This is a genomic window from Pseudomonas sp. P5_109, from assembly GCF_034009455.1.
Lineage (GTDB): Bacteria > Pseudomonadota > Gammaproteobacteria > Pseudomonadales > Pseudomonadaceae > Aquipseudomonas.
The window spans coordinates 3,133,947-3,191,393 of record NZ_CP125380.1 but is presented as its reverse complement, the minus strand read 5'-3'; the positions used below and the strand labels follow the sequence as shown (position 1 = coordinate 3,191,393).

At 61.3% G+C, this 57,447-nt stretch carries 51 protein-coding genes (2 of these 51 running past the window's edge); 22 read left to right on the top strand and 29 right to left on the bottom strand.

Going from position 1 to position 57,447, the window contains the following annotated elements; all coding sequences use genetic code 11:
• The 5 genes from QMK54_RS14520 to QMK54_RS14500 form a co-directional block, all read right to left on the bottom strand.
• Positions 1-552 carry the 5' portion of a lactonase family protein gene (locus QMK54_RS14520; RefSeq protein ID WP_320402782.1) on the bottom strand. The gene continues 618 nt to the left of window position 1, outside the view, so only the first 552 of its 1,170 coding nucleotides appear in the window; its start codon is at positions 550-552; its stop codon lies off the left edge, out of view.
• Positions 545-883, bottom strand: a complete 339-nt coding sequence (locus QMK54_RS14515; protein WP_223596072.1) for a DUF5629 family protein — start codon at positions 881-883, stop codon at positions 545-547. The genes QMK54_RS14520 and QMK54_RS14515 overlap by 8 nt, the downstream gene beginning before the upstream one ends.
• Positions 884-1,024: 141 nt before the next feature.
• On the bottom strand, positions 1,025-2,605 hold the full coding sequence (locus QMK54_RS14510; RefSeq protein ID WP_320402781.1) for an aldehyde dehydrogenase (NADP(+)): 1,581 nt from the start codon (positions 2,603-2,605) through the stop codon (positions 1,025-1,027).
• A 10-nt stretch (positions 2,606-2,615) separates the two neighbouring features.
• On the bottom strand, positions 2,616-3,608 hold the full coding sequence (araD1, locus tag QMK54_RS14505; protein ID WP_320402780.1) for an AraD1 family protein: 993 nt from the start codon (positions 3,606-3,608) through the stop codon (positions 2,616-2,618).
• A 158-nt stretch (positions 3,609-3,766) separates the two neighbouring features.
• A complete protein-coding gene (locus QMK54_RS14500; RefSeq protein WP_320402779.1) occupies positions 3,767-5,089 on the bottom strand; it encodes an MFS transporter in 1,323 nt (440 codons plus the stop codon).
• 194 nt (positions 5,090-5,283) lie between these two features.
• Between QMK54_RS14500 and QMK54_RS14495 the strand changes: the two genes are divergently transcribed.
• Positions 5,284-7,020, top strand: coding sequence for an IlvD/Edd family dehydratase (locus tag QMK54_RS14495; protein WP_320402778.1), 1,737 nt, complete (start codon positions 5,284-5,286; stop codon positions 7,018-7,020).
• A 247-nt stretch (positions 7,021-7,267) separates the two neighbouring features.
• Positions 7,268-7,987: a FadR/GntR family transcriptional regulator gene (locus QMK54_RS14490; RefSeq protein WP_032829613.1), complete on the top strand. Its 720-nt coding sequence runs from the start codon at positions 7,268-7,270 to the stop codon at positions 7,985-7,987.
• A 159-nt stretch (positions 7,988-8,146) separates the two neighbouring features.
• Here the strand turns inward: QMK54_RS14490 and QMK54_RS14485 are convergent, their stop codons facing one another.
• Both QMK54_RS14485 and QMK54_RS14480 read right to left on the bottom strand, forming a co-directional pair.
• The gene (locus QMK54_RS14485) at positions 8,147-10,531 is read right to left on the bottom strand and encodes an efflux RND transporter permease subunit (protein ID WP_110658748.1); all 2,385 of its coding nucleotides are present in this window, start codon (positions 10,529-10,531) and stop codon (positions 8,147-8,149) included.
• A gap of 28 nt (positions 10,532-10,559) precedes the next feature.
• Positions 10,560-11,612: a WD40/YVTN/BNR-like repeat-containing protein gene (locus tag QMK54_RS14480; protein WP_320402777.1), complete on the bottom strand. Its 1,053-nt coding sequence runs from the start codon at positions 11,610-11,612 to the stop codon at positions 10,560-10,562.
• Positions 11,613-11,988: 376 nt separating this feature from the next.
• Here QMK54_RS14480 and QMK54_RS14475 point away from each other — a divergent pair, with 376 nt between their 5' ends.
• Entirely contained in the window at positions 11,989-14,025 is a 2,037-nt protein-coding gene (locus QMK54_RS14475; RefSeq protein ID WP_223591996.1) for a hypothetical protein, read from the top strand.
• A gap of 41 nt (positions 14,026-14,066) precedes the next feature.
• On the opposite strand, the gene pepN is transcribed toward QMK54_RS14475, so the two are convergent.
• The 6 genes from pepN to QMK54_RS14445 are packed head-to-tail and all read right to left on the bottom strand — an operon-like array spanning position 14,067 to position 20,583.
• The gene (gene pepN / locus QMK54_RS14470) at positions 14,067-16,724 is read right to left on the bottom strand and encodes an aminopeptidase N (protein WP_320402776.1); all 2,658 of its coding nucleotides are present in this window, start codon (positions 16,722-16,724) and stop codon (positions 14,067-14,069) included.
• Between the two features lie 10 nt (positions 16,725-16,734).
• Entirely contained in the window at positions 16,735-17,565 is an 831-nt protein-coding gene (locus QMK54_RS14465) for a DUF2797 domain-containing protein (protein WP_320402775.1), read from the bottom strand.
• Positions 17,562-17,822 (bottom strand): YeaC family protein, encoded by a 261-nt coding sequence (locus QMK54_RS14460; RefSeq protein WP_110658758.1) that lies wholly within the window; start codon positions 17,820-17,822, stop codon positions 17,562-17,564. The genes QMK54_RS14465 and QMK54_RS14460 overlap by 4 nt, the downstream gene beginning before the upstream one ends.
• A gap of 33 nt (positions 17,823-17,855) precedes the next feature.
• Positions 17,856-18,725 carry a rhomboid family intramembrane serine protease gene (locus tag QMK54_RS14455; protein WP_320402774.1) on the bottom strand — a complete coding sequence of 290 codons (870 nt, stop codon included), beginning with the start codon at positions 18,723-18,725 and terminating at the stop codon, positions 17,856-17,858.
• Positions 18,722-19,696 carry a metallophosphoesterase gene (locus QMK54_RS14450; protein ID WP_411740850.1) on the bottom strand — a complete coding sequence of 325 codons (975 nt, stop codon included), beginning with the start codon at positions 19,694-19,696 and terminating at the stop codon, positions 18,722-18,724. Before QMK54_RS14450 ends, QMK54_RS14455 begins: the two co-directional genes overlap by 4 nt.
• Positions 19,693-20,583, bottom strand: coding sequence for an NAD(+) kinase (locus QMK54_RS14445; protein ID WP_057398469.1), 891 nt, complete (start codon positions 20,581-20,583; stop codon positions 19,693-19,695). The genes QMK54_RS14450 and QMK54_RS14445 overlap by 4 nt, the downstream gene beginning before the upstream one ends.
• A gap of 117 nt (positions 20,584-20,700) precedes the next feature.
• Between QMK54_RS14445 and QMK54_RS14440 the strand changes: the two genes are divergently transcribed.
• Complete coding sequence (locus tag QMK54_RS14440) at positions 20,701-21,651, top strand: DUF1853 family protein (protein WP_320402773.1); 951 nt, start codon at positions 20,701-20,703, stop codon at positions 21,649-21,651.
• A 152-nt stretch (positions 21,652-21,803) separates the two neighbouring features.
• Here QMK54_RS14440 and QMK54_RS14435 read toward each other — a convergent pair whose 3' ends face one another.
• Positions 21,804-22,907, bottom strand: a complete 1,104-nt coding sequence (locus QMK54_RS14435; RefSeq protein WP_320402772.1) for a DUF2855 family protein — start codon at positions 22,905-22,907, stop codon at positions 21,804-21,806.
• Positions 22,908-22,961: 54 nt separating this feature from the next.
• Between QMK54_RS14435 and QMK54_RS14430 the strand changes: the two genes are divergently transcribed.
• Entirely contained in the window at positions 22,962-23,621 is a 660-nt protein-coding gene (locus QMK54_RS14430; protein ID WP_223591985.1) for a TetR/AcrR family transcriptional regulator, read from the top strand.
• A 23-nt stretch (positions 23,622-23,644) separates the two neighbouring features.
• Here QMK54_RS14430 and QMK54_RS14425 read toward each other — a convergent pair whose 3' ends face one another.
• Complete coding sequence (locus QMK54_RS14425; RefSeq protein ID WP_110658770.1) at positions 23,645-24,205, bottom strand: NADPH-dependent FMN reductase; 561 nt, start codon at positions 24,203-24,205, stop codon at positions 23,645-23,647.
• Positions 24,206-24,380: 175 nt separating this feature from the next.
• On the opposite strand from QMK54_RS14425, the gene QMK54_RS14420 reads away from it, so the two are divergent.
• The gene (locus QMK54_RS14420; protein ID WP_110658772.1) at positions 24,381-24,608 is read left to right on the top strand and encodes a hypothetical protein; all 228 of its coding nucleotides are present in this window, start codon (positions 24,381-24,383) and stop codon (positions 24,606-24,608) included.
• A gap of 88 nt (positions 24,609-24,696) precedes the next feature.
• The gene (locus QMK54_RS14415; RefSeq protein ID WP_320402771.1) at positions 24,697-25,590 is read left to right on the top strand and encodes a LysR family transcriptional regulator; all 894 of its coding nucleotides are present in this window, start codon (positions 24,697-24,699) and stop codon (positions 25,588-25,590) included.
• Here QMK54_RS14415 and QMK54_RS14410 read toward each other — a convergent pair.
• The 5 genes from QMK54_RS14410 to QMK54_RS14390 form a co-directional block, all read right to left on the bottom strand.
• Complete coding sequence (locus tag QMK54_RS14410) at positions 25,556-26,170, bottom strand: GNAT family N-acetyltransferase (protein ID WP_223591967.1); 615 nt, start codon at positions 26,168-26,170, stop codon at positions 25,556-25,558. The two genes, QMK54_RS14415 and QMK54_RS14410, sit on opposite strands and share 35 nt — an antisense overlap.
• A gap of 14 nt (positions 26,171-26,184) precedes the next feature.
• Positions 26,185-28,440 (bottom strand): Orn/Lys/Arg decarboxylase N-terminal domain-containing protein, encoded by a 2,256-nt coding sequence (locus QMK54_RS14405; RefSeq protein ID WP_110662611.1) that lies wholly within the window; start codon positions 28,438-28,440, stop codon positions 26,185-26,187.
• A 296-nt stretch (positions 28,441-28,736) separates the two neighbouring features.
• Positions 28,737-29,495, bottom strand: a complete 759-nt coding sequence (gene dnaQ, locus QMK54_RS14400) for a DNA polymerase III subunit epsilon (RefSeq protein WP_110661939.1) — start codon at positions 29,493-29,495, stop codon at positions 28,737-28,739.
• Between the two features lie 184 nt (positions 29,496-29,679).
• The gene (gene rnhA, locus QMK54_RS14395; RefSeq protein WP_007979123.1) at positions 29,680-30,132 is read right to left on the bottom strand and encodes a ribonuclease HI; all 453 of its coding nucleotides are present in this window, start codon (positions 30,130-30,132) and stop codon (positions 29,680-29,682) included.
• Positions 30,133-30,225: 93 nt separating this feature from the next.
• On the bottom strand, positions 30,226-30,984 hold the full coding sequence (locus QMK54_RS14390; protein WP_110661938.1) for a class I SAM-dependent methyltransferase: 759 nt from the start codon (positions 30,982-30,984) through the stop codon (positions 30,226-30,228).
• Between the two features lie 65 nt (positions 30,985-31,049).
• On the opposite strand from QMK54_RS14390, the gene gloB reads away from it, so the two are divergent.
• The 8 genes from gloB (at position 31,050) to fabI (ending at position 41,845) form a co-directional block, all read left to right on the top strand.
• Positions 31,050-31,817, top strand: coding sequence for a hydroxyacylglutathione hydrolase (gene gloB / locus QMK54_RS14385; RefSeq protein ID WP_320402912.1), 768 nt, complete (start codon positions 31,050-31,052; stop codon positions 31,815-31,817).
• Positions 31,818-31,916: 99 nt separating this feature from the next.
• Positions 31,917-33,350 carry a LysM peptidoglycan-binding domain-containing protein gene (locus QMK54_RS14380; protein ID WP_110661936.1) on the top strand — a complete coding sequence of 478 codons (1,434 nt, stop codon included), beginning with the start codon at positions 31,917-31,919 and terminating at the stop codon, positions 33,348-33,350.
• Positions 33,351-33,661: 311 nt separating this feature from the next.
• Positions 33,662-35,482: an extracellular solute-binding protein gene (locus tag QMK54_RS14375; RefSeq protein WP_411740849.1), complete on the top strand. Its 1,821-nt coding sequence runs from the start codon at positions 33,662-33,664 to the stop codon at positions 35,480-35,482.
• Complete coding sequence (locus QMK54_RS14370) at positions 35,479-37,320, top strand: extracellular solute-binding protein (protein ID WP_320402770.1); 1,842 nt, start codon at positions 35,479-35,481, stop codon at positions 37,318-37,320. The genes QMK54_RS14375 and QMK54_RS14370 overlap by 4 nt, the downstream gene beginning before the upstream one ends.
• Before the next feature lie 4 nt (positions 37,321-37,324).
• On the top strand, positions 37,325-38,398 hold the full coding sequence (locus tag QMK54_RS14365; RefSeq protein ID WP_007979116.1) for a microcin C ABC transporter permease YejB: 1,074 nt from the start codon (positions 37,325-37,327) through the stop codon (positions 38,396-38,398).
• 1 nt (position 38,399) lies between these two features.
• Entirely contained in the window at positions 38,400-39,419 is a 1,020-nt protein-coding gene (locus QMK54_RS14360) for an ABC transporter permease (RefSeq protein ID WP_223591956.1), read from the top strand.
• A 1-nt stretch (position 39,420) separates the two neighbouring features.
• The gene (locus QMK54_RS14355) at positions 39,421-41,031 is read left to right on the top strand and encodes an ABC transporter ATP-binding protein (protein ID WP_110662506.1); all 1,611 of its coding nucleotides are present in this window, start codon (positions 39,421-39,423) and stop codon (positions 41,029-41,031) included.
• 19 nt (positions 41,032-41,050) lie between these two features.
• A complete protein-coding gene (fabI, locus tag QMK54_RS14350; RefSeq protein WP_046037212.1) occupies positions 41,051-41,845 on the top strand; it encodes an enoyl-ACP reductase FabI in 795 nt (264 codons plus the stop codon).
• Between the two features lie 186 nt (positions 41,846-42,031).
• Here fabI and QMK54_RS14345 read toward each other — a convergent pair whose 3' ends face one another.
• Positions 42,032-42,892: a LysR family transcriptional regulator gene (locus tag QMK54_RS14345; RefSeq protein WP_320402769.1), complete on the bottom strand. Its 861-nt coding sequence runs from the start codon at positions 42,890-42,892 to the stop codon at positions 42,032-42,034.
• Between the two features lie 112 nt (positions 42,893-43,004).
• Here QMK54_RS14345 and QMK54_RS14340 point away from each other — a divergent pair, with 112 nt between their 5' ends.
• Positions 43,005-43,430, top strand: a complete 426-nt coding sequence (locus QMK54_RS14340) for a VOC family protein (protein WP_223591952.1) — start codon at positions 43,005-43,007, stop codon at positions 43,428-43,430.
• A 125-nt stretch (positions 43,431-43,555) separates the two neighbouring features.
• Here the strand turns inward: QMK54_RS14340 and QMK54_RS14335 are convergent, their stop codons facing one another.
• From QMK54_RS14335 to QMK54_RS14310, 6 genes are all read right to left on the bottom strand, one after another.
• Positions 43,556-44,137, bottom strand: coding sequence for a GGDEF domain-containing protein (locus tag QMK54_RS14335; RefSeq protein ID WP_320402768.1), 582 nt, complete (start codon positions 44,135-44,137; stop codon positions 43,556-43,558).
• Between the two features lie 74 nt (positions 44,138-44,211).
• Complete coding sequence (locus QMK54_RS14330; protein ID WP_320402767.1) at positions 44,212-44,793, bottom strand: hypothetical protein; 582 nt, start codon at positions 44,791-44,793, stop codon at positions 44,212-44,214.
• A gap of 1 nt (position 44,794) precedes the next feature.
• Entirely contained in the window at positions 44,795-46,963 is a 2,169-nt protein-coding gene (locus QMK54_RS14325) for a xanthine dehydrogenase family protein molybdopterin-binding subunit (RefSeq protein ID WP_320402766.1), read from the bottom strand.
• A 7-nt stretch (positions 46,964-46,970) separates the two neighbouring features.
• Complete coding sequence (locus QMK54_RS14320; RefSeq protein ID WP_057715045.1) at positions 46,971-47,426, bottom strand: (2Fe-2S)-binding protein; 456 nt, start codon at positions 47,424-47,426, stop codon at positions 46,971-46,973.
• A 173-nt stretch (positions 47,427-47,599) separates the two neighbouring features.
• The gene (locus QMK54_RS14315; protein WP_320402765.1) at positions 47,600-48,754 is read right to left on the bottom strand and encodes an NnrS family protein; all 1,155 of its coding nucleotides are present in this window, start codon (positions 48,752-48,754) and stop codon (positions 47,600-47,602) included.
• Complete coding sequence (locus tag QMK54_RS14310; RefSeq protein ID WP_320402764.1) at positions 48,754-49,002, bottom strand: transmembrane sensor/regulator PpyR; 249 nt, start codon at positions 49,000-49,002, stop codon at positions 48,754-48,756. The genes QMK54_RS14315 and QMK54_RS14310 overlap by 1 nt, the downstream gene beginning before the upstream one ends.
• Positions 49,003-49,293: 291 nt before the next feature.
• Here QMK54_RS14310 and QMK54_RS14305 point away from each other — a divergent pair, with 291 nt between their 5' ends.
• The 5 genes from QMK54_RS14305 (at position 49,294) to QMK54_RS14285 (ending at position 54,861) form a co-directional block, all read left to right on the top strand.
• On the top strand, positions 49,294-49,818 hold the full coding sequence (locus QMK54_RS14305; protein ID WP_110660250.1) for a sigma-70 family RNA polymerase sigma factor: 525 nt from the start codon (positions 49,294-49,296) through the stop codon (positions 49,816-49,818).
• A complete protein-coding gene (locus QMK54_RS14300; RefSeq protein WP_320402763.1) occupies positions 49,815-50,798 on the top strand; it encodes a FecR domain-containing protein in 984 nt (327 codons plus the stop codon). The genes QMK54_RS14305 and QMK54_RS14300 overlap by 4 nt, the downstream gene beginning before the upstream one ends.
• Before the next feature lie 99 nt (positions 50,799-50,897).
• Positions 50,898-53,387, top strand: a complete 2,490-nt coding sequence (locus QMK54_RS14295; RefSeq protein WP_320402762.1) for a TonB-dependent siderophore receptor — start codon at positions 50,898-50,900, stop codon at positions 53,385-53,387.
• Positions 53,388-53,490: 103 nt separating this feature from the next.
• Entirely contained in the window at positions 53,491-53,994 is a 504-nt protein-coding gene (locus QMK54_RS14290; protein WP_320402761.1) for a VOC family protein, read from the top strand.
• A gap of 33 nt (positions 53,995-54,027) precedes the next feature.
• The gene (locus QMK54_RS14285; RefSeq protein ID WP_320402760.1) at positions 54,028-54,861 is read left to right on the top strand and encodes an AraC family transcriptional regulator; all 834 of its coding nucleotides are present in this window, start codon (positions 54,028-54,030) and stop codon (positions 54,859-54,861) included.
• A 197-nt stretch (positions 54,862-55,058) separates the two neighbouring features.
• Here QMK54_RS14285 and QMK54_RS14280 read toward each other — a convergent pair whose 3' ends face one another.
• On the bottom strand, positions 55,059-55,646 hold the full coding sequence (locus tag QMK54_RS14280; protein ID WP_320402759.1) for a LysE family translocator: 588 nt from the start codon (positions 55,644-55,646) through the stop codon (positions 55,059-55,061).
• A gap of 86 nt (positions 55,647-55,732) precedes the next feature.
• Positions 55,733-57,064 (bottom strand): PLP-dependent aminotransferase family protein, encoded by a 1,332-nt coding sequence (locus QMK54_RS14275; RefSeq protein ID WP_320402758.1) that lies wholly within the window; start codon positions 57,062-57,064, stop codon positions 55,733-55,735.
• Between the two features lie 89 nt (positions 57,065-57,153).
• Here QMK54_RS14275 and QMK54_RS14270 point away from each other — a divergent pair, with 89 nt between their 5' ends.
• A protein-coding gene (locus QMK54_RS14270) for a DMT family transporter (RefSeq protein ID WP_320402757.1) crosses the window boundary here: on the top strand, positions 57,154-57,447 show its start. It continues 603 nt past the right edge of the window; only the first 294 of its 897 coding nucleotides appear in the window; the start codon lies at positions 57,154-57,156; the stop codon falls past the right edge of the window.

Below are 57,447 nucleotides of genomic sequence, written 5' to 3'. Positions count from 1 at the left end.
CGAATGCACATGAGCCGAAGCCTGGCGCTCGGGATTGACCCGGCTCGCCGGGTGGCTGCTCATCTGCACCACCGGTTTGAGTTTGCCATCGGCCGCCACCGGCACCACCGCAAGGGTACCGCCCGGGTCTTCGGCCACCGAGTAGTTGCTGACAAACAAATGGCTGCCATCGGCGCTGAGGCTGGAGTGGGTCGGCTCGTTACCCAGGCTTTGCAGCTGACTGATCAGGCTCAGCGCATGGGTCTTGGGATCGATCGAAAAACTGCTGACGCGCCCGACCGGATCAGCCTGGCCCGGGCCGTTTTCGTTGACCACGAACAGATGGCGCTGATCCTTCGACAAGGTCAGCCACGACGGGTTTTCGCTCTTGATCACTTGCAGGGGGCTGGCATCGATCTGCCCGGTGCCGCTGTCGAACGCCAGGCGATAGATGCCTTGGCTTTGACCGGCGGTGTAGGAGCCCACGAGCAGTTGATAGTCATCGGCGGATGCAGCCTGGACGCCCATGGCGCCGATACTGCCGGCCATCAACAGTGGCCAGAGGTTACGCATCGTCCTGGTCGTCATCTTCGTTGTCACCGCTGACGACATCGCCCAAGCACACCAAACGGTGTTCACCCGAGTCACCGGTGATCAACCAGCTTTGCAACGTAGTGTCGAAGGTCGCTGCCTGGATCTGCGCTGGTGTGAACTCCCAGTGCTTGGCCGCACGGCCATCCATGCATTCAATGTGTAGATTATCGGACTCGTCGAGGGAGAATTCGAAGGCATGCAGCCCGTCGATTTCCACCATTCCGCAGTGTTCGAGGGCATTGAGCAAGGTGTCGGTTGGGGCAGTCATGGCAATCAGTCTTTGGATGGGAAAAACGCAATGATAGCTCATAGCGCCCCATTTCCCCCGGTTGGAATGACCAACCTGTGGGAGCGGGCTTGCTCGCGAAGGCGCAGTGTCAGCCAACAGAGATGTTGAATGATGAACCGCTTTCGCGAGCAAGCCCGCTCCCACAGAGATTGAGGCCAGCCGCTAGAGTGCGTCGCGTGATGGCTGCCCATCCACCAGCCGCTGGATACGCAGCGGATTGCCGTTCTTCAGCGCCTCCGGCAGCAGACTGTCCGGGTAGTTCTGGAAGCACACCGGGCGCAGGAAACGATCGATGGCCAGTGTGCCCACCGACGTACCGCGCGCATCGGACGTTGCCGGGTAAGGTCCGCCGTGGACCATCGAATCGCAGACTTCCACGCCGGTTGGATAGCCATTGAGCAGGATCCGCCCGACCTTCTGCTCAAGCAACGCCGTCAGCCCGACAAACTGCTCGAAGTCCTCCGGCTCGCCAATGAGGGTCGCCGTCAACTGGCCATGCAGGCCGTTCAAGGCGGCGATGAGTTGCGCATGGTCGTCCACTTCAACCACCACAGTGGTTGGACCGAACACTTCTTCTTGCAGCACCTCATCACCGTCGACCAGCAGACTGGCATCGGCCTTGAACAACTGTGGCTGTGCCTGGTTTCCCTGCTGTGGATTGCCGGCCAGGTGCTTGACGCCCGGATGCGCGAGGAGTTTTTCCAAGCCTTGGCCATAGCTACTCAAGGTGCCAGCGTTGAGCATGGTTTGCGCCGGTTGATCCCCCATCAACCCGGCCACTTGCTGCACAAAGGCGCTGAATGACGCCGAGCGAATACCGATGACCAAACCGGGATTGGTGCAGAACTGCCCGCAGCCCTGAACCACCGACGCCGTCAGGTCCCGGGCGACGGTATCGGCCCGCACCTGCAATGCCTGGGGCAGGACGATCACCGGGTTGATGCTCGACATCTCGGCGAACACCGGAATCGGCTGCACCCGGGCCGCGGCCATGTCGCACAAGGCGCGTCCGCCCTTGAGCGAACCGGTGAAGCCCACGGCCTGAATCGCCGGATGCTTGACCAGCGCCGCGCCGACGCCACCGCCGTAGATCATGTTGAACACACCAGCCGGCATCGCGGTTTTCTCGGCGGCGCGAATGATCGCATCAGCCACTTGCTCGGCCGTAGCCATGTGTCCGCTGTGGGCCTTGAATACCACTGGGCAGCCAGCCGCCAATGCAGAGGCGGTGTCGCCGCCGGCGGTGGAAAACGCCAACGGAAAGTTGCTGGCGCCAAACACCGCCACAGGTCCCAGGCCGATGCGGTACTGACGCAGGTCCGGACGCGGCAACGGTTGCCGTTCCGGCAATGCCCGGTCGATCCGTGCGCCGTAGAAATCACCACGCCGCAGCACTTTGGCAAACAGGCGCATCTGCCCGCTGGTACGGCCACGCTCGCCTTGAATCCGGCCTGCGGGCAAGGCCGTTTCTCGGCAGACCACAGCGACAAAATCATCACCGAGGCCATCCAGTTCATCGGCAATGGCATCGAGAAACTGCGCCCGACGCTCCGCACTCAGACTGCGATAGACCGGATACGCGGCCGCTGCCGCGCTGGCCGCTGCGTCGACTTCCTGCGCTGTCGCCTGGAAAAAATCGTGGGGCAAGGCCTCGCCCGTCGTCGCGTCGACACTCTGCAACTTGATGCTGCCGGTGGCGCTGCGCTGGCCGCCGATGTAGTTGTGACCAAGAATCCGGATCATAGGTAATTCCTCAAAGTGTGCCGACGCTGCCGGGCTCGAAAGCGGCCGGGACCGGGGCGATGCCGTTGATCAATGGCGCGCCGAATTCGGCCTGGGTGATCTCGAACAGATCACCCGGCTGGGTACGAATGCCGTCGGCAAAGGACAGGGTCGCGGTGCCGAAGAAGTGAACGTGCACATCTCCCGGGCGCAGGAACTGGCTGTACTTGAAATGATGGAATTCGAGGTTGGCGAGGCTGTGGCACATGTTCGCCTCGCCACTGAGAAACTCGTTCTGCCACAGCACTTCGCCGTCGCGCAGGATGCGGCTGGTACCGGCCAGATGCTGCGGCAGTTCGCCGATCCGCAGTTCCGGGCCGTAGCTGCAGCTGCGCAGTTTCGAGTGGGCCAGATACAGGTAGTTCTTGCGCTCCATGACGTGGTCGGAGAACTCGTTGCCCACGGCAAAGCCCAGGCGATACGGCTTGCCGTCGTGACCGATCACGTACAGGCCAGCGATTTCCGGCTCTTCACCGGCATCTTCGGCAAACGGCGGCAGCGGGAACGGCTGGCCCGGCCTGACAACAATGCTGCCATCGCCTTTGTAGAACCATTCCGGTTGCACACCGACCTCATCCGCCGCCGGCTTGCCGCCCTCCACGCCCCATTTGAAGATGCGCATGGTGTCGGTCATCGCGGTTTCGTCGCCACTTTGCTGGTGCATCTTGTCCCGGGCCGACGCACTGCCAAGGTGGGTCAGGCCCGTGCCGCTGACCAGCATGTGCGCCGGGTCCGGATGGTCCAGCGGCGGCAGGATACGTCGTTGCTCCAGCAGTTCGGCATAGTCGTGGCTGATGCCCAGGCCAAGACCTTGCACCTGCTGCTCAAGACTTGCCCCCGCCTCGATCGCCGCCAATGCCAGATCGCGAACAGTGCGCGCGTCCTGCACTTCTCGCACCAGGCCTGCTTCGACAACGCCGACACGGCGTTCGCCGTTACTCAATTCGAACTGAACCAAACGCATGGATTTTCTCCTGTAAACAATACTTCAGAACAGCGCAGAACCAATGTGGGAGCGGGCTTGCTCGCGAAGAGGTCGTCCTACCCGACATCATCGGTGACTGACACAGTGCTTTCGCGAGCAAGCCCGCTCCCACATTTGGTCGGCGTGACACCTCAAAATCAGGTACGGGACGCACCACGTGCACTCGCCGCAAACTCATCGGCTGGCAGGACGTGTTTGCGTTCCAGCAGGTGATAGACGACGCCAGTCAGAATCAGGCCGAACACCATCACCCCGGAGAGGAAATACAAGCCGGACGCAAGATTGCCGGTGTACTCCTTCAACGCGCCGATCACGAATGGACCGAGGTAACCACCGAGGTTGCCCACCGAGTTGATCAAGGCGATCCCCGCCGCCGCACTGGCACCGGCAAAGAATCGGCCCGGCAGGGTCCAGAACACCGCCGTGCAGGAAAACAGGGCGAACGCCACCAGGCACAGCGCCGCCAGTTGCAGCACCGGCACCGACAGCCAGGCGCTGAGGAACAGGCCAATCGCGCCCAGTACATAAAGCACCGCCAAGTGGCCGTAGCGATCATTCAAGCGGTCGGAACTGCGCGGGATGATCAACAGGCCGACGATCCCGAAGATGTACGGCACCGCGGAAACGAAACCGGTCACCAAGTCACTACCGCCGAACTGCTTGATCAAGGTCGGCAGCCACAAACCCAGGCCATAGATGCTCAGGGTCACCGGCAGGTAGAACAGCGCCAGCAGCAGGACGCGCTTGTCCTTGAGGGCGTGCAGCGGATTGCCGTGACGGGTCTGGCCATACGCATCGAGATCCTTTTTCAGCTCGCCACTGAGCCAGTCCTTTTCCGCCTGATCCATCCACTTCACTTGCTGTGGGCCATCCGGCAACCAGCGCAGTACCGGCCAGGTCAGCAGGATCGCCGGGCAGCCGATGACGATGAACAGCCACTGCCAGCCATGCAGCCCCAACACACCGTCCATGCCCAGCAGGCCGCCGGACAGCGGGCCGGTGATCACCATCGCGATGGGTTGCGACAGGATGAACAGCCCGAGGATCTTGCCGCGATGGCGCACCGGGAACCATTGGGTGATGTAGTACAGAACGCCCGGGAAGAACCCGGCCTCGGCGGCGCCGAGCAAGAAACGCATCACATAGAAGCTGTTCGGTCCCTGGACGAAAGCCATGCCGATGGTGATGGCGCCCCAAGTGATCATGATCCGTGCGAACCAGCGGCGTGCGCCAAAGCGGTCGAGCATCAGGTTGCTGGGAATTTCCAGCAGGAAGTAGCCGATGAAGAACAGCCCGGCGCCAAGTCCGTAGGCGGCATCGCCGAGGCCGATGTCGGCGCCCATGTGCAATTTGGCGAAGCCCACCGCGGAGCGGTCCACATAGGCGATCAGGTACAGCAGGATCAGGAAGGGAATCAGTTTCAGCGTGATGCGACGGATAAGCCGCAGTTCCTGGCTCATGAGATCGGTCTCCGATTGTTGTTGTTATGGAACCTCGGGGGACGCCTCTCGCGAAAAACTCGCCAGGGCCATCCCTCCGTTTGAGCGGACTATATAGTAATACTATTTACTCAACAACACTTCCAAAGAGCACAATTTGCGCTTATGTTACGCTTCAGCTTGAACAATATAGTCATACAATAAGAGAATCGATCATGTCTGATAAGAAACCCACCCTGCGCTCCGCCCAATGGTTTGGCACCGCCGACAAGAACGGCTTCATGTACCGCAGCTGGATGAAGAATCAGGGCATCGCCGACCACCAGTTCCATGGCAAGCCGATCATCGGCATCTGCAACACCTGGTCGGAACTGACCCCGTGCAACGCGCATTTCCGCCAGATTGCCGAGCACGTCAAACGCGGCGTGATCGAGGCCGGCGGCTTCCCGGTGGAATTTCCGGTGTTCTCCAACGGCGAATCGAACCTGCGCCCCACCGCCATGCTCACCCGTAACCTGGCGAGCATGGACGTCGAAGAAGCCATTCGCGGCAACCCGATCGATGGCGTGGTGCTGCTGACCGGTTGTGACAAAACCACCCCGGCCTTGTTGATGGGCGCCGCCAGTTGCGACGTGCCCGCGATCGTCGTCACCGGCGGACCGATGCTCAACGGCAAGCACAAGGGCAAGGACATCGGCTCCGGCACCGTGGTCTGGCAGCTCAGCGAACAGGTCAAGGCCGGCACCATCAGCATCGATGATTTCCTCGCGGCCGAGGGCGGCATGTCCCGCTCGGCCGGCACCTGCAACACCATGGGCACCGCCTCGACCATGGCCTGCATGGCCGAAGCACTGGGCACTTCCCTGCCCCACAACGCAGCGATCCCCGCCGTGGATGCGCGTCGTTATGTGCTGGCGCACATGTCCGGCATGCGTGCCGTGGAGATGGTGCGCGAAGACTTGAAGCTGTCGAAGATCCTCACCAAGGAAGCCTTCGAGAACGCCATCCGCGTCAACGCCGCCATCGGCGGTTCGACCAACGCGGTGATCCACTTGAAAGCCATCGCCGGACGTATCGGCGTGGAGCTGGACCTCGACGATTGGACCCGCATCGGTCGCGGTATGCCGACCATCGTCGACCTGCAACCGTCGGGACGTTTCCTGATGGAAGAGTTCTATTACGCTGGCGGCTTGCCGGCGGTGCTGCGTCGCCTCGGTGAAGCCAACCTGATCCCGAACCCGAATGCCTTGACCGTTAACGGCAAGTCCATCGGCGAGAACACCAGGGAAGCGCCGATCTATGGCGAAGACGAAGTGATCCGCACCCTCGACAACCCGATCCGCGCCGACGGCGGCATCTGCGTATTGCGCGGCAACCTGGCACCACTGGGTGCGGTGCTCAAGCCTTCCGCCGCTACACCCGAATTGATGCAGCATCGCGGCCGTGCGGTGGTGTTCGAGAACTTCGACATGTACAAGGCGCGGATCAACGATCCGGAACTGGACGTGGATGCCAACTCGATCCTGGTGATGAAAAACTGCGGGCCGAAGGGTTATCCAGGCATGGCCGAAGTCGGCAACATGGGCCTGCCGGCCAAGCTGCTGGCCCAGGGCGTGACCGACATGGTGCGTATTTCCGATGCGCGCATGAGTGGCACGGCGTACGGCACCGTGGTGCTGCATGTCGCCCCCGAAGCCGCCGCCGGCGGGCCGTTGGCCGCGGTGAAGGAAGGTGACTGGATCGAACTCGATTGCGCCAGCGGCCGTCTGCACCTGGACATCCCGGATGCCGAACTGGCTGCGCGCATGGCTGACCTGCAACCGCCGCAGAACCTGATCGTCGGTGGCTATCGCCAGCTCTACATCGACCACGTGCTGCAAGCGGACCAGGGTTGCGACTTCGACTTCCTGGTCGGTTGCCGTGGCGCCGAAGTGCCGCGTCATTCCCATTGACACAACAGGTCCCTGCTGCCATACCAACACCTGTGGCGAGGGGGCTCGCCCCCGTTGGAGCGCGAAGCGCTCCCAATACGACCCACGTGTTTTGCCAGGCAGAACGCGTTGGCACGATTGCGGCTGCTGCGCAGCCGAACGGGGGCAAGCCCCCTCGCCACAGAGTGCTCATAGCTTTCGACTGATGCATCCCGCCGCGCCTGCTATCATGCGCGACACCTATTCGCACAGGATCGCGCCGTTTCCCATGGATTACCGCAAACCCTCCGACCGCAAAAGCATGCACTCGCGCATCGTCCAGGAACTGGGCATGCAGATCGTCTCGGGACGTTTCCTGCCGGACGACAAACTGCCCGCCGAAGCGCTGTTGTGCGAAGAATATGCGGTCAGCCGGCCGGTGCTGCGTGAAGCCACCCGGGTGCTGGTTGCCAAAGGCCTGGTGTACTCCCGTCCGCGTGTCGGCACCGTGGTCAAGCCGCGCAAGGACTGGCACATGCTCGATCCGGACGTGCTGCACTGGTTGATGCAGAGCAGTCCGCAGAATCAGTTTTTCGACCTGCTGACCAGCGTGCGCAGCATCATCGAACCGGCCGCTGCCGCCCTCGCCGCGCAATTCGCCACCGAGGCGGATATCGCCTCCATCGGTGAAGCCTACCAGCGCATGGAAGCCGCGCCGACGCCGGAGGCGCTGTTGCAACCGGACCTGGATTTCCACAGTCGCATCGCCGATGCCACGCACAACGACTTGCTGGCCAACCTGTGCAACATGCTCTCGGTGGCCATCGCCGAAGCCTTGAAGCATTCGAACCAGCGGCCGAACCTGCATGAACTGGCGCTACCCCGGCACAAGGCGATCCTGACCGCCATCGAAAACCGCGACGCCCTGGGTGCACGGCATGCGACGCTGGTGCAACTTGATGATGCGCGCAGTGCGCTGAATGTCGTGCTGGGCAGCGATCCCGCCTAAACGCCCCCTGTAGGAGCCGGCTTGCTGGCGATGGTGTGTCAGCCACATTGATGTTGACTGGCACACCATCGCCAGCAAGCCGGCTCCTACAAGGGGGGGTTATCTTCAGATGCAAAAAAGCCGCAACCCAAGGTTGCGGCTTTTTCATTTCAGCATGGATCAGTGGGCAAACAACGAGTTGCCTTTCTGCCCCGCCAGTTTTTCAGGCTTGATCAGGAACCGTGCCAGTGCCGGCAACAGCCACAGCGCCCCGAACATGTTCCACAACAGCATGAAGGTCAGCATCAGACCCATGTCGGCCTGGAACTTGATGGCCGAGAAGATCCAGGTGCACACGCCGATGGCCAGGCACAGACCGGTGAACAGCACCGCCTTACCGGTGGACTTCAGCGTCTGGTAGTACGCCTCTTGCAGCGGCAGGCCAGCACGCAGGAAGCTTTCCAGACGGCTGTAGATGTAGATGCCGTAGTCCACGCCAATCCCCACCCCGAGCGCCACGACCGGCAGGGTCGCGACTTTCACGCCGATGCCCATGAAGGCCATCAGGGCGTTGCCGAGCACCGAGGTCAGCACCAGTGGCAACACGATGCACAAGGTCGCCGCCCACGAACGGAAGGTGATCATGCACATGACCGCCACACAGATGTACACCAGGATCAGGATGGTCAGCTCGGACTTCTTGATCACTTCGTTGGTGGCCGCCTCGATCCCGGCGTTACCGGCAGCGAGGATGAACTCCAGGCCTTCCTTGTTGTTTTCCTTGGCGAACTCCTGCACTGCATGCACTGCGCGATCCAGGGTCTCGGCCTTGTGATCGTTGAGGAATACCAGCACCGGCGCCAGGGAACAGCTGTTGTTGTACAGACCGTCAGCACGGGCGATGGAGTTGTTCAGCACATCCGGGTTACGCGACAGGGTTTCCCATTTCAGGTTGCCCTCGTTCATGCCCTTGATCATCTGCTTGGACACGGTCACCAGGGAAATCGCCGACTGCACGCCCTCGGTGTTCTGCATCTTCCACATCAGTTCGTCGATCGGCGCCATGGCTTCGTAGCGCGAGCAGCCTTCGGACTTGGTCTTGACCATCACCACCAGCACATCGGAACTGGTCGAGTAGTTGTTGATGATGAAGTTGTTGTCCTTGTTGTAACGCGAGTCCGGACGCAGCTCCGGGGCACCCTGGTCGAGGTCGCCGATTTTCAGGTTCTGGCTGTACCACAGGCCGCCGCCAAAGGCGATCAGCGCCAGCAGAATGGAAACCGGGGCAACCTTGGCGCTGGCAAAATTTGCCAGCAGGCGCCAGAACGGATGTTCGCGCACCGCATCTTTCTTGCTGCGCTCGACCGCACGCTTGCTGATGCCGACATAGGAAATCGCCACCGGCAGCAGGATCAGGTTGGTGAACACGATCACCGCTACGCCGATGGACGCGCCGATGGCCAGTTCACGGATCACGCCGATATCGATGATCAGCAGCGTGATGAAACCCACGGCATCGGCGAGGATCGCGATCATCCCCGGCAGGAACAGTTGACGGAAAGTGCGACGCGCTGCCGTCAGGGCGTTGTCCGCTTCGCTCGATTGCAGGGCGATCCCGTTGATCTTCTGCACGCCGTGGGAAATACCGATGGCGAAGATCAGGAACGGCACCAGCATCGAATAGGGATCGAGCCCGAAGCCGAAGAAGTGCATCAACCCCAGCTGCCAGACCACTGCCACCAACGTCGTGCTCAACACGGCGACGGTACTGCGCAGGCAGTTGGTGAACCATAGCAAGAGGATCAGGGTAATGACGAAGGCGATACCGAAGAACATCACCACCATCACCAGGCCGTCGATCAGGTCACCGACTTTCTTGGCGAATCCGACGATGTGGATCTTCACGTTCGGGTTCTGTGCTTCGAACTTGGTGCGGATCTTGTCTTCAAGCTCGTGGGAGAACTTGCGATAGTCCAGCGCCAGCAACTTGCCCTGGTCCTGCGGATCCGGGTAGGACTCCAGCAACGGAATGTCGACGATGCTCGACTTGAAGTCGTTGGACACCAGGCGCCCGACCTGACCGGACTTGAGCACGTTGTTGCGCAACAAATCGAGGCTGGCCTGGGAGCCGTTGTAGCTCTGCGGAATCACCTCACCGCCGGCGAAGCCCTCTTCCGTCACTTCGGTCCAGCGAACGCTCGGGCTCCACAGCGACTTGAGGCCGGAACGGTCGACACCGGAGATGTAGAAGACTTCGTCGTTGATCTGGCGCAGGGTCTCCATGTATTCCTTGGAGAAGATGTCGCCATCGGTGGCTTCCACCGAGATCCGCACGGTGTTACCCAGGTTCGCCAGATCGTTGCGGTGCTCCATCATCTTCTGGATGAAGGGATGCTCCAGCGGGATCATTTTTTCGAAACTGGTGGACGGACGAATCAGCGTCGCCTGCCAGAACAGGAAAATACTGACCAGCAGGCAGATCGTGATCACTGCCGGGCGGTTGTTGAAGATCAGGCGCTCGAGGAACGTCGCCTTGTCCTGGTGATGAGTACTCAAGGAAGTCATAGCTCCGCCTTCTTATTATTAACCCGGCTCATTTGCCCGACTCGGTGCCGTTGGGCGAGGTGACGCGAACGCCACCCTGCCCGGCCAGAACCAGATTGCCATTGCCTGCCGCGGCCACTGCCGAGACCGAAATACGGTCCGGACGGTTGACCACCTTGAAGGTTTCGCCATTGTCGCTGCTGCGGATCACCGAGCCGCCGTTGCCGACGATCACGATGGAACCGTCGTCGAGCAGCGTGCCGCCGGACAGCCCGAACTCCAGGTCGCCACGTTCAGCCTTGAGCTCGACTTGCTCCCAGGTGCTGCCGAAGTCGGTAGATCGATAGAGGTTGCCACGCAGGCCATAGGCCAACAGCGTATTGGCCTGCGCCGTGCCGATCACACCAAACAGCGAGCCTTCGTACGGACCTTCGAGTTTTTCCCAGGTCTGGCCCCAGTCGGCGGAACGGAACATGCTGCCCTGCTCGCCAACGATGAACAGCCCGGCGTCCTTGACCGCGGCAATCGCGTTCAGGTGGTACTGGTCTTCGTTGTCCAGGCGGTCGCTGGCGTCTTCCCAATGCTTGCCACCGTCGGTGGTTTCCATCAGCGAGCCGTAAGCACCCACGGCAAAGCCGCTGTCAACGTCCTTGAACCAGACATCGAGCAGTGGCGATTCGCGTTTCAGGTCTTCGAACTGTTTGGTCCAGGTGGTGCCACCGTCCTCGCTGGCGAGGATCTGTGCGTCATGACCGACCGCCCAGCCGTGCTTGTCGTCGACGAAAAACACCGACGTCAGCAGGGCCCGGGTCGGGACCTTGGCCTGGGTCCAGGTAGCGCCCTGGTCATCGGAATACAGGATGTGCCCACGATCCCCGACCGCCACCAGGCGCTTGCCGGCGTGGACGACATCGAGCATCAGGCTTTTGGCAGCCTTGGCAGATTCAATGGAATAAACAACGTCGGATGCTGGCGCCGCCGCGGCCAGCGCAGGCGCCGACAGCATGGCAGAGCCCAACAGCGAGAGCGCTGTGGCCAGCAACGCGAATTTGCGTAATGCCGGCGGGCGGCAGATACCCACACCCATGACAGGCTCACTCATAGACCTTCCCCCATTATTATTGTTAGGTCGTTCAACCTTTCTGGGCGCCGCAAGGGTGCGTGTCTGGACCGGCTGTTTCAGAGCATAGTCCTGAAACCCGCAATCCAGAGCCCCTTCGGAAGCTGGCCTATCCTATCGGTGTTTTTTAATGTCTGACAATCGACGCCACGTTATGTTTTGTTAACCGAGGGGTGGATGCGTCCCGGGTGAATGGTCGGGTATTACAGAGGGTGATCGAGTTGTCCATGGACGGCCCATGCTCATGTTTGGCTTGTTCATGCAGCCAGGCGAATTGTAACCATGAGCGTTTTTTGTCAGAGCCCGACTTGCCGCCCTCCTATGGTGGTGCGCATCGATTACCCATGGACCACAAGAAATGATTCGATCCGCAAGCGGCGCAAGCTCCGTATCCACCACCCATCCCGCAAACGATAGCCCTCCAAAAAGCCACACACCCATTGCAAAAGCGTTGAAATCCGCTCGCCAGGGACAAGCGAATTTAGAGTCGCCCGAGCAATCGGCGAAACTGAAGCCGCAGGGGGGTGTCCGCAAGATGACAGTTGCCGCGATGAGGGAGCAAAAGCAGCAGCGCATCGCAGAGCTAAATCGTAATTACAAGAAGTTCGAGGCGGTGCAACTGATACAAACGCAAAAAAAGGTTGATAGCACGTACGCAGACATGCAGAACAAAAATAAGGACCCGTCATGCTCCGAAGAAGTACGGGCTAAGTGCAGGCAACGTTACTTCGCCGCACTGGCCACTCAAAACACAAGTCTTCTTACGCTGCTGCCCGAGACCATGGAATTGATTACCTTGGAGGGTGATTCTGGTGCTATTCGACGACAGTGCAACCTGCTGGTGACTCTCGTCAACAATGCTCGCGCGCAAATCGGCATAAGGAGCAAGGATGCCAACGCCGTTATAAGCAAGTGCCCCCCTTCCAGAACTAATGCGGAGCAGATCAGCATAGCCCTGCAAACCGAAGGGACTGTCGTACTCGATGATGTTTTGAAATTCATGGGCGAGAGTTCCAAAATCTACGAGACTATGATCAAACTCCATACTGATGTGGGGAGCTGGCTTGACCAACTTAAAAAGATGGCGCACCAGGGGGCCAATGACTTAAAAAAATTAACCAGCGACAGGCCCGATAATGCAGTGGCCGTGCTGGATTCCACGTTCAGGCAACTGGCCACTTTGCCACTCCTCAGTGCAAAGGAACCTTTCAGCGACACGTCGGAGGCACTGGGCAGCGCTATTAACTCTCTGCTGTTGGTGTCCGAGTCCCATATTGAGCTTCAAGCCTCAAAGCACTTTGAAAGCGGCGATCGTATCGCCGTGCTGGATAGCCTGGTCAAACACTACGGCAAAGCATTGCTCCAGTTCACCAGTATTGGCATCTTCCGCGCCGATGAATTGCACAAAGTTCCGTTCAACCGCCTGTGTGAAATCGTCGAGCAATTGCACGATGATGCCGAGCGCCGTCTGACTGATGAGCTGCAGAACCTAGCGGACTCTGAAAAGTCCTCCGCGAAATCGACAGTGGACCAACCTCCAACCAACCGCGCCTCTTCATCGCCCTCCCGCAAGCGAATCATCCACACTGACAAAGGCGCACTGATCGGTGACGTTCGGCCGCGAGTTGCCAATCAGGGCGGTGACATTGTCGACATCAAAAGCCCTGTAGACGACCGATCACTGGCCTCCTTTCACGAACACGAACGCAATGCCTGGGTAGAAATCGTTGAAACCAGAACACCCGCACCGAAAGCGCGAGTCACTCCCTACCTGCAACTCAAGGGCGACGCTCGAAAGGCATTGGCAAAAATCGCTGAACTGATGCAGAAATTCGAGGGCCACGCCAAAAGGACGAGCGAGCCAAAGGGAGTCGAAGAGTGCTTGCAGAACACGGCACAGGATCTGATCAACTATGCGGACCGCCTGGAAAACCATGCAAACGCACCGTCAAACTCGCAGACGGATGCCGACCTCGTCAAAGCCCTACACGTCGAGGCGCAAACAATCAGCGACAAGGCAACGCAGCTACGCATCCAAATATCCCTGGCCCAAGCCCCTACCAGCGAAGCCGTGGAGTATTTGTTGAGTAGCAAGGAAATTCAGCCGCAAAAATCCGGCGAACGCAAACAACTGAAAACCGGACGCCAAGACTTTTTGCAGGAATACGTCCTGTTGAACCGTAACAATCAGCCGGTGTGGTATGCACACTTTCATTACAAGGCATTAAATGATGCCAAGGCCGATTACACCGCCGCCAGCCTGAAAACCAAGGAGCAGCGCTTCGAAACCAATGCCACGGCACTGGCCAAGGCACAAAACCCTAACATGAAAGTCGACATCTATCGCGGCCACATCGACAAGGAACTGGCCACGAAGTTTTTCCTGCTGCCATAACCTGTTCGCCGCGCAGTGAGTGACACTGCGCGGCATCAGGATCAGGCCAGGCTTTTGCTGACCACTTCAAACACATCGCTAGACAGCTGCCCCGAAGCCCGAATCCGTTCCAACTCCCCCTTCATCAACGCCTGGCGGGCATCGTCATACTTGCGCCAGCGAGTCAGCGGCGCCAACTGGCGAGAGGCAATCTGCGGGTTGAAGCCGTTCAGCTCGATCACCAGATCAGCCAGGAAGCGATAACCGGAACCGTCAGCGGCGTGGAAGTTGATCAGGTTCTGCCCGGCGAACGCACCGACCAGTGCCCGCACCTTGTTCGGGTTCTTGATGTTGAACGCAGGGTGCTGCATCAACGCCTTGGTCCGTGCCAGGCCACCGGGCAACACGCTGCCGGCCTGGACGCTGAACCACTGATCCATGACCAGCGGGTTGTCCTTGAAGTGCTCGGCGAAGCTGGCCAGTGCCTTGGCCTTCTCGGCTTCGAACGGCGAATTGACCAACACGGCGAGCGCGGTCAGGCGCTCGGTCATGTTGTCGCACGCGTCGAACTGCTCCAGGGTTGCCGCCAGAACTTGCGGCTTGCCGCTGAGCATCAGGTACGACAGCGCGATGTTCTGCAAGGCACGACGGGCAAAGTGTTCGGCTTCGGCCACGTACGGCGTTTGCTTCGACAGCTCGCGATTGGCCTGATACCGCAGCCACAGGCCTTCGAACAACGCGTCAGCCAGTTGCTTGCGGGCAAACTCGCGGGCGGTGTGAATGGCGTCGACATCCGCCACTTCGCTGATCTCGGTCAGGTACGCCTCGCTTGGCAGCGAGAGCATTTCGGCGACCATGGCCTGGTCCAGCGACTCGTCCGACAGCACCGTGCGCAGCGCCGACACCAGACGCTGATCGAGCACCAGTGCTTCGCCTTTCTGCTGCTGGCCGATCAACTCTTGCAGCACCTGCACCGACAGTTGCTGGCCGGCATCCCAGCGGTTGAAGCCGTCGCTGTCGTGCTGCATCAGGAACATCAACTGGTCGCGGTTGTACGGAAAGCTCAATTTCACCGGTGCCGAGAAGCCACGCAACAACGACGGCAGCGGCTGTTCGGCGATGTCGACGAAGGTGAAGGTCTGCTCGGCTTCGGTCACGGAAATGACCCGCGAGGTGCCTTGCGCCGAGGCTTCACCGGACAGACGCAGGGCAATCGCCGCCCCTTTGGAATCCAGCAGGCCCAATTCGACCGGGATCACGAACGGCAGTTTTTGCACCTTGTCCGGGGTTTCCGGGCAGCTCTGGCGGAAGGTCAGGCTGTAGGTTTTCGCCGCTGAGTCGTAAGACTCGCTCACCGCCAGGCGCGGTGTACCCGCCTGGCTGTACCAGCGTTTGAACTGGGTCAGGTCAACGCCATTGGCGTCTTCCATGGCCTTGATGAAGTCATCGCAGGTCACGGCCTGGCCGTCGTGGCGTGCGAAGTACAGGTCGCTGCCTTTGCGGAAGCCTTCGGCGCCAAGCAAGGTGTGAATCATGCCGACCACTTCCGAGCCCTTTTCGTACACCGTCAGGGTGTAGAAGTTGGAAATCTCGATGAAGCTGTCCGGGCGCACGGCGTGGGCCATCGGACCTGCGTCTTCGGCGAACTGGTGGGTACGCAGGTACGCCACGTCCTGGATGCGCTTGACCGTGGCCGAGTTCATGTCCGAAGAGAAGCCGGCATCGCGGAACACGGTGAAGCCTTCCTTGAGCGACAACTGGAACCAGTCGCGGCAGGTCACGCGGTTGCCCGACCAGTTGTGGAAGTACTCGTGGGCGACGATCGCCTCGACCCGCTGGTGCGCGGCGTCAGTGGCGGTTTCCGCCTTGGCCAGCACGGCGCTGGAGTTGAAGATGTTGAGGCCCTTGTTTTCCATGGCGCCCATGTTGAAGTCATTCACGGCGACGATCATGAAGATGTCCAGGTCGTACTCGCGACCGTAGACCTCTTCGTCCCAGCGCATGGACTTCTTCAGGCTGTTCATGGCGTGCTGGCACTTGTCGATGTTTTCCGGCTCGACGTAAATGCGCAACGCCACGTTGCGCTCGCTCATGGTGGTGAAGCTGTCTTCGACGGCCCACAGGTCACCGGCCACCAGCGCAAACAGGTACGCCGGTTTCTTGAACGGGTCTTCCCAGGTCGCCCAATGCCGGCCGTCTTCACCGGGACCGGAGGCAATCGGGTTGCCGTTGGACAGCAGCACCGGATAGCTGTGCTGCTCGGCGACGACCGTGGTGGTGAACGTGCTCATCACGTCCGGGCGGTCGAGGTAATAAGTGATCTTGCGGAAGCCTTCGGCTTCGCACTGGGTGCAGAACATCGTGCCGGACTTGTACAGGCCTTCCAGCGCGGTGTTGGTTTCCGGGTGGATCCTGACGCTGGTATCGACCGTGAAGGTGGTGCTGGTCGGGTGCAGGGTCAGGTGATTTTCGGTCAGTTGGTATTGCGCATCAGAAAGCGCCTGGTCGGCCAGGGTCACCGACAGCAGTTCCAGCTGCTGGCCGTCCAGCACCAGCGGCGGCAGGCCCGGGCCGCGCTCGGGGTTGCGGCGCATCACCAGTTGCGCATGGACCAGGCTGTGGTCCTCGTACAACTCGAAGGTCAGGTGTGTTTCGTCGATCAGGTACTCGGGCGCCTGATAGTCCTTGAGGTAAATCATCTTCGGTTGTTCGGTGCGCATGCTGGAGTCCTTACTGATGCACGGCGAGCTGGTAAGCCGTGTATTTACGAATGTTGATCACGCCGGTATCGAAGATCAGGTATTGGCCCTTGACCCCCATCAGCGTGCCTTCGGCAATCGGGTTCTTGTCCAGGTTGAAGCTGACGATCTTCGCCGGGTACTGCTCGACCGGGTAGCGGACTTCCAGCGGTTCGACATCGGTCACCGCCTGGATCGCCTGCAAGCCGAAGCGTTCCTGCAACCCTTGCAAGCCTTCGGCACAGCGGTCGAACAATTGATCGCGGACCTCGGCCAGGTTCACGGCCACCGCATCGCCCTTGAGTAAAGCACGCCAGTTGGTCTTGTCGGCCACCTGGCTGCGAAACAGATCCTCGACGAAACCTGACTGTTGCCGGGTCGATACGCGCATGATCGGCAACGCCTGGCTCGCACCCTGGTCGAGCCAGCGGGTCGGCAACTGGGTGGCACGGGTAATCCCGACTTTCACCCCCGACGAATTGGCCAGGTACACCACGTGATCGGTCATGCAGAACTTCTCGCCCCACTCGGGCTCGCGGCAGGTGCCGGCGTCGAAGTGGCAGCGCTCCGGACTCATGATGCACACGTCGCACTGGGCCAGCTTGGTCATGCACGGGTAGCAGTAACCCTGGCTGAAACTGGTCTTGGTCTTGCGTCCGCAATGGATGCAGTGGATCGCACCCAGGTATTCGAGACGCACCGTGGTGCCGATCAACGGATTGACCGGGACCTCGGTTTCGCCCAGACGGAAAGCGTATTGCACGTTCGGCCCGTCAAGGCGCGCCGACATTTTGCTGATTGCACCGCGGCCAATCTCGATCAATGGATGGCATCCGACTTGAACAGGATATTAGGCACTTGAATCGACTTGGAGCTGCATTCCTGTGGGCCCATGTAGCCGGTACGCTGGTCCTCGGGCAGGTTCTGGATTTCCCAGGCGATCATCGCCTGCAGCGACAGTTCACGTTGTTCGGCGGTGAGTTTGCCACCGTCGGACCATTTGCCGATTTCCACGGCCAGTTTCAGGCTCTCGTAGATATCAGGAGTGATGTTCTGGATCATTTCGTTGAAAGAGGACATTGGGTCTCCGTTTCTTTATTGCATGTTCTTGAATTAGGCGGCCAGTTTACGGCGGTTATACAAACCACCCAACAAACCGGTGAAGCATCCGATGAGTAACCCGCTGACATGGGCCGCGTTGGCGATTTCGCCGAAGCCGATCATCGAGACCAGCCCGGACAGGCACAGCAGCAACCACACCAGCATCATCACCAGCACACCTCGCGGCAGGCGATAAGCCGGGTTCGGCGCCAGCAGCTGGAAGATCCAGCAATGCCCGAGCAGGCCGTACAGTACGCCGGACAAACCGCCGAACAAGGTCGGACCGCTGAAATAGTACTGGGCGTAGTTTGACACCAGGCTGAACAGCAGGGTCAGGCCGATCAGGTTGATACTGCCCTGGCGCGACTCGATACGCCGCCCCAGCTCCCAGTACCACATGCCGTTCATCGCCAGGTGCAGGATGCCGAAATGGATCAGCATCGGCGTAAACAGGCGCCACCACTGCCCCGCCGCCAGGCTGTCGGCCAACGGTGTGAAGTGGATGTATTCGCCAACCACGCGGAATTCGAGGAAGGTCAGCCAGCGCATCGTTTCAAGGTTGTCGCCCAGCAGCGTGATCGCCCCGACGATGATGCTCAGCAGCAATACCAGCGCAGTGGCCTTGGCGTATTTCAACTGCTCGACGAATCCCGGACGCTTGACGGTTTGCGCCAGCGGAATGTCCAGCTGCTGATCGGGGTCGCCCGCCGGAAAACGTTCGTACAGCGCACGCACGTCTTCGCTGATGTTCTGCGGCACCCACAGCACCTGCTCGCCAGACTCTTCACTGACGCGATGGGGCACCTGCATGCGTTTGAGCAGCGTGACGAACCCGCTCAAGTCCACCGCCAATGGCAGACGTAATACCGCTACAGCACTCATTGCAGCACCTCCGGCCGCTCGACATCGACCCAGACGAATTTATTCGGGTCCAGGCGGGTTTCCTGGTCCAGTCGGTAGGCAACCAGTTTGCCGTACAGCACCGCGCTGTAATCCAGGCAGGCCAGGTTCGGCCGAATCGGTGCCGGCTTGCCGCTGCGCCAGTAATGGCCGACGAACAACAGCGGTTCGTCGATACCATAGCGCAGCAAGCTGTTCTTTTCGGTGGACGACAGCGGCGTCAGGGCCACCGGTTCCGGCAGTGCATCGGGCTGGAACACGATGTCGCCGTAGGTTTTCGGATCGTCTTCCCAGAACTTGGTGCGGAAGAACGAACGCACCAGGCCATCGCCGCTGGTCATGGTCAGGCCGTGGGGCAAGCGCATGTCCGTGCCGCGCAGCAGCCGGTCGAACACGGTGCAGGCAAACGAACCCGATTCTGCCGACGCCTGAAGAAAAGGCTCGTCTATGCAACCGTTGGGGAACAACGCCCGCAGCGGCTCGATCAACCCGGCATCCCAACAGGCGTGGACCACGCGAAAACGCCCGGCATCGACGAACAACGGCAACTCATAGAACCATTGCTGGAAGTCATGCCAGTCGCCCGGATGGTGTTCGAACTGGGTCAGGGTTTCGTGCAGCAGGCGGGCATGGCGCGGCGTGTGCTCGCGCACGAACTGCTTGCCGCTGCCGGGCAGCGCCGGCGTGCTCCAGCCCAGAGCATTGAACTCGTGATTGCCCATGATGCACAGCGCCTGACCGGCCTCGACCATGTCGTGGACAATATGCAGTGCCTCGCGAATCCGCGGGCCGCGGTCGATGATATCGCCGACGAACACCGCCATGCGCGAGGCATGCCGCCAGACGCCACCCTGTTTGTGATAACCAAGTCGGTCGAGCAAGTGCTCCAGGGTCAGAGCGCAACCATGCACGTCACCGATCAGGTCGTAGCTACGCGCGGGATCTAGCATCAGTCGCCTCCACCCCCCAACTTGCTGCCCCAGCCGAGCTTGGTCCGGCAGACTTCATAGTAGTTGTGGTCGAGCGGGTGAATCAGCCGCAACTTCTGGGCTTTCTTGCTCACGGTAATGGTGTCGCCGGGCGCGCAGGTAAAGTGGTTCTGCCCGTCACACGAGACTTGCGGGTAAATCTGCATATCCTTGGACACGACGATTTTCAGCTCACTGTTGCCATCGACCACAATCGGCCTGCCCGACAAGGTATGGGGGTACATCGGCACAATCACAATAGCGTCGAGCTTGGGATGCATGATCGGCCCGCCGGCAGACAGCGCATAGGCGGTGGAGCCGGTCGGCGTCGCGACGATCAGGCCGTCGGCCTTCTGGCTGCAGACGAACTGGCCGTCGATGTACAGCTCGAACTCGATCATTCGCGTGGATTTGCCGGGGTGCAGCACCACATCGTTCAAGGCATCGCCCTGGCCGATGGCCTCGCCATGGCGACGGACTTCGGCCTGCAAGAGGAAGCGGTTTTCCACCAGATAGTGGCCATCCAGCACTTCGGCGACCTTGGTTTCCAGCTCGTCGGGACGGATGTCGGTGAGGAAACCCAGGCTGCCACGGTTGATGCCGAGCACCGGAATGTTGTGCCTGGCCAGCGCCCGGGCGGCACCGAGCAGGCTGCCGTCACCACCGACGACGATGACCATGTCGCAGACTTCGCCGAGCATCTTGCGCGACGAGGTTTGCAGGCCGTGCCCTGGCAGCACTTCGGCGATGGTGTCTTCGAGGATCACGTGCAGGTGACGATCGAGCAGAAACCGTTTCAGTCGGCGGACGGTATCCAGCACCTGGGAACTGCCCAGGCGACCGATGATGCCGATATTGCGAAATTGCTCCATGGGGCTCCTGCGGGGATCTGTGTGGCAGCGAAAAACACGATTATGGGCGAAAGCCGCCCGTAGACAAAATCCTTTCAGCTTCAAGGGTGTGCCCGGGTTTCGGGCTATGCTCGCAAGATGATGCTATTTCCCGATTTGCTCCACCTGCCCCACCAGTTACGCCATCCCGAAGTGCGTGACCTGGCGTGGGTCATCCTCGCGCCGCCCATGCTGGAAGATACCCCGTGGCCGCAGCGCCACCCGCTGGCCGGCAGCGACTGGGTGCAGGAGCCGCAACGGCTGGAGCATTGGCTGCGCCAGCTGGACCGGGACAGCTATGGCTTGTTGCACTGGCTGGCTCAGGCCCGGACTCGGCGCCTGGGTTTGTATTACGAACGCCTCTGGCAATTCGCCGTACAGCATGCACCGGGCATTGAACTGATTGCCGCCAACATGCCGATTCGCCGCGAGGGCCACACCCTGGGTGAACTGGACATGCTGCTGCGCGACCGTGATGGCGTGCATCACCTGGAGCTGGCGATCAAGCTCTACCTCGGCCCGCAATCCGGCGACGGGCATGACACGGCCCAGTGGCTGGGTCCGGGGTGCCACGACCGGCTCGACCGCAAACTGGCGCACCTGTGCCAGCATCAGTTGCCGATTTCTGCACGCCCCGAGAGCCGTGAAGTGCTGGCGGCGCTGGATATCCAGGTGTTCAGCGCGCATTTGTGGCTGGGCGGGTATTTGCTGTATCCGTGGCCCGGCCAGGCCGTCCCGCCGTCGGGAGCCCATCCGCAGCATTTGCGCGGGCGCTGGCTCCATCAAAAGGATTGGCCGGCGTTGGTTGCCCAGAGCGCGCCCGGTCGCTGGCAACCCTTGCCCCGCCATGCCTGGCTGGCGCCGGCGCACTATTCGGCGGAGCACACCTGGAACCCCGGACAGATGCTGGCATGGCTCAATGACCTGGACCCACTGGCGCCGGCACAACTGCTGGTACGCCTGACGGAAAACGCCAATGGCGACTGGGAAGAGGCCGAACGGCTGTTTCTGGTGGCCGATCTTTGGCCGAATGTGCCGGGACAGGGTTGAGCCTTGTATTGCCTGAACCGCCCCCTTCGCGGGCAAGCCCGCTCCCACAAAAGATCTTCAGTGTTCACTCGGACAATGTGGGAGCGGGTTTGCTCGCGAAGAAGCCACCACGGTCTATCCGGGGAACCCCGGCTGCACAAGGACTGCCCCGTTCACAACCGGATCACATGCCCCTCTACCGGCGCCACCTGCCCATGAAACAACCGGGAAATGACATCTTGCGCCGCCTCATACCCCTGGCTCTCCACCACTTCCAACAACGGCTTCTTCACAGCCGTCACTTGCTGAAAAAACCGCAGCAACCCTTTGCCGATATGCTCGCTGACCCCTTCCGGCCCCCACTCGGCGTTACGCTTGCGGATCTGGATGGGCGCAAAGAAAAACACCGGTTGAGGCCCTTCAATGGCCGTCAGTTGCGCCTCGTTCGTGCTTTGCGCTGAACCGGCGAAGCAACTGTAGACCAGCTGTCGGGCAAAGTGCTGATGCACCTGATCCCGCAACTTGAGGTCACCAGAAAAATCCACATACAACGTAGGACGATCATTCCCAAGACTCGTCAGCTCCTCGTAGGACACTGCCCGCTCGTAACAACCGAGGGTTTCGACAAAGGCTTTGTTGGCGGCCGAGGTCAGGGCAATCCGTTCCAGTTGCGGGTAACTCTCCAGGCAGACGGCCGTGCCGTAGGCGGTTTTACTCGACGCACTGGAAAACACCAACCGGGTTGCGCCAAAGAACTGATTGTCCTGGAGGAAATCCGCCAGCATCGACGAGGTCAGAAACAGCGGTTTGAGCAGAATCTGCAGGTTTTCGGTTTCAGGGCGGTAGTACGTATCCCAACTGCAGCGTGTGTACTGGTTGTACGCCGAGGTCAACCCCGACCGGTGCTCGGCTCCATCGTAAAAGCCACGTTCGGTGACCCGCTCCGGACGCATCCACAGGTGGCTGGCCAGCGGAAAGTAACCGTAGAAACGCTCACCCACCTCGATGCCTTCCACCTTTGATGCAATGACGTCGGCAAATCCCCAGGCTGGAACGTGGCCCCAATCCTCCAGGCCTGTAGGAAAGAAACCCCAGTAATTCATCGAATCGCCAAAAGCCGCGTAAGTAATGTTGTTGGTGGTCAATGCGCAACGGTCGATCTTCAAAATCACCTCGCCGGCAGCCGGGGCGAGGCTACGTAACTCCTGCTCAATCCGGCTCTGGTCCAAGGCATTTTTACGGGTAATCAGGCGTGTTACCGTGGTGAAATCTTGCATGTTCGATCTCCTGCTGCGACTCAGTGGCGGGTCACTCAAGAGTAAGGACAGCCGATGAAGAGCGGGTTCGGAAACACCAAGGGCAGTTCGCCCGCCCTCAATTCCCGCGCCAAGCCGCTGAAACGGCCGAGTCAGGCCCGGGCGATTTTCACCGTCGAGGCGATTTACGAGGCTTTTGTTCGGATTTGGCTGCGTGACGGCTGGTCGCGACTGACTACCCGGGAAGTGGCATTGGAAGCCGGCGTGGCGATTGGCACGCTGTATGACTATTTCCCAAGCAAGGAAGCCCTGCTGTCGGGTTACATCCGGCATCGCCTGAATGTACTGCTGGCGCAAATGGATCAAGACGTCATCCAGGCAAACGACCTCGACTGGCCGACGCGCATCAAGCGCCTGGTGCGCCTGACCTGCGACCCCGACGATGCCCGACAACCCCTGTTCAACCATGCCGTGTCGCTCATCGAGCATCAGATCGCCGAGCCCAAGCATCATCGAAGGGTGTACGAGGAACTGTCGCAAAAATGGCGGGAAGCCTTGGCTGCGTGCGGCGATGTGCCGATGCAGCCATCCGCACCGACGATCGAAGCCTGGGTCATCATGGCCTGGGGCGGTCGCCGCTATTGCATTACGACACAACCGACGGCGGAGCAAACCGCCGCCTGGCTGTCGGAAATGGAAACGATGATTTGTAGCCGGTTATCCGGCACTTCGTAGAACGAAGCGCCGGATAACGAACTTCAAACTTTTTTGTGCTGCTCGACCCATTGCCCATAGGCATTGATGAAATTTTGCAGGAACGGCTTGACCGACTCGGACAATTTACCCGACTCGTCGAACGCCGAACCGGCGTTCCCCAGGTAGGCTTCCGGTTGCTGCATCAGTGGCACATTGAGAAACACCATGGACTGACGCAGGTTGTGGTTGGCACCAAACCCGCCGACGGCCCCCGGCGATACGCTGATAATGGCGCCCGGCTTACCATTCCACGCACTTTTGCCATACGGCCGCGAGCCGACGTCAATCGCATTTTTCAATGGCGCCGGCACCGAGCGGTTGTATTCCGGGGTTACGAACAGCACCGCGTCGGATGAGCTCACCTGTTGTCGGAAAGTGCTGTAGGCTGCCGGCGGTGAAGCACCATCGATGTCTTCGTTGTAGAGCGGAAGATCGCCAATCTCGACGATGTTGAGCTTGAGATTGGCTGGCGCCAGTTCTGCCAGGGCCCGTGCGACCTTGCGGTTGATCGATTCCTTTCTCAAGCTGCCGACCACGACGGCGACCGTATAGACGTTGCTCATGGGAATTTCTCGACTGTCCGATATGAAGAGCTTGTAGTTATAGATGACGATTCAAGCAGCGGGCGAGTGAAAACAGCGTCCCTGACTATTTTTTTCCTGTAGGAAAACTTACCCCACCCAAGCACGGTCTACAGAGCCGCAAATTGAGTGATTTATCTCCAGAGGTTCTAAGCAGATGGCAGCAGTACTCGTCGGTCAGTTCCATGCAAGAGACGCGGAAGGCCGTATTTATTCGGTGCACGAGTTCCAGGAATCCACCCCGGCGGTAGACGGCTCAGGCCCTGTCACCACCTACAAGCTGGCCATTGGCGACCGTGTCAACAAGCTCGACGACAATGAATTTCAGTTGGTGCAAACCGGCGTTACCCTTACCCGCGAACCGCAAACCGCCAGCGTTTCATAACCGGTCGTTATGAGCAGAAGTCATATGCGCGGACTTGGGGTAGGATTCAACCACTGACCCCTCCTCCTGCTGAACATGGACTTCACGCATGCGCTTACGCCATATCGAAGTGATCCAGGCGCTCCTGCAGACCGGTCACCTGGGTACCGCCGCCGAATGGCTGCAGTTGCCAGTGACCGAAGTCGAGCACTTGCTGCGCGACGCCGAGGATCAGTTGGGTTTCATGTTGTTCGCCAGCGTGCGCGGACGATTGCAGGCCACCCGCGAAGCGCGGGAACTGCAGGTGGAAATTATCCGGGTCTACGATGCGCTCGAACCGGTACAGCGCCTGGCCAACAGCCTGAGGCAATACCTGGCGCCGCCGCTGCGCATCATCTGCACCCCGCCGCTGGCCAACCAATTATTGCCGCACAGCATCGCGGCCCTGCGCCGACGCCTGCCCGACGCGCCTTGCACACTGCTGAGCGAGCCGACCCGCGACATCGTCAGAAGCCTGCTGCTGCGTGAAAGCGACCTGGGGCTGAGCCTGCACGACCCCGATCACGCCGACCTCGATTGCCAGGTGATTGCCCAGGGCAAACTCCAGTTACTCGCGCCCCATGGCTGGCTGCAACCCAAGCAGAAATACATTTCACTGCAGGATCTGGCCGGTCAATCGATGATCGGCCTGGAGGGGCACGACCCGCTGAGCCCGGCGCTGGAAAACAAACTGCACGGTTTGCGCCCTGCCCCAGTGATTCAGACCCGGGTGCAGACGCATCAGATGATGCGCAGCATGGTCGAGGCCGGCGAAGGCCTGGCCATCGTCGACCCCTTCACCGCCCTCGGCGCCAAAGCCTCGGGGCTGGACACCTGCCCGCTGGCGCCCGCCATGCCGATCAGTCTCTACGCCTTGTCCCTGAAAAACACCGAGCCCTCTCCGGCGGTTCAGGCATTGCTGGCCATCATCACGGAACAAGCCGCGGCGATGCTGACGAACTGAGCGGGTTTTCCAGCGGATTTTCGAACATTCGATACCAGAACAGCGCCACTTCGGCGGTGTTCGGATCAATGCCGCGATAGCGCAGGTGGTCGATCCCGCCAATCACATAACCGCAGCGTTCATAGAGACGACAGGCCCCCAGGTTGTTGTTCTGGGTTTCGAGCATGATGCCCGGGAGCTTTTTCTTGCGGCTCCAGAATTGCGCCACATCCAGCAGGGCCTTGGCCACACCGTGCCGTCGGGCTGGCGCATGCACCGCCAGTTCGTCGATATGGGCAAAACCATTCCAGTTGGTACTGACCACCAGGTGCCCCACGGGCTGGTCATCCAGGTAGGCCATGAAAATCGCGCTGTCGACGGCGTCGCGAAAACTGCTGAACTCCTCGGGGTCGATGCCGTAGCACTTGCGATAAGGCGTGATCGGGGTGACCGGCCACTGTGCGACCGGCTTGCCGATTTCAGCTGCACCGTAGGCCGCGACTTCAAAACTGAAATCACTGCCCCAGATGTAGGCGGCAAAACCTTCATCGGCAACCCGTACCGACAACCCTGGGTAATTCGGATTTATAACCGGCTGCATACTGGGAAAGGTCCTCACTCCTTGATGCAATCGACGGTGTAGCACCGCCCACTGCCCTGATCTTCGTGTTGCAATCCGTGCACATCAGCAACGAACCCCGGGAAACTGCTATCGAACGTACGGGCAAACGCCAGGTAATCGATGATCGAGCGGGTCGACTCGGTAAAGCGCTCACCCGGCATGATCAACGGGATGCCCGGCGGGTACGGCACCAGCATCACCGCGGCGATCCGCCCGTCCAGCGCATCGATCGACACGGCTTCGACTTCACCTCGCACCAATTGATCATAGGCGTCCGCCGGTTTCATCGCGACTTCCGGCAACACGGTGTACATGCGCTTGAGGTGTTTGGCGGTGGCGTTGCTGCGATAACAGGCATGCAACTGATCGCACAGATCGCGCAGGCCCATGCCCTGATAGCGTGCGACATTTTCCTGCGCCACGCAGGGCAGGCAACTGGCCAGGCTGACGTTGGCGTCATAGCTGCGCTTGAACTCCAGCAATTCGGTGAGCAGCGTGCTCCATTTGCCCTTGGTGATACCCATGGAGAACAACACCAGGAACGAATACAGCCCGGTCTTCTCGACCACCAGGCCGCGCTCCCAAAGGAACTTGCTGACCACCGCTGCGGGAATCCCGCGCTCGCTGAGGGCGCCACCGGCCGAAAGCCCCGGCATCACCAGCGTGACCTTGATCGGGTCGAGCAGCACATAATCGTCGGTCACGCCGCCAAAGCCATGCCAGTCGGCATCGGGTTGCAGCAACCAGTCCTCGGTGACGACCCGCTCGATGCCTTGCGCCGTCGGCGGTTGCCAGATCGAAAACCACCAATCATCCGCGGCAATGTGCTGGCGCAAGTTGGCCAGCGCCCGACGAAAACTCAGGGCTTCGTCGAACATTTCCTGCAACAGTGAACGCCCGGCCGGCCCTTCCATCATCGCCGAAGCGACATCCAGCGAGGCGATGATGCCGTACTGCGGCGAGGTCGAGATGTGCATCATGAACGCTTCGTTGAAGCGATCCCGGTCCAGTTGCCGCGCACCACCATCGCGCACGTGAATCATCGATGCCTGGCTGAAGGCCGCCAGCAACTTGTGGGTCGAATGGGTAGTAAACACCAGCGGGCTGTCTTCATCACGGGACGTGCCCATGCCGTAGCGCCCGGAAAAGAACTCATGAAACGCCGCATAGGCGTACCAGGCCTCGTCGAAGTGCAGCACCTCAACGCTATTGCCCAGTTGCTGCCTGATCAGCTCGGCGTTGTAGCAGAGGCCGTCATAGGTCGAATTGGTCACTACGGCGAGCTTGACCTTCGGCGAGCGTCCCTTGGTCAGCGGACTGGCGTCGATCTTGGCCTGGATCGACTCGCGGCTGAACTCGCTCAGGGGGATTGGGCCGATGATCCCCAGTTCATTACGCTCCGGGCACAAGTACAGCGGGATGGCGCCGGTCATGATGATCGAGTGCAGCACCGATTTGTGGCAATTGCGATCCACCAGCACCAGGTCGTCGCGAGCGACCACCGAATGCCAGACAATCTTGTTGGCCGTAGACGTGCCATTGATCACGAAAAAGGTGTGATCGGCGCCGAAATTGCGCGCTGCGCGGGCCTCGGCCTCAGCCAGGGGGCCGGTGTGATCGAGCAACGAGCCGAGCTCCGGTACCGATACCGAAAGGTCCGAACGCAGGGTGTTTTCCCCGAAAAACTGGTGAAACGCCTGCCCGACCGGACTTTTGTGATACGCCACGCCACCGCCGTGACCGGGGGTGTGCCACGAGTAATTGGAGTCCGCCGTGTGTTGCACCAGGGCCTTGAAAAACGGCGGCAGCAGGCCATCAAGGTATTTGCGCGCGGCGCGGGCCACCTGCCGGGCAAGAAAGGGCACGGTGTCTTCAAACAGGTAAAGAATGCCGCGCAGCTGATTGAGCTCGGCCATGGCATCGGCGGGCGCGTTCTCCAGGGTCACTTTTTCGCCCAGGGCAAAGATCGGCAGATCCGGCGCACGCACCCGCGCCAGACCAATCAATTCGGCCATGTTTTGCAACAAATGGGAATGGGTGCTGGCGTCCTCGGACGCAATCAACATGCAAGACAGGCCATGGTAAGTCGAGGCCACCAATCGCCCCTCGGTGTAGTCCACCGCCGAAACGACGCTGAACCCTTCCTGCTCCAGCTCCCGGGCAATCCCCCGCACGCGGTCACCGGCAACGCTGTCGGCCTTGATGTCGCGATGGACAATCAGGACCGGGAATTTCAAATCTTTATACATGAGGCTCAGTGTCCTGAGGCGGCAGACCAGAGCCTGCCAATCACCTCAGGGTAGAGTGTTGCAGCGGATGTGGCGAGCGGGATGCACCAACTTGTGGCGACGGGGGAGTTTCCCTGTGGCGAGGGGCTTGTGTGGCGAGGGGGCTTGCTGTGGCGAGGGGGCTTGCCCCCGTTGGAGCGCGAAGCGGTCCCCGGCATTTCTTCAGACATACTTTGCATTCAGGTTTTACGACGGCTTCGCCGCCGAACGGGGGCAAGCCCCCTCGCCACAAAAAACCATTCACCAAAAGACTGGTGTCAGACCTGCGCCTCAGCCTCGGCCAACTGCACCCACAACGCCGGAGCACCCGCGGATTTGCCGATGATTTCCAGGCGCGCCGCGTGACGGGCCAGGTCGTCTTCGCTGGCGCGGATGATGCGCGTCGGCTGGCGGTCCGCCGGCAAGCGACGGATCTCGGTGGCCGAATTGTCCGCCCCTTCACCGGAGCCATTGCCATCGGAAGCGTTGCCGGCCAGGGAGAGGCTGGTCTGCCCGCCGGTCATGGTCAGGTAGACGTCGGCGAGAATCTCGGAGTCGAGCAAGGCGCCGTGCAGTTCACGGCCGGAGTTGTCGACACCATAGCGTTTGCACAAGGCGTCGAGGCTGTTGCGCTGCCCCGGGTGACGTTCCCGGGCCATCATCAGGGTATCGAGGATCGAGCAGTGCTGCGTGATGTCCGCGCGATCCTGCTGCCCCATCAGGGCGAATTCGTTGTTGATGAAGCCAACGTCGAACGCCGCGTTATGGATGATCAGCTGCGCGCCCTTGATGAACTCGAAGAACTCTTCGGCCACCTCGGCAAAACGCGGCTTGCCCACGAGGAATTCGTTGGTGATGCCGTGGACGCCGATGGCGCCCTCGTCACTTTCGCGATCGGGTTGCAGGTATACGTGAAAGTGCCGGCCCGTCAGGCGCCGGCCGATCAACTCGACACAACCGATTTCGATAATCCGGTGGCCGTCGGTCACCGGCATACCGGTGGTTTCGGTGTCGAGTACAACGGATCTGGTGGCCATCAGTGCTCAGCTCTCAATCGGTCAATCGTGCAAAAGCGGCGATGTTAACACGCTTGCCGGGGTCTTTCAGGTAGACCGAGTCGCCACCTTCGCGAGCAAGCCCGCTCCCACAGGGGATTGCGGTCAAATGTGGGAGCGGGCTTGCTCGCGAAGGCCAAGACTCGGTCCAGCGGTGAAACCCAAATCAGCCCTGCTTGTACCCGCGCACTTCATCGACACCACGGTTGGCCAACTGGTCGGCCCGTTCGTTGCCGTGATGGCCAATGTGCCCGCGCACCCATTTCCAGGTGACTTTGTGGCGGTTGACCTGCTCGTCAAGCAACTTCCACAGGTCAGCGTTTTTCACCGGTTCCTTCGCCGCGGTTTTCCACCCGCGCTTCTTCCAGTTGTCCATCCACTCGTTGATGCCTTTCATCACGTACTGGGAGTCGGTCACCAGCAGCACCTCGCAAGGACGCTTGAGCTCTTCCAGGCCACGGATCGCGCCCATCAGCTCCATGCGGTTGTTGGTGGTATTGGCTTCGCCGCCCCAGAGTTCCTTTTCGACGCCCTTGCACACCAGCAGTGCGCCCCAGCCGCCAGGGCCAGGATTGCCCTTGCAGGCGCCGTCGGTGAACAGTTCTACGCTATCGCTCATGCCAATCTATCCAGAAAATGCGCTGGCCCGCCGATCGCTGATCGACGACGCCCGAAGCCGGGACAAGCCCGGCCGCAAATGAAAAAGTGTGTACTACGGTTCGATGTTGCGACGGTTGACCTTGGCCATCGGCAAAGGAATCAACTTGCCCATCGGCTCGCGCCGCTCCTGACGGACCGGTCGCAGGCCCACCACGATCTTGCGCGCCACCAGTAAATAGAAGCCGCCGCCCGACAATTGCCAGTCACCGGCCTTGCGCTCCCACCCGGCCAGGCGGGCCTGCCACGCCGGTGACGCAAGCGGCGGACGATAGCACCCGAAGCGGCGTTTCTCCAGCGCGAAGCCCAGCAGGTTCAGCCAGTCCGCGACCCGGGACGGCGATATGCAGCGCGCCTTGCGCAGCGCATCCTGGGCAAACACATGCCGCAGGCCCCAACTGCTCCAGGGATTGATGCCGATGATCAGCAAATGCCCGCCGGGCCGCACGCTGCTGGCCGCTTCGCGAAGCAAACCGTGGGGCGACAGGCAGAAATCCAGGCCATGCTGCAGCACCACCACATCGGCGGCATGCTCGCTCAGCGGCCAGGCCTGTTCTTCACAAACGATCTCGACCCCCGGCAACGGCGCGCCCAGACGCACATTGCGCTGCACCTGCGGCGCTGACGGCGGAGTCTGGGCCGAGGGGCCGTAATGCACCAGATAGCCACCAAAGAACCGCCCGAGCTCGTCTTCGAGCATGCGCCGCTCTTCGTCCAGCAGAAATTGCCCAATCGGACCCGCCAGCCACTCGCGGGCCGCGCTGATCAACGCCAGCCAGTCAGGATCAGCCTGTGCGAACGCTTTATCAGTCATTGCATTCTCCAACGCGCCAGGAAGTTCTAAGATGCGCCATTGTTTTCCGCTTGGCGAATCCGACGATGATACAGATCACTGCCCTGCCCGCCTTCACCGACAACTACATCTGGTTGTTACAAGACCACACCAGCAAATGCTGCGCGGTGGTGGATCCGGGTGATGCCGCCCCGGTACAAGCCTGGCTCGCGGCCAATCCGGGCTGGGTACTGAGTGATATTTTGATCACTCACCACCATCATGACCACGTCGGCGGCGTCGAATGGCTGAAGAAAGCGACAAACGCGAAAGTCTATGGTCCGGCCAGCGAAAAGATCCCGGCGCGGGACGTCGCGCTCAAGGACAACGACAAGGTCAGCGTGCTCGGCTGGGACTTTGACATCTTCGCAGTCCCAGGCCACACCCTGGGGCATATCGCCTATTACCATCACGGCTTGCTGTTCTGCGGCGACACCTTGTTTGCGGCCGGCTGCGGGCGCTTGTTCGAAGGCACGCCACAGCAAATGTACCGCTCGCTGACTCGCCTCGCGGCATTGCCGGAAGACACGCTGGTCTACTGCACCCACGAATACACCCTGAGCAACCTGAAGTTCGCGGCAGCCGTCGAACCGAACAATCCGGACACCGCCGAACGCCTGGCCAAAGTCACCCGCCAACGGGAATCCGGGATCATGACGCTGCCGTCGACACTGGCGCTGGAAAAGCTCACAAACCCGTTTTTGCGCTCCGGTGAAACATCCGTTAAAGAAAAAGCGGACGAACGGACCGGCACCGATAACTTGGCGCCCGATATGGTTTTTGCTGCGCTTCGCGCTTGGAAAGACACGTTCTAAAGGGGTCTGCGAAGGCTGCAATAATTCTGAAAGGTTGACCGCACAGGGTGCGCTTTCTAGAATCGCCCGACATTTTTGCCCGGAACTTACTTCCAGCCAATGTCGTCACCTATTCGCAAAGCCATCAGTTCAGACGCATTGACCCGCTTGGCTCAAGCCATCGCGGTGGCTGTGTCCGCCACCCTGGCGGGCTGTTCCAGCCATGCGCCGCAGACCGATGCGGCGCATACGCCGAACATCGCCGCGCGCGCCAAGCAGAAGCCGATCTGGCTCAGCGAAAAACCCAGCCCGCAAATTCCGCAGGACGTCTGGGAGCGCATGCGCCAGGGCTTCCAGTTGCAGGACGGGCTGGGCGTCAACCCGCGCATCGAGCAACAGCGCCTGTGGTTCGCCAGCAACCCATCCTTCCTGGAAAACGCCGGCGAGCGCGGCAGCCTCTACATTCACTACATCGTCGAGCGCCTTGAAGAGCGCAACATGCCGCTGGAACTGGCCCTGCTGCCAGTGATTGAAAGTGCCTACAACCCGATGGCCTACTCCCGGGCCGACGCGGTGGGCCTTTGGCAATTCATCCCGTCCACCGGGCGTTACTTCAACCTGCGTCAAACCCGTTTTTATGATGGCCGTCGCGATATCACCGCGTCGACCACCGCCGCGCTGGATTACCTGACCCGCCTGCACGACATGTTCAACGGCGACTGGATGCTGGCCCTGGCGGCCTACAACGCCGGCGAAGGCACCGTCAGCCGGGCCATCGAGCGCAACGAGCGCCTCGGCCTGCCGACCGACTACTGGAACCTGCCGCTGCCCTCCGAAACCCAAGCCTACGTGCCGAAGCTGTTGGCACTGTCGCAAGTGGTGATGGCGCCGGAAGCCTACGGCGTGAACCTCAACCCGATCGCCAACGAACCCTACTTCCAGGTCGTCGAAATCAACCAGCGCATGGACCTGTCCAAGGTCGCTGAAGTGGCCAACATCGACGAAGACGAACTGTTCCAGCTCAACCCGGCCTTCAAGCAGCGCACGACCATCGACGGTCCGCAACACCTGCTGGTGCCGACTTCCAAGGCGCAACTGCTGACCAGCAGTCTGCAGACCATGCGTCCTGAAGAGCTGATCAGCAAGAAATCACTCAAGCCGGTCTTCGAAGGCGCCAGCGACACCCAGGTCGCCAGCGTCAAGCGTTCCTACCGGGTCAAACGGGGTGACAGCCTCGGCTCCATCGCCAAGGCCAACGACGTTGACGTCAAGGACCTGCAACGCTGGAACAAACTGTCCGGCAAGAACCTCAAGCCTGGCCAGACCCTGGTCATGCAGGACAACAGCAAGCGCAGTTCCGGACGCGTCAACACCGTGATCGCAGCGAACAGCAAGAAGCAGCAGCAGACCAAGTACAAGGTCCAGCAAGGCGACTCGCTGTACATCGTGGCCAAGCGCTTCAACGTCGAGATGCAGCACCTCAAGCGCTGGAACCCGCGTGTCGGTCAGGCGCTCAAGCCTGGCCAGATGCTCACGGTGGCCAATCCGCATTAAAAACAGCCCCTGACTTCAGGGGCTTTTTTTTGGTTCTTCACGGAATCCCGGGGAACTGTAGGAGCCGGCTTGCTGGCGATGGTCCTTAACGATAACGCGTGAAAACTGGACAAACGCACTGCACTTGAGTCCATCGCCACGGTGCGGCGGTCCGACAAGCCCCCTCGCCACAATTTTAGCGCTCGACAAATCATCACCTAAGCAATTTACCGCGCATTAAGGCCCCGTCTTTTTCCTGTCCATACAAGCTGTTACTGTACGGTCCACAAAGCCCAAGCCGCCTGGATCGGATCCCCTATTTGAAGCGTCCCCTGCCCCTGCTCCTGATCAGCCTGGCCTTGAGCTCCACCGCAAGCGCGACGATCAGCGAAAGCCATGGTTATGCGCAGTTCGGCACGCTCAAGTACCCGGCCCGATTTACCCACTTCGACTGGGTCAACCCGCAAGCGCCCAAGGGCGGCACATTGCGGGTCATGGCATTTGGCACCTTCGATACGCTCAATCCCTACACCTTCAAGGGCACCAGCCCGGTCACCACACCCAGTTTCCTGCAATACGGCATCAACGAGCTCAACGAGCCGCTGATGGTCGGCACCGGGCAGTACGCCCCCTCGGGTGATGAGCCCGCATCGAGTTATGGCCTGATCGCCCGGTCGGTCGAATACAGCGAGAACCGCAGCTGGGTGGTGTTCAACCTGCGTCCCGAGGCGCGCTTCCATGACGGCACGCCGATCACCGCCTACGACGTCGCGTTCTCCTACCGCACACTGCTCAAGGAGGGCCATCCGCTGTACCGCACCAGCCTTCAGGAAGTGTCGCGGGTGGACATCCTCAACCCGCTGCGAATCCGTTTCGTGCTCAAGCGCGCCGGCAATCCGCTGCTGATCCTGCGCCTGGGCGAAATGCCGGTGCTGGCGCAGCATTACTGGAAAGGTCGCGACTTCAAGGCCACCACCTTCGAACCGCCGCTGGGCAGCGGACCGTATCGCATCACCTCGGTCACGCCGGGGCGGCAGATCGTCTTCGAACGGGTCAAGGATTACTGGGGCAAGGACCTGGCGGTCAATCGCGGCAAGTACAACTTCGACCGCATGGAAGTCGAGTTCTACCGCGACAGCGACGTGGCGTTCGAGGCGTTCAAGGCCGGTGAGTTCGATATCTATATCGAGCATCAGGCGAAGAATTGGGACAGCGGCTACAACTTCCCCGCCATACGCCGCGGTGACGTGATCAAGGCGCAGATTCCCCATCAGATCCCGACCCAGACCCAGGGTCTGTTCATGAACAGCCGTCGCCCGGCATTCTCGGACGTCAGGGTCCGTGAAGCACTCGGGCTGATGTTCAATTTTGAATGGACCAACCGCACGCTGTTCGGCGGCGCCTACCAACGCGCCATGAGCTATTACCCCAACAGCGAATTCTCGGCCGCTGGTTTACCGGTCGGGCACGAATGGCTGTTGCTCAAGCCCTATCGCGAGCAATTGCCGCCCAGGCTCTTTACCGAACCGTTCAGCCTGCCGCAGACCGACGGCCGCGGCATCCCCCGGGAGACCTTGCGCAAAGCCCTCGGCCTGCTCGCCGAAGCCGGCTGGAAGCTCAACGGCCAGCGTCTGCAAAACGCCGCCGGGCAACCCTTACGGCTGGAGTTGCTGCTGGTCAACCCGAACCTGGAACGCATCCTCCAGCCTTACGTCGAGACCCTAGCCAGCATCGGTATCGATGCGCGGCTGCGCACGGTCGATCGCGCCCAATACAAGCAACGCCTCGACCAGTTCGATTTCGACATGATTCTGATGACCCTCAACCAGACGCTCAGCCCGGGCCTGGAACAGTGGCAGTACTTTCACTCCAGCCAGGCCGGGGTCAAGGGCAGCAAGAACTACGCCGGTATCGCCAACCCCGTGGTCGACCATCTGCTCGAACAGTTACTGGCCGCCCAGACCCGCGATGAGCAAGTCGCCGCCGGCAAGGCCCTCGACCGCGTGCTGCTGTGGCAGCACTACATCGTGCCCAACTGGTACCTCAATAATCACCGCCTGGCGTACCGCAACCGGCTCGCCTTCGTCACCACGCCGCCCTACACCCTGGGCCTGAATGCGTGGTGGCTGAAATCTTCGGAGAAAGATCGATGAAACCCATCCGCACCCTGCTCCTGCAGGCCAGCGGCCTGTTGTTCGCCGGGCTGGCCTGCGCCGCCCCGCAACATGCCGTGACCCTGTACAACGAGCCGCCGAAATACCCGGCCGATTTCAAACACTTCGATTACGTCAATCCCGACGCGCCCAAGGGCGGAATCTTCCGCCAGGCCGGTTTCGGCGGCTTCGACAGCCTCAACCCGTTCATCAGCAAGGGTGTGCCGGCGGACGATATCGGCATGATCTACGACACCCTGGCCAAACAGGGCCTGGATGAACCGTTCACCGAGTACGGCCTGATCGCCCGCCTGATCGAAAAAGCCCCGGACAACGGCTGGGTACGTTTCTACCTGCGCCCGGAAGCACGCTTCCACGACGGCCACCCGATACGCGCCGAAGACGTCGTGTTCAGCTTCCAGATGCTGACCAAGGACGGCGCCCCGATGTACCGCGGCTACTACAGCGACGTGGAAGAAGTGGTCGCCGAAGACCCATTGACCGTGCTGTTCAAGTTCAAGCACACCAACAACCGCGAGCTGCCGCTGATTCTCGGCCAGCTGCCGGTGCTGCCCAAGCATTGGTGGGCCGACCGCGACTTCAACAAGGGCAACCTGGAAATCCCCCTGGGCAGCGGCCCGTACAAGGTCAGCGAAGTGAAGGCCGGGCGCTCGGTGCGTTACGAGCGGGTCAAGGATTACTGGGGCAAGGACCTGCCGGTCAATCGGGGTTTCTACAACTTCGACGTGATGACCACCGATTATTACCGCGACAACACCGTCGCCCTGGAAGCGCTCAAGGCCGGGCAGTTCGACTACTGGCTGGAAATGACCGCGAAGAACTGGGCCAACGCCTACAACATCCCGGCGGTCACCGAAGGTCGACTGGTCAAGGAACAGATTCCCAACGGCAATCCGACCGGCATGCAAGGCTTCGTGTTCAACCTGCGCCGCCCGGTGTTCCAGGACGTACGCGTGCGTCAGGCGCTGTCGCTGCTGCTGGACTTCGAATGGACCAACAAGCAACTGTTCAACGGCGCCTACGCGCGCACCCGCAGTTACTTCGAGAACTCGGAAATGGCCGCCACCGGCCTGCCCGATGCCGAACAAGTGGCGATCCTCGAGCCGTTCCGCAGCAAGCTGCCGCCGCAGGTGTTCAGCGAAGCCTTCCAGAACCCGGCCACCGACGGCAGCGGCATGATCCGCGCCCAGCAACGACAAGCCTATCAACTGTTGCAGGAGGCCGGCTGGCGCATCGTCGATGACAAAATGGTCGACGCCAAGGGCAAGCCGGTGGTCATCGAATTCCTGCTGGCCCAGACTGAGTTCGAACGGGTGCTGCTGCCGTTCAAGCGCAACCTGAGCGACCTGGGCATCGACCTGGTGATCCGCCGGGTCGACGTCTCGCAATACATCAACCGCGTGCGCTCCCGAGACTTCGACATGATCGTCGGCAGCTTCCCGCAGTCCAACTCGCCGGGCAACGAACAACGGGAGTTCTGGATGTCGGCCGCCGCCGACAAACCCGGCAGCCGCAACTCCATGGGCCTGAAGGATCCGGTGGTCGACCAACTGGTCGAACAACTGATCAACGCCGATTCGCGCAAAAGCCTGGTGGCCCATGCCCGTGCGCTGGACCGCGTTCTGCAATGGGGCTATTACGTAATACCCAACTGGCACATCAAGACCTGGCGCGTGGCGTACTGGAACCACATCGGCCATCCAAAGGTCTCGCCCAAATACGACATCGGCACGGCCACCTGGTGGATCAAGCCCGATATCAAGCCGGCAATAGAAGTCGAAACTACACTGCAGGCCGATCCTGCGGGCACGGAGTAATCAGATGCTGGCGTACATTTTTCGGCGACTGTTGCTGATCATTCCGACCCTGTTTGGCATTTTGCTGATCAACTTCGTGATCATCCAGGCCGCCCCGGGCGGGCCGGTGGAGCAGATGATCGCCAAGCTCGAAGGCTTCGAAGGCGCCACCAGTCGCATCGCCGGCGGCGGCGCCGAGGTCTCGGTGGCAGGTTCGGCCTACCGCGGCGCCCAGGGCCTGGACCCGGCGCTGATCAAGGAAATCGAGCACATGTACGGCTTCGACAAATCGGCGCCGGAACGCTTGTGGATCATGGTCAAGAACTATGCGTCGCTGGATTTCGGCGACAGCTTCTTCCGCGATGCCAAGGTCATCGACCTGATCAAGGAAAAGATGCCGGTGTCGATCTCGCTCGGGCTGTGGAGCACGCTGATCATGTACCTGGTGTCGATCCCCCTGGGGATCGCCAAGGCCACGCGGCACGGCAGCCACTTCGATGTCTGGACCAGTTCGGCGATCATCGTCGGCTATGCGATCCCGGCGTTCCTGTTCGCCATCCTGCTGATCGTGGTGTTCGCCGGCGGCAGTTACCTGGACTGGTTCCCGTTGCGCGGGCTGACCTCGAACAACTTCGATGAACTGAGCATGGGCGGCAAGATCCTCGACTACTTCTGGCACCTGGCGCTGCCGGTGACCGCACTGGTGATCGGCAACTTCGCGACCATGACCCTGCTGACCAAGAACAGCTTCCTCGACGAAATCAACAAGCAATACGTGATCACCGCCAGGGCCAAGGGCCTGACCAACCACCGCGTGCTGTACGGCCACGTGTTCCGCAATGCGATGCTGCTGGTGATCGCCGGTTTCCCCTCGGCCTTCATCGGCATCTTCTTCACCGGCTCGTTGCTGGTGGAGGTGATTTTCTCCCTCGACGGCCTTGGCCTGATGAGCTTCGAGGCGGCGATCAACCGCGATTACCCGGTGGTGTTCGGCACCCTGTTCATCTTCACCCTGCTCGGGCTGGTGGTGAAACTGATCGGCGACCTCACCTACACCTTTGTCGATCCGCGCATCGACTTCGAAAGCCGGGAGCATTGAGATGAACCTGTCCCCTCTCAATCGCCGCCGCTTCGAACTGTTCAAGGCCAACAAGCGTGGCTGGTGGTCGCTGTGGCTGTTCCTGATCCTGTTCGGCGCAAGCCTGGGCGCCGAGCTGATCGCCAACGACAAGCCGCTGGCGGTGCATTACGACAACAGCTGGTATTTCCCGGCGCTCAAGCGCTACCCGGAAACCACCTTCGGCGGCGAATTTCCGCTGGAAGCCAACTACAAGAGCCCCTACATCCGCGAACTGCTCAAGGCCAAGGACGCCTGGGTGCTGTGGGCGCCGATTCCCTACAGCTACCAGAGCATCAACTACGACCTGAAAGTCCCGGCCCCGGCCCCGCCCTCGACGGACAACCTGCTGGGCACCGACGATCAGGGCCGTGACGTGCTGGCCCGGGTGATCTACGGCTTCCGCATTTCAGTGCTGTTCGCCCTGACCCTGACCGTGCTGAGCTCGATCATCGGCGTGATCGCCGGAGCCTTGCAGGGCTTCTACGGCGGTTGGGTGGATCTGGCCGGGCAGCGCTTCCTGGAGATCTGGTCCGGTTTGCCGGTGCTGTATCTGCTGATCATCCTGGCCAGTTTCGTGCAGCCCAACTTCTGGTGGTTGCTGGGGATCATGCTGCTGTTCTCGTGGATGAGCCTGGTGGACGTGGTGCGCGCCGAATTCCTGCGCGGGCGCAACCTGGAATACGTGCGCGCCGCCCGCGCCCTGGGCATGCAGAACGGCGCGATCATGTTCCGCCACATCCTGCCCAACGCGATGGTCTCGACCATGACCTTCATGCCGTTCATCCTCACCGGCGCCATCGGCACCCTGACCGCCCTGGACTTCCTCGGTTTCGGGTTGCCTGCGGGCAGCCCGTCCCTGGGGGAACTGGTGGCCCAGGGCAAATCCAACCTGCAAGCGCCGTGGCTGGGCATCAGCGCCTTTGCCGTGCTGGCCTTGATGTTGAGTTTGCTGGTGTTCATCGGCGAGTCCGCTCGCGATGCCTTCGACCCGAGGAAGTGAAATGAATCAGGACAATCTGATCGAAGTGCGCGACCTGTCCGTCGAGTTCGTCGTCGGCAATCGCTGCCAGCGGGCAGTCGAAGGCGTCAGCTTCGACATCAAGCGCGGCGAAACCCTGGCCCTGGTCGGTGAAAGTGGCTCTGGCAAATCGGTGACCGCGCATTCGATCCTGCGCCTTTTGCCCTACCCGCTCGCCCGGCATCCGTCCGGGACCATTTTGTATTCCGGGCAGAACCTGCTGGACCTGAAAGAAAAAACCATCCGCCACATTCGCGGCAACCGCATCGCGATGATCTTCCAGGAGCCGATGACCTCGCTCAATCCCCTGCACTCGATCGAGAAGCAGATCAACGAGGTGCTGGGCATCCACAAGGGCCTGAGCGGCAAGGTCGCGACCAAGCGCACCCTGGAGCTGCTGGAGATGGTCGGCATCCCCGAGCCGCACAAGCGCCTCAAGGCCCTGCCCCACGAACTGTCCGGCGGCCAGCGCCAGCGGGTGATGATCGCCATGGCCCTGGCCAACGAACCGGAACTGCTGATCGCCGACGAACCGACCACCGCGCTGGACGTCACCGTGCAGCTGAAAATCCTCGAATTGCTCAAGGAACTGCAGGCTCGCCTGGGCATGGCGCTGCTGCTGATCAGCCACGATTTGAACCTTGTGCGAAGAATTGCGCATCGCGTATGTGTCATGCAGCGAGGTTGCATCGTCGAACAGGCATCGTGCGAAGAATTGTTCCGCGCGCCGCAGCATCCGTACACTAGGGAACTGCTGGCAGCGGAGCCCGGCGGCAAGCCTGCAAGCAACGTGATCGGCCCGCCGTTGCTGGCGGTCGAGGACCTGAAAGTCTGGTTTCCGATCAAGAAAGGCTTGCTCAAGCGCACGGTGGATTACGTCAAGGCGGTCGACGGCATCAATTTCAGCCTGCCCCAGGGCCAGACCCTGGGGATTGTGGGCGAAAGCGGTTCCGGCAAATCGACACTCGGCCTGGCGATTTTGCGGCTGATCGGTAGCAAAGGCACCATCCGCTTTGAAGGCCAGCAGTTAGACTGCCTGACGCAGCAACAAGTCAGGCCGCTGCGGCGGGAGATGCAAGTGGTGTTTCAGGACCCGTTCGGCAGCCTGAGCCCACGGATGTGCGTGAGCCAGATCGTTGGCGAAGGCCTGCGGATCCACAAGATGGGCACCGAGGCGGAACAGGAACAAGCGATCATTGCAGCACTCAAGGAGGTAGGCCTGGATCCGGAAACCCGGCACCGCTACCCCCACGAATTTTCCGGCGGGCAGCGGCAGAGAATCGCCATTGCCCGGGCATTGGTGTTAAAACCGGCGTTGATTTTGCTGGACGAGCCGACTTCGGCCCTCGACCGCACGGTACAACGCCAGGTAGTGGAGCTTTTGCGTTCGCTGCAAACCAAGTACAACCTGACGTATCTGTTTATCAGCCATGACCTGGCTGTGGTGAAAGCGCTGAGCCACCAGCTGATGGTGGTCAAGCATGGCCAAGTGGTCGAACAGGGAGACGCGCAAAGCATTTTTGCCGCCCCCCAACATCCGTATACACAGCAGTTGCTTGAAGCCGCTTTTCTGGCTCCAGCCACTGCGCAATAACCTGAAAGAGGAGCAACACATGGGTTTTCTCGCCGGTAAGCGCGTACTGATCGTCGGTGTCGCCAGCAAGCTGTCCATCGCATCCGGCATCGCTGCCGCCATGCATCGCGAGGGCGCTGAGCTTGCCTTCACTTATCAGAACGACAAACTGAAAGGTCGTGTCGAAGAGTTCGCACAAGGCTGGGGCTCGAGCCCTGAGCTGTGCTTCCCGTGCGACGTGGCCAGCGATGAAGAAATCGCCAAGGTCTTCGAAGCGCTGAGCAAGAAGTGGGACGGCCTGGACTGCATCGTGCACTCCGTCGGCTTCGCCCCGGGCGACCAACTGGACGGCGACTTCACCGAAGCCACCACCCGTGAAGGTTTCCGCATCTCCCACGACATCAGCGCCTACAGCTTCGTGGCCCTGGCCAAGGCCGGCCGCGAAATGATGAAAGGCCGCAACGGCAGCCTGCTGACCCTGTCGTACCTGGGCGCCGAGCGCACCATGCCGAACTACAACGTGATGGGCATGGCCAAGGCTTCCCTGGAAGCGGGCGTACGTTACCTGGCCGGCTCCCTGGGCCCGGACGGTACTCGCGTGAACTGCGTATCGGCTGGCCCGATCCGCACCCTCGCCGCTTCCGGCATCAAGAACTTCCGCAAGATGCTGGCCGCCAACGAAGCGCAAACTCCGCTGCGCCGCAACGTCACCATCGACGAAGTCGGCAACGCCGGCGCCTTCCTGTGCTCGGACCTGGCGTCCGGCATCAGCGGTGAAATCATGTACGTGGACGGTGGCTTCAACACCACGGCCATGGGCAGCATCGAAGAGTAATCTTCGGTTTGCCAAAAAAACCCGCCTGTTCAGGCGGGTTTTTTATGCCTGCGATTTCCCCGGCCGATGCAGCGCCCCCCCCCTGTAGGAGCGAGCCTGCTCGCGAAAAACTGGGGCACGCCGCGTTCATCCAGACTGCCCGCGTTATCGTTGACGACCTTCGCGAGCAGGCTCGCTCCTACAGGGTCAGTGTTGTGCCAGGCATTGCGCAAACAACTGCTGAATTGGCTGATTTCGCTGGCTATAGCGCTGCAGCAAGACAATCTCCCGATAGAACGTCAACTCGCCCAAGGGGATGATTCGTACCTTGGCCCCGTGTTCAAGCCATAACCCGGCTTCGGGCAGCAATGACACCCCCAACCCACACTCGACCATCTTCACAATCGCCTCCAGCTCATCCAGCTCCAGCGCCACCTGCACTTCAATCTTCTGTTCGCGCAGAAACCGCGTCACCAGCCGCCCACCGAACGAATTGCGGTCGTAACGCACGTGGGGATGTTCGGCGAGCAACTGCAGCACATCTTCGCCTTCGAGGTCCGCCGGCACGATCAACACGAACGGCTCCCGGCGAATCACCTGCGCAGACAACTCCTTGGGCAACTCGAACGGCGGCTTGATCAGGATCGCCAGGTCAACTTCTCCGGTGTCCACCTGGCTCAGCAGGTTCAGCGACACACCGGGCACCAGCTTGGGTTCCAGCGAGGGCGCCTGTTGGCGCAAGCGCAGCAGCGCCTGAGGCAGCAGCCCGGTCTGGGCGGTCGCCACCGCGCCGATTCTCAACTCGCCTCGGTACTCGCTGACATCGTCACTGACCGCCATGCGGCTGAAGGTTTCGAGCATTTCCCTGGCCATCGGCAACGCACGCTGCCCCGCCGCATTGAGCAGCGCCTGGCGGCCGGTGCGATCGAACAGACGGATGCCCAGGGCCTGTTCCAGATTGCGAATCTGCGCACTGACCGCCGATTGCGTCAGGCCGATGTGCATGCCGGCCGCGGCAAAGGTGCCGTGACGCGCCACGGCGACAAAGGTTTTCAGTTCTCGCAGCATGACGGCCTCGATTGATCGGAATAATTTGAGCTCGATGCAAAAATTATCGTCTTTCAATCAAAAAGCACAGGGCTAAACTTGACACATTCCACCCACCACCGAGGTTCGCCCGATGCAACTGTCCCCTTTTCACCTGGCCATTCCGGTCTACGACTTGCCGGCCGCCCGGCACTTTTACGCTGAGGTGTTTGGCCTGGAGGAAGGCCGTTCAAGCGATCACTGGGTGGATTTCAATTTTTTCGGTCATCAACTGGTGATTCACCTGGCACCGAAAAATCCTTCACAGGAAGCCGCGCACACCAATGCCGTGGATGGTCACGATGTGCCGGTGCCGCATTTTGGCGTGGTGCTCGGGATGGCGGAGTGGGAGGCATTGGCCGAGCGCCTGAAGTTACTGGGGACGCGCTTCGTGATCGAGCCGGGGATTCGTTTTCAGGGGCTGGTGGGTGAGCAGGCGACGATGTTTCTGTTTGATCCTTGCGGCAATGCGCTGGAGTTCAAGGCGTTCAAGGATATCGGGCAGTTGTTTGCCAAGTGAAAATATGGGGTGTCTGTTCGGGCCTCTTCGCGAGCAAGCCCGCTCCCACAGGGGATTGTGTGAACAACGCAGGCCAATGTGGGAGCGGGCCTGCTTGCGAAGAGTCGCGCCAATACACCACTGTTCTAACGGCTAGTCCCCCGCTCGGCTTCCTCCAGCAGTTCCTCGATCGAGTCATGAACAGTGGAGTCATATTCGACCTGGACAACACTGAACCGAATGTCATAACTGCGCTGCGCCGTGGCATTGCGCTCATCGAGTATCTCATTGAGCCGAGCCTTGATCGCCGCAATTTCCACGGTGCTGGACCCGGTCAGCAACACCGCGAACCGGTCGCCTTCGAGCCGGCCGACCACATCGTTTTCACGAAAGCCGATACGCAGGACATCGGCGAAGGTCTTGAGGGCATCGTCAGCTTTGGCCCGGCCGTACAGATAGCTGATGCGTTTGAATTCATCGAGGGTGAAGTACAGCAGCGTTGCCGGCGTCCCCAGCTCCCGGCATGCGTCCAGCCCGAGCCGGGCCAGCGCGGTGAAGCCATGGCGATTGGACAGCAGCGTCAGCTCATCCATGCTTGCCATTTGCACGCCGGCCAGCTCTCGCTCGGCCTGGCGCGACATCTCACGCAGCCGCTCCCGTTCTTGCTGTGGCGTGAGCAACGGGCTTGCGGAGCGGCCCGATTTGCCCGTTTTGCCTGAGGTCAACATCGTTAACTCCCTTGGCAGGTATGCACTTTAGAGTCGCCCATACCCGCATTGACTCCCTGCAAGCGAGCCGTTGGTCAGCTACCCGTCACCGGGCACGGCCCTCCTGCATCGGCCCAGCGTTTGAACTGGGTGACGAAGATATCGTGGGGCACCGGCACCGGTGCGCGATTACCGCCCGGATTCCAGCCCCACAGCACCAGCTTGTCGTCGCTGACGTGTTTGATCAGCGCGGCAAAATCTCGATCGCCATTGCTGGAGCGATCCTTGATCATCGCGCACAGCCGGTCGGCTGGCAGGCCGATCCAGGCCATCCGCTGCGCTGCCGGCGGCAGGCCCCAGTGCGGTGCGCCGGGTGGCGCATGCGGACCATAACTGGCCGGCGGATTGCTTTGCGCGTGGCAGGTTGCACAGGGCAACCCGGCCGAGCCCTTGCCGTCCATGCCACGCACGACATTCATGGCGTGAGGTACGCCGGCATCGAATTGCAGCGGCGAATCCCCGGGAATGTGGCAGTTCTGGCAACGCGGGCTCTGGAAGACTTTCTGCACGGTGTCGAACGCCTGCAAGGCCTCGCGGTCATCGGCGAATACGTGCGAGGCGTAGGCGACGAGACACACCAGAATCACCGTCCCGAGCAACCAATGATGTCGTTTCATCTCACACCCCCGACAGCTGCAGGGGCAGCTCCCGCAGGCGCTGCCCGGTCAGGGCAAACACCGCGTTGGCCACCGCCGGCGCCGTGGGCGGCACACCGGCTTCGCCGATGCCGCCGGGTTTGTCGCTGCTGGGCACGATATGCACTTCGACCACTGGCATCTCGTTGAGCCGCAGCACCTGGTAGTCGTGGTAGTTGGACTGCACCACTTGCCCGTTCTTGAGTGTCAGCTTGCTGTGCAAGGCAAAGCCCAGGCCAAAGGTGATACACGACTCCATCTGCGCGGCGATGCTCTGCGGGTTGACCGCAATGCCGCAGTCCACCGCACACACCACCCGGTGCACGCGGATGGCGAGGTTGTCCTGGGACACCTCGGCCACTTGCGCCACATAGCTGCCGAACGACTCATGCACCGCCACACCCAGGGCATGGCCATCGGGCAACGGCGCCTTCCAGTCGGCTTTCTCCACCGCGAGGTTCAGCACACCGAGGTGACGCGGATGGTCCTTGAGCAAGGCGCGCCGGTATTCCACCGGATCCTTGCCGGTTGCCGTGGCCATTTCATCGATCAGCGATTCCATGACAAACGCGGTGTGGCTGTGCCCCACCGAACGCAGCCACAACACGCTGATGCCGGTTTGCGGTGAGTGCAGTTCGATCTGGTGATTGGCCAGCCCACCCATGTAGGGGCTGTCGGCCACGCCTTCGACCGAGGTCTTGTCGATCCCGTCCTTGACCATGCTTGCTTCAAGCGAGGTCCCGGCCATGATCGACTGCCCGACCAGCACATGTTTCCACGCCAGCGGCAGGCCGTCGGCACCCAGCCCGATGCGCGCATGGTGCAGGAACGCCGAGCGGTAATAGCCACCGCGGATGTCATCCTCCCGCGCCCACACGGTCTTCACCGGCGCACCGGCGGCCTTGGCGACATACACCGCTTCGCTGACGAAGTCCGAGGTCGGATTGGCCCGCCGCCCGAAGCCACCGCCGAGAAATTCGGTATGGATCTCGACTTGTTCGGGCTTGAGCCCGGTGATTTTCCCGGCGACCATCTGGTCCAGGGTCTGGAACTGGGTGCCGGTCCAGATTTCGCATTTGTCCTGGGTGATGCGCACCGTGCAGTTCAGCGGCTCCATCGGCGCATGGGCCAGGTAAGGCACGCTGTATTCGACGTCGATGGTCTTGGCCGCTTTCGCCAGCGCAGCCTGGGTATCCCCCGCCTGGCCCGCGTTCAGGCCGGGGGTTTTGGCGAGTTTGCGGAAACTTTCCAGCAGCGCCCGGCTATCGAGTCCGGCGTTCGGTCCCGGATTCCAATCGATTTTCAACGCATCGCGCCCCAGCTTCGCGGCCCAATAGTGATCGGCGATCACCGCGATGCCTGTCGGCACTTGCAGCACTTTGTGCACACCCGGAATCGCCAGCGCCTCGGCCCCTTCAAAGGATTTGACGCTGCCGCCGAATGTCGGTGAACGAGCGACCATCGCGGTCATCAGCCCGTCAAATTGCACGTCCATGCCGAATTTCGCCCGGCCGGTGATTTTCTCCGGGGTGTCCAGGCGTTTGGTGGGTTTGCCGATCAGCTTCCAGTCCTTTGCGTCCTTGAGTTTGATCGAGGCCGGGTCCGGCCGGGGTAGCTGCCCGGCGTCATCGGCCAACTCGCCGTAGGTGGCGCGATGCTCACCGGCGATGACCACGCCCGACTCGGTGCGGATCTCGGACGGCGCGACGTTGAAACGCTTGGCCGCCGCGTCGATCAGCATCAAGCGCGCCGCCGCGCCGGCCTGGCGATAGCGATCGAACTCCATCCAGGTCGAGGTCGAGCCGCCGGTGATTTGCATCCCGCCAAAGCCAGGCAGGCCGTAATCGGCAGCCGAAGCCGGGGAGTGCTCGACGCGGATTTTCGTCCAGTCAGCGTCCAGTTCTTCGGCGATCAGCATGGTCAGGCCGGTCCAGATGCCCTGGCCCATTTCCGAATGGCCCAGCAGCACGGTGACGCTGTTGTCATTGCCAATGCGCAGGAAAGCGTTGGGGGCAAACACATTGCCCTGGTTCTCCGCGCCCATGGCGAACCGGTGAGCACCGGGCATGGCAAACGCCACCACCAGCCCACCGCCCAGCACGGCACTGCCCTTGAGAAAACCACGGCGCGATAACGCGTTGATCCTGTTCATGGTCACCTCAACCCAGCTCGGCGGCGCGCTTGACCGCCGCGCGGATCCGCGGGTAAGTGCCGCAACGGCAGATGTTGCCGGACAGTGCCTGATCGATGTCGCTGTCAGTCGGTTTCGGTATCTTCGCCAGCAACGCCGCTGCCGACATGATCTGCCCGGACTGGCAGTAACCGCACTGGACCACGTCAAGTTCCGCCCAGGCCTGTTGCACCGGATGCGAACCGTCCGCGGACAGCCCTTCGATGGTGAGAATCTTTTGCCCATGGGCCACGGCCGTGGCCGGTGTGATGCACGAGCGCAGTGGCGCGCCGTCGACGTGCACGGTGCAGGCCCCGCATTGGGCAATGCCACAACCGAATTTGGTGCCGGTGAGGTGGGCGACGTCGCGCAAGACCCAGAGCAGCGGCATGTCGGCGGGGACATCCAGCTCCTGATCCTGGCCATTGATGTTCAGGGTCAGCATGGCGCTTATTCCTCAGACTCACGGTGATCTGAAGGGGCGTCGCTGCAGCCTTGTAAAACCTGCGCGCGCCTCGGGTTATCCCTTCAGCTAAGCGCAAATTTCCCGGCAGGCCTTGGCGCATCGACCACCGGTCATGCAAAGGCCGCCTCGGTGGGCGGCCATGGAACCCTTCGCTAGAGCCTTGGCCCCAATAAAATCGCGCTATAGCGCCAGACAAAAAGCGCAAAAGCGCTACACCACAGCAGCGCCGACAGCGCCAATCCGAGAGCGGAAAAAGGCACCAGCCCTACCCGGCACGCACCCGCCAGCAACAACAGGACAAACCCCGCAACGATCGCCCTGGACGGCTGCAACAAACGCCCGGTATGCCCCAGGCTGACCCGCGCAATCATCGCCAGAATCAACCCGCCGATACCGCCGACGGCCAGCGCATGGGTGGCCAGGCTTTGTTGCGGCATCCAGCCCAGGTGCCACAGCGCCATCGCCAGCGTCGCCACCGCGAGCCACGTGTAAGCCAGGTACAGCGACCACAGCAGCGGCACGCGCCACAGGTCGCGGTCATGCCAGCGCCACAGGCGCAGCAGGTGCAATCCACTGATCAGCGCAAACAACAGCGCCAGCCACGCACGCGGGACGTCGTTCAAGCCGCCGGCAAAGGACACCGCCGCCAGCATGGCGCTGATCAGCAACACCTTGCCCGGCAATGAAGGGGCCGCAGGCGTTGCCGGACGGTTCAGGCCGCGCTGGATAAAGAACGGGATCACCCGCCCGCCGATCACGCTCATCAGCGCGCCCACCAGCCACAAGGCGGCCAGCACACCATGGCGTTGCAGATTGGCGTCATCAGCGACAAACCCCAGCAAGGTCAGCGCCTGACACCCGGCGAGCAGCGACACCATCAACAGGATCGGATAATTCTCGCGCTTGCCTGCGGCCACCAGATCGCGCCCCAGCACCCACGCCAGCAGCGGCAGCAATGGAGCCTGCAAGGCCAACAACAAGGGTGCCGGCAGCGGCAGGTACCAGGCCAGTCGCGCCAGCAGCCACACCAGCACCAGGCCGATCAGAGGCCAGCCCTTGAGCCCCGGCCGACCGGTCCAGTTGGGCACGGCTGTCAGGAGGAACCCGGCAATGATGGCCGAGGCGAATCCGAAGGGCATTTCATGTCGATGCCAGGCGAGCATGCCGTCCAGCGGTTGCGCACCGGGCAAGCGACCGTACAGCCACAAGGCCCAGACTGCCACGGCGATGGCGGCGAAACCGGCACCGGCGAGAAAGAACGGGCGAAAGCCCAGGCTGAAGACCGGCGCAGCCGCCAGCCGGCGCATCAAGCCACCACCCGGATCGGGCCTCGGCTCAGCCGGTACTGGGAAAGCAGGCGCATGACATAGCCGATTTTCAACAGGGTCGGGCCGAGAATGGTCATGGCGTGCATGGCCACCAGCATGACAATCGACAGATGACCGTCGTAAAGATAGGCACCGTAGATGCCGGCCAGCAGCATCGCCAGGCCAGCACTGAGCACATGGTTCGACAAGTGAAGAACGTTCTGGGGGTTGTTGAAGAAGTTGAACATTTGGCGTACTCCTGAAGGCGTTCAGTTGTACGTTGCCTGTTTCATGTTCCGTGCCAGTTTATGCCCCTTTGTAAATCAATGACTTCAGGACATCGGAGTCAATTTGACACACAGGCAAAATGGTCGTTATGACACGCATATTAGTCATTACGACAACTTCATCAAATAAAACCGCCCCGAACAACCTAAAAGCAAACCAATATCATTTGCACAGACATAGGCCTTTTGCTTTAATCGCGATCAATTCTTATTTGCACGAGGGCGCGAACCGCCCATGGACATGCGCTCACGATGACGGTTGCCGACTCCTCCTGCGTCCAGAACCTCTACGCCAGCCACCACCACTGGCTGCACGAGTTGCTGCGCCGACGCTTGAACAATGCGTTCGATGCCGCCGACCTGGCCCATGACACCTTCATCCGGGTGCTCAAGCGTCCGCAGGTATTTGACGGGGAAACCCACGAACGCTCTTACCTGGCCACCATTGCCCGGGGCCTTTGCATTGACCACTGGCGTCGTCGCCAGCTGGAACAGGCGTGGCTCGAGACCCTGGCCGCGCAACCCCAGGCCGTTCAGCCCTCGCCAGAGCAGCGGGCGATCATCGTCGAAACCCTGTACGAAGTGGATGCCATGCTCCAGCGCTTGCCCGAACGGGTACGCGATGCGTTCATTCTGGCCCAGGTGCATGGGCTGCCCTACCGGGCCATTGGCGAAGAAATCGGCGTCAGCGAGCGCATGGTGAAAAAGTACCTGGCCCAGGCGCTGATGCACTGCGCAATGCTCGAAGCCGAGCTCGACGGCCTGCTGATCCAATGACCCGCGCCACCCCCAACGCCATCAGCCACGCCAGCCTTGAACAGGCCGCCAGCTGGTACGTGCAACTCAACGATCAACAGTCCAGCCAGCAGGAGCGCGAGCATTGGCAGGCCTGGCTGGCGCAAAGCGGCGAGCATCAGGCCGCCTGGCACTACGTCGAGCGTGTGAGCCAGCGCTTTGCTGTGCTACAGGACAATCAGCAACAAGCGGCCAGCCACGTATTGCGCAACAGCGGCCGCGCCTCCCTGAACCGCCGCCAGACGGTCAAGAGCCTGTTGGTCCTGGTGTCGGGCGGATGGCTCGGCTGGAGCGCCTGGAAGGAAAGCGCCCTGCCCCTGAGCCTGGCCCGATGGACCGCCGACCTCTCCACCGGCACCGGCGAAACCCGGGAAACCCGGCTCAGCGATGGCAGCCGGATCTGGCTCAACGCCCTCAGTGCGCTGAATGTGCGTTTCGACACCGCACAACGGTTATTGCTGTTGCAGGCCGGAGAAGTGTTGATCGACACCGCCAAGGACACGAGCCGCCCGCTGCTGGTGCAAACCGTCGACGGCCGGATGCGTGCGCTGGGCACGCGTTTCAGCGTGCGTCAGGAAGACCGGCGGACATTGCTGAACGTCTACGAAGGCGCAGTCGAAGTCAGGACCGCGCAGGGTCAGGTTCAGGTGGCCGAGGCTGCACAGCAGCTGTCGTTTAGCCAAGACCACATACCGCCACCGAGCGTCGCCTCGGCTAGTCGCGAAGCCTGGCGCCGTGGCCTGTTGCTGGCGGACAACCTGCCACTGGGCCAGTTGCTCGAAGAACTCAGCCGTTACCGTCCCGGGCATCTGGGGTGTGATCCGGCCGTCGCCGGGCTGCCGGTCATGGGGTCGTTCCCGCTCAAGGACACCGATCAGGCCTTGCGGCTGCTGGAAGCGGCGTTGCCGGTGCGGGTGCACAAACCGCTGGAGTGGTGGGTCGACGTCGGCCCAAAAGCCTGATGAAGGTTTTTTCTGGCGCGTCGGTTCCCTTTTGCCTTTTTCACTCGGTTAACCCTTCAAGCACTACGAATGCCGATTGATCCGACTCCCTGGAACCCCATGCCGCGCGCCACCGTTACTCGCAACCGCTTTGCCTTGCACCCGCTGGTGCTGGTGCTGGCGATTGTCTTGCCAGGCCTGGAAGTGTCACGAACTCAAGCCGCCGCCCTCGCTGACAACGAACGGTCCAGCAGCCAGACGCGCCACTACACAATCGCTGCCGGTTCGCTGGTGAACGTCCTCAACAGTTTTGCCGAACAGGCCGGGATTTTTCTCGCCGGCCACAATGACCTCGCTGCCGGCAAACGCAGCCCTGGCCTGAACGGTGTCTACAACCGGGAGCAAGCCTTGCAACGTCTGCTGCAAGGCAGCGGCCTGCTGGCGCAACGCCAAGGGAACAGTGGCTACGTGTTGCACGCCGTTCCTGTCGAACAAGGCGCACTGGAACTGGGGGCGACCAGTATTTCCGCGCAGGCGCCCGGGGCGATCAGCGAGGACTCCCACGCCTACACCATCGGCTCGACGTCTTCAGCCACCGGCCTGCCGCTGTCCCTGCGCGAAACACCGCAATCGGTCACGGTCATCACCCGCCAGCTCATGGACGACCAGGGTGCCACCAGCCTCGTCGACGCCCTGCGCCGCGCTCCCGGTATCAGCGTGCAAAACTACGACAGCGAACGCTGGGAGTTTTCCAGTCGCGGCTTGCCGATCACCAACTTCCAGTACGACGGCGTCAATACCGACTACGACGGTGTCTACGACTACGGCACCACCAGCACCGACATGGCAGCCTATGACCGCGTTGAAATCATCAAAGGCGCGACCGGCCTGATGACCGGGGCGGGTGACCCCTCGGCGACGGTCAATCTGATTCGCAAACGCCCGACCCCGGCATTCAAGGCCTCGATCAGCGGCACCGTCGGCTCCTGGGACAACTATCGCAGCGAAGGCGATATTTCCGGGCCGCTGAGCGCCAGCGCAAATGTCCGCGGCCGGCTTGTGGCCGTCTATCAGGACCGCAGCGCCTACATGGATCACTACCGCAACAGCAAGGACATCGCCTACGGCATAGTCGAAGCCGACTTGACCCCGGACACCCTCGTCAGCGTTGGCATCGACCAGCAGAACACCCGCTCTCGAGGCGCCAGCTGGACCGGTTTCCCGATGTACTACAGCGACGGCTCGCGCACCGATTTCTCGCGCTCCTTCAACCCGGCCACCGACTGGAGCCGTCGCGATTTCACCAACCAGACGCTGTTCGCCTCCGTGCAACAGCAACTGGCCAACGACTGGGCGCTCAAGCTCAGTTACGACCGCAAGCACCGCCAGCACGATACCTTCCTCGCCTCCGCCAGTGGCGGCAATCCGGACCCGGTCAGCGGTAACGGCATGTTCATGTACATGGGAAAGTTCAAGGGCGATCAGGTTCAGGACAACATCGACGTCAACCTCAGCGGTCCGTTCACGCTGGCCGGTCGCGAACACGAATTGATCGCAGGTTTCATGTCGATGAACACGCGCCAGGACATCCCGGTGTACGGCTCGGTGTACCCGCCGGTGGACGGCAGCATCTTCGACTGGCGCGGCGAGTTTGCCAAACCCGAGATCCCCCGGGTCGGCACCGACGACATCGTCCAGCGCCAGACCGGCGCCTACCTGGCCGCCCGGCTCAAACCCATCGATGACCTGACGCTGATCCTCGGCGCGCGCGTCAGCGATTTCAGCGGCCGCGACGACCTGGATTACAGCGACCCGCAGACCACCGACCTGCGCGACAGCTATCGCCAGAGCGGTGTGGTCACGCCGTATGCCGGACTTGTCTACGACCTCGACGACACTTACTCGGTGTACGCCAGCTACACCAGCATCTATCAGCCGCAAATGAGCAAGGACGCCAACCGGCAGTTGCTCGACCCGGTCCAGGGCAACAGTCATGAAGCGGGCATCAAGGCCGAATACTTCGGCGGGCGCCTGAACGCCCGGTTCGCCCTGTACCGCATCGAACAGGACAACATCGCCGAGTATGTCAGTGGCGTCGATACCGAGTCGGTGTACCGGGCCGTCCAGGGCGCCAGCACCAAAGGCTTCGAGATCGAACTGGCCGGCGAATTGCGCGACGGCTGGAACCTGTCGGCCGGCTACACCTACAACCATACCCGCGATGCCGAGGGTGATTACGTCTACAGTTCGGTGCTGCAAACCACTGCACCGGAACAGGTGGTGCGGGTGTTCAGCACCTACCGCCTGTCTGGGGCGTGGGACAGGCTTACCGTCGGCGCAGGCGTGAGCTGGCAAAGTGAATTCTTCGGCAACGTATTGCGCCCCGACCCCGCCGACAGCGTGAACTTCGGCCAGCCCTCGACGATCACCCAGCCGGGCTACGCCCTGGTGGACGCGATGGCGCGCTATCGCTTCAACGAGCACCTGAGCACGACGTTGAACGTGAAGAACCTGTTCGACAAAACCTACTACACCGGGCTTGGCAACTTTGGCACCGGGTTTTACGGCGAACCGCGCACCGTGCAACTGACCACCCGGTGGGACTTCTGATCGCGGGTTGCAACGGCTTTTGGGCGATCTACGGTACTGCCGAACGAACACAGGCTGGCTACGCTGTAATCCTGCATGCATAACCTGCCGAGGAGTGCCCGCCATGCAACGCGTACAAAAACTCACACCCTGCCTGTGGTTCGACGATCAGGCCGAAGAGGCGGCGAAATTCTACTGCTCGATCTTCGATCATTCGAAAATCACCGCCATCACCCATTACGGCCACGCCGGTTTCGAGTTCCATGGTCGGCCGGAAGGCTCGGTCATGACCGTCAGCTTCGAGCTCGACGGGCAGAGTTTCACCGGGCTCAATGGCGGGCCGATGTTCAAATTCAGTGAGGCGGTGTCGTTCCAGGTCAATTGCCTGAGCCAGGAAGAAGTCGACCATTACTGGGGCAACCTGTCGGCCGGTGGCGCGCCCGAGGCCCAGCAATGCGGCTGGCTCAGGGACAAGTTCGGGCTGTCGTGGCAGATCGTCCCCGTCGCCATGATGGACATGATCAAGGACCCCGACACGAAAAAATCGCAACGGGCCATGCAGGCGATGATGCAGATGAAAAAACTCGATATCGCGACGTTGCAGCGCGCCTTTGACGGCGAGAGCTAATACACTCGGGCGCTGACCTGCCGAGGAGTGAGCATGAAGCACGCTGTTGCCAAGAACGCCGACCAGGCCCCGCGCTTCTGGCGCGATGACGCCCTGCCCTTCATCGAAGCCCGCGCCATCGCCGACGGGCGCGAAGTCTGCTACACCCGGCACGCCCACGAGCACTTTTCCATCGGGGCGATCACCGCCGGGCGCAGCACCTATCTGCATGAGCAGTCGGCGTTCGAGGTCAGCGTCGGCACCGTCGTGCTGATGAACCCCGGCGACGTCCACGCCTGCAACCCGATCGAAGACCAACCCTGGTCGTACCTGATGCTGTACGTCGATACGCCATGGTTGACCGATTTACAGCATCAACTCGGGTTCAGCGATGACGCGGCGTTTCGCCGGTTCTCGGCGACCCATACGCGGGACGCCAGCCTGTTTGCCGGCCTGGCGGGCTTGTATGAGCTGTTGGTCGATCCGCAGCAGGATGTGCTGCGCAAACACAGCGTGGCCGTGGAGTTTTTCACTGATCTGCAGCAGCGCTTGAACCCGATCGAGCCACCGCTGCGCGAACCGAATTTCAAGCTCGAGCGTGCCGCCGATTACATCCGCGACCACTGCACGCAAACTCTCAAGCTCGAAGACATCTGCGAGGCGGCGCAATTGTCACCGTCCTACCTGATCCGCGCCTTCAAACAGCATTACGGCATGACGCCCCACGCATTTCTGGTGAACCGGCGAATCCAGTTCGCCCAGGATCAATTGCGCAGCGGCAAGCTGATTGCGGACGTGGCACTGGAAGCGGGGTTCGCCGATCAGGCGCATTTTCAACGAGCATTCAAACAGCATTTGGCGGCGACGCCGGGGCAGTATCGGGGGTGAGCCCGAAGCTTTACCTGAATCTGTGGCCTGGTTGAATTTGTGGTGAGGGGGCTTGCCCCCGTTGGGCTGCGAAGCGGCCCCCGGCGTTCTTTCAGGCATACTTTGCATTCAGGTTTTACGACGGCTGCGCCGCCGAACGGGGGCAAGCCCCCTCGCCACAACAAGCCCCCTCGCCACAGAAGCTGCAGTGACTGCGGCTACGGAAGCAACAGATACACCGCACTCACTACCAGCAGCAACGCCATCAGCCGATTGAACATCCGCATCCCCGCCGGGTTGTTCAAGAACCCACGCAAAAACGTCCCGGCATACGCCCAGCACCCCACCGACACATAGCAGATCACCAGATAAATCGCCGCGAATTGCCAGACCAGGCGCGCCTCGCCATCGGCGACAAACGCGCCCATGCCGGCCACGCAGGCCAGCCAGGCTTTCGGGTTGAGCCACTGCATGATCGCGCCATACAGCATCGACGGGGCTTGCGCGGAATCATTGGCTTGCACCTGCCCATTGTCAGCCGCCAGCTTGAACGCCATGTACAACAGGAAGGCGACACCCGCCCATTGCACCACCTGTGTCAGTGCCGGCCAGCGCTGCAGCAGCTCATGCAGGCCCAATCCCATCAGCACCAGCAGCAAGACAAACCCCAGCGTGGCCCCGGCCACGTGACGCTGGCTGGCCCGGAAGCCAAAGCGCGCGCCAGAACTCAACGCCACGATATTCACCGGCCCCGGCGTGATGGACGCGACCAGCGCAAACGCCGCCATGGATATCATCAGACTCATTGCACACCTTCTTCCATCGAGTTGAACAAGGCCCTCAAGGTAATGAGCCAACCGGTTCGCGTATTGAACAAAACGCCCCTGTCTCGCTATGAGTAGTAATCCACGACGCTTTTCACTTTGGTCAAGGCCAGGCGCAGCGAGTCCATGTCCACCGAGCCCAACGCCAGGCGTATCGCGTGAGGCACATGGGCCGAAATCGCAAAGGGCTCGGCCGGCGACACCGAGACCTGCTCGCGCATCAACGCCATGGCGATCTGGTCGGCCCGGGCGTCTTCCGCCAACGGCAACCAGATGAAGTACGAATTAGGGTGACTGATGGTCTTGAGCCCCGCGAGGACCTCTCGGGCCAGGGCCTGCCTGGCCTGGGCGTCCGCACGCTTTTGCGCCTCCAGCTGGCTGACGGTGCCATCGTCGAGCCAGGCCGTGGCGATGGCGGTCATCACGCCGGGGGTGTTCCAGGTGGTCGCCATGATGGTGCGCTCGAAGGCGGCGATCCATAACGCGGGCGCGGCGATGAAACCTACGCGCAGCCCGGTGGCGACGTTTTTCGACAGGCCCGAGACGTACACCGTTCTCTCCGGCGCCATCTCGGCCAATGGCGGCGGTACGTTTTCGGCAAGGAACGCGTAGGCGGCGTCCTCGATGATCGTCAGGTCGTGGCGGCGCGCTATCGCCACCAGTTGCTCGCGCTGATCGGTGTCCATCACCCAGCCCAAGGGATTGTGCAAGGTCGGCATCGAGTACACGGCCCGCACGGATCGGCTGCGGCAGAGTTTTTCCAGGGCCGGCAGATCAGGCCCAGTGTCCGTGACCGGAATGGGCAGGACTTCCAGATGCAGGGTCTCGGCCAGCGTCTTGAAACCGGGATAGGTCAGCGCATCGGCGGCGATCACATCGCCGGGCTTGAGCAGCGTCATCATCGCTACCGCCAGGCCATGCTGGGCACCGCTGACGATCAACACCTGTTCGGCCGGCACGTTGAGCCCGCGCTGAACCAGATGGCGCGCGACCGCAGCCCGCTCATGCTGGCGCCCAGCGTGGGGCTGGTAACGCAGGAGCGATTCCAGGTCACCGGACAACGCCAACTGACGCAAGGCATTGCGCAACAGATCGGCCTGGCCGGGCAATGACGGGTAGTTGAAATTCAGGTCAAGCATCCCCGCCGCCACCACGTGCTGCGAGATGCCCTGCCCCGGCGGCAGCGAGGTTTCCCGGACAAAGGTCCCGCGCCCGGTTTCGCCGCTGACCAGGCCCATGCCTTCCAGCTCGGCATACACCCGGCTGGCGGTGACCAGTGCCAGACCATGTTCAGTGGCCAGTTGCCGGTGAGTCGGCAGGCGCGTGCCGGGCGGCAACCGCCCGGAACGGATGTCGGCGGCAAAGGCATCCACCAGCGTTTTATAGCGCGATCGTGGCATGTCGAGATGTATCCATGACAATTTTTTGATTGTATCGATAGTCGCTCATACGATGAGTTTCGTGCAATCAGACAATGAGCGTGAGCCAAATGGAACGGACTTCGAACCTGCAACACCGGACGCTGGAAAACAGCACCAGCGGCTGGATCAACGGCCTGATCGGCGTAGTGATTTTCAGCGGCTCGCTGCCAGCGACACGGGTGGCGGTGCTGGAGTTTGATCCGGTGTTCCTGACGGTTGCGCGCGCGACCATCGCTGCCGTCCTGGCGCTGTGCCTGCTGTGGCTGTTCAAGGAAAAACGCCCGGCGCGCCAGCACCTGATACCGCTGTCCATCGTCGCCCTCGGCGTAGTCATCGGTTTCCCTCTGCTGACGGCACTGGCA

What these genes read in the sequence shown, in the direction of transcription:
- QMK54_RS14515 (WP_223596072.1), bottom strand. Translation starts at nt 883, where the DNA reads ATGAGCTATCATTGCGTTTTTCCCATCCAAAGACTGATTGCCATGACT.
- QMK54_RS14510 (WP_320402781.1), bottom strand. Translation starts at nt 2,605, where the DNA reads ATGATCCGGATTCTTGGTCACAACTACATCGGCGGCCAGCGCAGCGCC.
- araD1 (WP_320402780.1), bottom strand. Translation starts at nt 3,608, where the DNA reads ATGCGTTTGGTTCAGTTCGAATTGAGTAACGGCGAACGCCGTGTCGGC.
- QMK54_RS14500 (WP_320402779.1), bottom strand. Translation starts at nt 5,089, where the DNA reads ATGAGCCAGGAACTGCGGCTTATCCGTCGCATCACGCTGAAACTGATT.
- QMK54_RS14495 (WP_320402778.1), top strand. Translation starts at nt 5,284, where the DNA reads ATGTCTGATAAGAAACCCACCCTGCGCTCCGCCCAATGGTTTGGCACC.
- QMK54_RS14490 (WP_032829613.1), top strand. Translation starts at nt 7,268, where the DNA reads ATGGATTACCGCAAACCCTCCGACCGCAAAAGCATGCACTCGCGCATC.
- QMK54_RS14485 (WP_110658748.1), bottom strand. Translation starts at nt 10,531, where the DNA reads ATGACTTCCTTGAGTACTCATCACCAGGACAAGGCGACGTTCCTCGAG.
- QMK54_RS14480 (WP_320402777.1), bottom strand. Translation starts at nt 11,612, where the DNA reads ATGAGTGAGCCTGTCATGGGTGTGGGTATCTGCCGCCCGCCGGCATTA.
- QMK54_RS14475 (WP_223591996.1), top strand. Translation starts at nt 11,989, where the DNA reads ATGATTCGATCCGCAAGCGGCGCAAGCTCCGTATCCACCACCCATCCC.
- pepN (WP_320402776.1), bottom strand. Translation starts at nt 16,724, where the DNA reads ATGCGCACCGAACAACCGAAGATGATTTACCTCAAGGACTATCAGGCG.
- QMK54_RS14460 (WP_110658758.1), bottom strand. Translation starts at nt 17,822, where the DNA reads ATGTCCTCTTTCAACGAAATGATCCAGAACATCACTCCTGATATCTAC.
- QMK54_RS14455 (WP_320402774.1), bottom strand. Translation starts at nt 18,725, where the DNA reads ATGAGTGCTGTAGCGGTATTACGTCTGCCATTGGCGGTGGACTTGAGC.
- QMK54_RS14445 (WP_057398469.1), bottom strand. Translation starts at nt 20,583, where the DNA reads ATGGAGCAATTTCGCAATATCGGCATCATCGGTCGCCTGGGCAGTTCC.
- QMK54_RS14440 (WP_320402773.1), top strand. Translation starts at nt 20,701, where the DNA reads ATGATGCTATTTCCCGATTTGCTCCACCTGCCCCACCAGTTACGCCAT.
- QMK54_RS14435 (WP_320402772.1), bottom strand. Translation starts at nt 22,907, where the DNA reads ATGCAAGATTTCACCACGGTAACACGCCTGATTACCCGTAAAAATGCC.
- QMK54_RS14430 (WP_223591985.1), top strand. Translation starts at nt 22,962, where the DNA reads ATGAAGAGCGGGTTCGGAAACACCAAGGGCAGTTCGCCCGCCCTCAAT.
- QMK54_RS14425 (WP_110658770.1), bottom strand. Translation starts at nt 24,205, where the DNA reads ATGAGCAACGTCTATACGGTCGCCGTCGTGGTCGGCAGCTTGAGAAAG.
- QMK54_RS14420 (WP_110658772.1), top strand. Translation starts at nt 24,381, where the DNA reads ATGGCAGCAGTACTCGTCGGTCAGTTCCATGCAAGAGACGCGGAAGGC.
- QMK54_RS14415 (WP_320402771.1), top strand. Translation starts at nt 24,697, where the DNA reads ATGCGCTTACGCCATATCGAAGTGATCCAGGCGCTCCTGCAGACCGGT.
- QMK54_RS14410 (WP_223591967.1), bottom strand. Translation starts at nt 26,170, where the DNA reads ATGCAGCCGGTTATAAATCCGAATTACCCAGGGTTGTCGGTACGGGTT.
- QMK54_RS14405 (WP_110662611.1), bottom strand. Translation starts at nt 28,440, where the DNA reads ATGTATAAAGATTTGAAATTCCCGGTCCTGATTGTCCATCGCGACATC.
- dnaQ (WP_110661939.1), bottom strand. Translation starts at nt 29,495, where the DNA reads ATGGCCACCAGATCCGTTGTACTCGACACCGAAACCACCGGTATGCCG.
- rnhA (WP_007979123.1), bottom strand. Translation starts at nt 30,132, where the DNA reads ATGAGCGATAGCGTAGAACTGTTCACCGACGGCGCCTGCAAGGGCAAT.
- QMK54_RS14390 (WP_110661938.1), bottom strand. Translation starts at nt 30,984, where the DNA reads ATGACTGATAAAGCGTTCGCACAGGCTGATCCTGACTGGCTGGCGTTG.
- gloB (WP_320402912.1), top strand. Translation starts at nt 31,050, where the DNA reads ATGATACAGATCACTGCCCTGCCCGCCTTCACCGACAACTACATCTGG.
- QMK54_RS14380 (WP_110661936.1), top strand. Translation starts at nt 31,917, where the DNA reads ATGTCGTCACCTATTCGCAAAGCCATCAGTTCAGACGCATTGACCCGC.
- QMK54_RS14370 (WP_320402770.1), top strand. Translation starts at nt 35,479, where the DNA reads ATGAAACCCATCCGCACCCTGCTCCTGCAGGCCAGCGGCCTGTTGTTC.
- QMK54_RS14365 (WP_007979116.1), top strand. Translation starts at nt 37,325, where the DNA reads ATGCTGGCGTACATTTTTCGGCGACTGTTGCTGATCATTCCGACCCTG.
- QMK54_RS14360 (WP_223591956.1), top strand. Translation starts at nt 38,400, where the DNA reads ATGAACCTGTCCCCTCTCAATCGCCGCCGCTTCGAACTGTTCAAGGCC.
- QMK54_RS14355 (WP_110662506.1), top strand. Translation starts at nt 39,421, where the DNA reads ATGAATCAGGACAATCTGATCGAAGTGCGCGACCTGTCCGTCGAGTTC.
- fabI (WP_046037212.1), top strand. Translation starts at nt 41,051, where the DNA reads ATGGGTTTTCTCGCCGGTAAGCGCGTACTGATCGTCGGTGTCGCCAGC.
- QMK54_RS14345 (WP_320402769.1), bottom strand. Translation starts at nt 42,892, where the DNA reads ATGCTGCGAGAACTGAAAACCTTTGTCGCCGTGGCGCGTCACGGCACC.
- QMK54_RS14340 (WP_223591952.1), top strand. Translation starts at nt 43,005, where the DNA reads ATGCAACTGTCCCCTTTTCACCTGGCCATTCCGGTCTACGACTTGCCG.
- QMK54_RS14335 (WP_320402768.1), bottom strand. Translation starts at nt 44,137, where the DNA reads ATGTTGACCTCAGGCAAAACGGGCAAATCGGGCCGCTCCGCAAGCCCG.
- QMK54_RS14330 (WP_320402767.1), bottom strand. Translation starts at nt 44,793, where the DNA reads ATGAAACGACATCATTGGTTGCTCGGGACGGTGATTCTGGTGTGTCTC.
- QMK54_RS14325 (WP_320402766.1), bottom strand. Translation starts at nt 46,963, where the DNA reads ATGAACAGGATCAACGCGTTATCGCGCCGTGGTTTTCTCAAGGGCAGT.
- QMK54_RS14320 (WP_057715045.1), bottom strand. Translation starts at nt 47,426, where the DNA reads ATGCTGACCCTGAACATCAATGGCCAGGATCAGGAGCTGGATGTCCCC.
- QMK54_RS14315 (WP_320402765.1), bottom strand. Translation starts at nt 48,754, where the DNA reads ATGCGCCGGCTGGCGGCTGCGCCGGTCTTCAGCCTGGGCTTTCGCCCG.
- QMK54_RS14310 (WP_320402764.1), bottom strand. Translation starts at nt 49,002, where the DNA reads ATGTTCAACTTCTTCAACAACCCCCAGAACGTTCTTCACTTGTCGAAC.
- QMK54_RS14305 (WP_110660250.1), top strand. Translation starts at nt 49,294, where the DNA reads ATGACGGTTGCCGACTCCTCCTGCGTCCAGAACCTCTACGCCAGCCAC.
- QMK54_RS14300 (WP_320402763.1), top strand. Translation starts at nt 49,815, where the DNA reads ATGACCCGCGCCACCCCCAACGCCATCAGCCACGCCAGCCTTGAACAG.
- QMK54_RS14295 (WP_320402762.1), top strand. Translation starts at nt 50,898, where the DNA reads ATGCCGCGCGCCACCGTTACTCGCAACCGCTTTGCCTTGCACCCGCTG.
- QMK54_RS14290 (WP_320402761.1), top strand. Translation starts at nt 53,491, where the DNA reads ATGCAACGCGTACAAAAACTCACACCCTGCCTGTGGTTCGACGATCAG.
- QMK54_RS14285 (WP_320402760.1), top strand. Translation starts at nt 54,028, where the DNA reads ATGAAGCACGCTGTTGCCAAGAACGCCGACCAGGCCCCGCGCTTCTGG.
- QMK54_RS14280 (WP_320402759.1), bottom strand. Translation starts at nt 55,646, where the DNA reads ATGAGTCTGATGATATCCATGGCGGCGTTTGCGCTGGTCGCGTCCATC.
- QMK54_RS14275 (WP_320402758.1), bottom strand. Translation starts at nt 57,064, where the DNA reads ATGCCACGATCGCGCTATAAAACGCTGGTGGATGCCTTTGCCGCCGAC.